Here is a 43,584-nt window from a genome sequence, read left to right as displayed (position 1 = left end):
AGCTGCCATTCGGCGAACAGATCCGCCGACGACGGCCGCGACCATGCGATCGAGCGGCGGGCCCGCCAGGGCCCGCCGCCCGAGGCCGCCGCATCAGACCGTCGCGGGACCTGGGACAATCGTCGGGTGATCGAGCGGTACACACTTCCGGAGATGGGGCGCGTCTGGAGCGACGCGCACAAGTACGAGCTGTGGTGCAAGGTGGAGGTCCTCGTCGTCGAGGCCCACGCCGCGGCCGGCACGATCCCGCCGGAGGTGGTGGAGCCGGTGCGCAAGGCGCCGCCGCCGACGCCGGAGGCCGTGCACGAGATCGAGGCGGTCACGCAGCACGACGTGATCGCGTTCCTGTCGGCGTGGGCGGACAACACCGAGCCGCGCGAGGCCGCGCGGTACGTGCACTTCGGCATGACGTCGTCCGACCTGCTGGACACGGCGCTCGCGCTGCAGCTCGTCGAGGCGACCGACATCCTGCTGGCGAAGGCGGACGCGCTGGTCGCGACGCTGCGGGACCACGCGCTCGCCCACAAGGGCACGCTGCGGGTGGGGCGGACGCACGGGATCCACGGGGAGCCGGACGTCTGGGGCCACCGGGTCGCGGACTTCGCGTTCGCGATGGCGCGGTCCCGGGACCGGCTGCGCCGGGCGCGGGAGTCGGTGGGCGTGATGGCGATCTCCGGGGCGGTCGGGACGTACTCGAACATCGACCCCGCGATCGAGGCGCACGTGGCGCGGGAGCTCGGGCTGCGGAGCGCGGACGTGTCGACGCAGGTCGTCATGCGGGACGGCATCAGCGAGTGGGTGTCGGCGCTCGCGATCATGGCGACGGTGTGCGAGGCGATCGCGCTGGAGGTGCGGCACGGGCAGCGCACCGAGGTGCGGGAGCTGTGGGAGCCGTTCGGCAAGGGCCAGAAGGGCTCGTCGGCGATGCCGCACAAGAAGAACCCGATCATCTCGGAGCGGCTCGCGGGGATGGCGCGGATCGTGCGGGCGCAGATCGTGCCCGTGCTGGAGGGCATCCCGCTGTGGCACGAGCGGGACATCTCGCACTCGTCGACCGAGCGGATCGCGCTGCCGGACGCGTCCATCGCGCTGGACTACATGCTGAACCTGACGAACCGTCTCATGTCGGGCCTGGTGGTGGACGAGGCGCGGATGACCGAGAACCTCGAGTCGACCGGCGGGCTGATCTACACGTCGACGGTCCTGCTGGAGCTGGTCGAGGCCGGGATGTCGCGCGACGACGAGGCGTACCCGCTGGTGCAGAAGGCCGCCATGGAGACCTGGGAGACCGGGACGCCGTTCCGCGAGACGCTGCGCCGGCACGCGGCGGAGGCCGGGCTCTCCCTCGACGAGGGACGGCTGGACGAGGTGTGCCGTCCCGAACGGTTCGTCGAGCGGCTCGGGCCCGTGTTCGACCGTCTCGCCGAGCTCACCTGACCGAACCGACGGCCTGACCGAACCGACGGAGGCGCCGTGCCGGGCACGCTGACCGAACTCAACGTCTACCCCGTCAAGAGCGGCGGCGGCACCGCGCTGCGCACCGCCGAGCTGCTGCCGACGGGCCTGCGGCACGACCGCGAGTTCATGCTCGTCGGCCCGGAGGGCCGGTCGCTCACGCAGCGGGACACGGCGGCGATGGCGCTGATGCGGCCGTCGTACGACGGCGAGGTCCTCACGGTGACGGCGCCGGGCGCGGCGCCGCTCGTCCACAAGGCGCTGACGGGGGACGGGGACGACGGCGAGCCGCGCGACGTCCTCGTGCACCGGAAGGAGTGCCGGGGGATCGACCAGGGCGACGAGGCCGCCGCGTGGTTCGCCGACCTGCTCGGGCGCGAATGCCGGCTCGTCCGGTTCACGGGCCGGCGGGAGACGAAGCGCGGCGGCGGGATCCTGCAGTTCGCGGACGGGTACCCGCTGCTGCTGATCTCCGCGGAGTCGCTGGACGACCTGAACGGGCGGCTGGCCGAGCCGCTGCCGATGAACCGGTTCCGGCCGAGCATCGTGGTCGAGGGGCTCGGGGCGTTCGCCGAGGACGGCGCGCGGCTGCTGCGGATCGGGGGAACGCTGATCGAGGCGATCAAGCCGTGCACCCGCTGTGTGATCACCACGACCGACCAGGAGACGGGCGAGCGGGGCCGTGAGCCGCTGCGGACGCTCGCGACCTACCGGACCGGGGACGGCGGGCTGCTGTTCGGCCAGAACTGCGTTCCGCGCACCGTGGGCACGCTGGCGGTCGGCGACCCCGTGGAGATCGTCGAGAGCCGCTGAGCGCGGGTCAGCCGATCACTTCGCCCGTCTCGTTGCCGTACTGGTCCTTCATCACGGTCGGGACGATCTCGACCGTGACGCCCGGGAGGGACGGCACGGGCCTGCGGGCCGCCGTGGGCTGCAGGGTGGCGAGGAGGTCGTCCAGGGCGCCGGACGGGACGTGCACGAGCAGGCGGCCCTCGCCGGGTTCCTCGATCGCGAACGCGTCGGCGGGCGCGAACGTCAGGAACGTGTCGGGGGTCTGCAGGATCAGCTCGCGGCCGAACGGGAGGCGCCCGCGCAGCGCGTCGGCGATCGCGGGGGCCTGCAGGGCGCCGAGCTTGATCGTGGTGCCGTCCGGGGTCCGGTCCCAGTGGGCGGTCGAGACGAGCTGCATGCCGCTGCTGGAGCCGTCCCGTTCGACGCCCGCGCGGACGGCGCGCCGGATCTCGGGGTCGGTGAGCAGGGAGCGGCGGTCGAGGTCGGTGACGAACAGCGGCAGGTGCGGGGCGAGGACGTCCATGAAGGCGTCGGAGTTCCACTGCCGGACGGCCTCGTACTCCTCGGTCGCGAGGCCGACGACCTGCAGGAACTGCAGCGACCCGTGCGGCGTGCCGATCTCGCCCAGTTCGGGGTCGAGGACGAACGCGATCGCGCGGATGTCGGAGTCCTCCCGGTCCGTGGCGATGGGGCCGTTCACGTTCATGTGGTGGCCCGGCTCGAACCAGTTGCCGGAATTGAAGACGTACCGGCCGAGATTTTGCAGCATGTTCGCCGCCCAGACCGGCGGTTTCTCCTCGGAGGGGTGCCGGACGAGCCGGAACGTGAACTCGAACCCCCAGCCGGACTCGTCGGGGTTCGAGGACGTCTTCTCGTACAGCTCGCTCATGCCGTACGACACGAAATGCCAGTGCGGGACGGGTTCGGCGCGCGGGTAGGCGCTGATGCCGTCGAGGGGGTCGGGGCCGCCGAGCGCCCACTTGTGGACGGTCCCCCAGTGCAGAGGTTCGACGTCTCCGTGGACTTCGCGTAGCGCGGCGTCGATCGCATCCCATCCTGGCGATTCGTCCATATTGATCACCATAGCGGCGGTTGCACCGCCGAGTTGGGCGAGCGAACTTTTTCCGTCCGATGGGCATCTCAACGAGCGAACCGCTCCGTGGACGTCGCTCCGGGCGCCGCACCCTCGGCACGGTGGTTTACTGGGGACGCGTCGCGGCAGACGCAAGGGGGACGCCGTTCGGCGCGCACGGCCCAGGCGGTCCCACACGATCCGGCAGGTTTTCCCGCATCCAAAGGAGTATCGCGGCATGAGCATGGGCCACGAGGTTCGTTACCGTGTGCGCGGCGGCCGGCAGCTGCACGGCACCGTTTTCATCCAGGGCGCGAAGAACGCCGTCCTGCCGATGATCGGCGCCTCGCTCATGGCCGCCAAGGGGCGGACCGTGCTGCGCAACGTGCCGATCATCGAGGACGTCCGCCGCGCCGTCGAGCTGGCCCGCGCGGTCGGCGCGCGCGCCGAGCTGCACGAGACCGAGCGCACCCTCGTCATCGACGCCTCGTCGCTCAGCAGCCCCGTGCTGCCCGCCGACATCGCGTCCCGGTTCCGGGGCTCGTTCCTGTTCGTGCCCGCCCTGCTGCACCGGCTCGGCGAGGCGGTCATCGAGGGCGTGGGCGGCTGCAACCTCGGGTCCCGCAACCTCGACTTCCACTACAACGGCTTCAAGCGGATGGGCGCGACCGTCACCGAGAACGTCGGCGACGACGGCGACGGCGTCATCCACATCAAGGCCGGCGACCTGCGCGGCGGCACGCTGTACTGCGACACCCCGTCGCACACCGGCACCGAGAACCTGATCATGGCGGCGGCGCTCGCGCAGGGCACCACGCTGATCAAGAACGCGGCGCTGGAGCCCGAGGTCCTGGACAACATCGCGATCCTGCAGGCGATGGGCGCCAAGATCAGCGGCGGCGGCACCGGGTTCATCACCGTCGAGGGCGTCGACGAGCTGACCGCCGTCGAGCACACCGTGATGCCCGACCGCATCGACGCCGGCGTCTTCGTGATGGCCGCGGCGATCACCGGCGGCGACCTGAACCTCGTCGGCGCCACGCTGGAGCACCTCGGCGTCGCCGCCGACAAGCTGGAGCAGATGGGCGTCGAGTTCCACCAGCAGGGCGCGGTGCTGCAGGTCCGGCGGGAGCGCACGCTGCGGCCGATCAACGTCATCACCGACGAGTACCCGGGCTTCGCGACCGACCTCCAGTCGCCGATCATGGCGCTGTCGTGCCTCGCGGACGGCCCGTCCTACATCTACGAGCGCATCTTCGACGGCCGCTTCAAGCTCGCCGACGAGCTGCAGAAGATGGGCGCCGACATCGACGTCGACGGCAACCGCGCGAAGGTCAACGGGCCGCGCGGGCTGCGCGGCGCCGAGGTCGAGGCGCACGACCTGCGCTGCGGCAGCGCGCTCGTCCTGGCGGGCCTCGCCGCCGAGGGCGAGACGACGATCACGTCGGCCTACTACCTCGACCGGGGCCACGCGCACACCGCCGAGCGGCTGTCGCAGCTCGGCGCCGACATCGTCCGCGAAGTCTCCTGACCGTCCCGGCCGGCCCGCCCGGCCGGCCGCCCGACTCCGGGACCGCTCAGCGGAACACCCCCGTGGTCACCGCCCCTACGACCGGCGGTGAGCGCGGGGGTGCTCTGCGTTGCGGACCGGACGGACGTGCGATGCGTGCGGCCGCACGCGGATTCGGCACCCGGCCGGGCGCCCGCGTTCCGTACCTCCGCACGGAACACGGCGCCCCGCACGGGACTTCTCGACGCGACTGGGCGGTTTGGTGCCGCCATTCGGGTTCATCCTGACCAACTTCGGCGTGCGCTCTGACGTGAGTTGTCACGCACAGCACCGAAAGCGATCAGCGCTCGGTCACCGGATGATCACGCGGCGTTTCGCGCGGCCGCGAGTTTCGGCCGTCCGACACGCCTCCTCGCTGGGGAAATAGGCGCTGGAACGGTCCGGATGGGACGGACCGTAACGCGGCAAAAAATCACCGGCGGTGAGCGCCGCGCGCGCCGAACCGGATCCGTCGTCTTTCCGGGCGGTGCGGCGTCGGGACGTCCGCATTTCGGCCCATGCGTAAACCGATCGCCGGGCGGAGGGGTCTCCTCAGTGGGCGACCGCGTCACAGCGGGTGACCCGTGGTGTTTTCGGGTCTTGTGTTTGAACTTCGGACACCCGAAGATGCAGGATCATGACTGGCCGAATGGTGACAAATTACTGACTAGGGGGTCGCGTAGGTTACTTTTTCGCCGCACTCTTGATTCGATTTCGCGTCTGGACGTCACACGGCGTCGTCCCGACCCGATACCCACGAGGGCAACGAGGGAGCGAAACGCACGGGAGTCTGCGGTGCCGAGTCTGAAGCAGGGCAAGAGGACATGAGTCGACCGTTGGGCGGAACGTGCGAGAACGCATGGCCGGGGCGGGCCCCCCGCCGAGAGGATGGACCGGAAGCGAGCGAACATCGATGACGGCCGCACGAACGGGGTCGGTCACGCCCGATCTCACGATCGGCGTCGTGGGCCCCCATGACCTGGTCGAACGGGTCATGCTGATGGGCCACGGCCCCACGCCGGTACCGAGCCGGCTGGTGGCCGCCGCATACCGAGACGAACAGGAGGCGGCCGACAAGGTCGTTCGGCTGGGGGCGGGGGTGGACGTGTGCCTGTTCGCCAGTCCCGTCCCGTACGACTTCGCCCGCAAGGCCGGCGTGCTGACGATGCCCGCGACGTACGTCCCGCTGAACGGCGCCGCCCTGCAGGGCGCGCTGCTGCGGGCGTCCCTCGACGAGCGCTTCGACCCGGCGCGGGTCAGCATCGACGTGCTGGGCCGCGCGGAGGTCGAGGAGGCCTACGCGGAGATCAGCCTCGGCACCGAGCAGGGTGCACCTGCGCGAGGAGTCGGCCGGCCCGGGGACGCTCGCGGCGTTCCACGAGCGGCTGTGGCGGCGCGGCGCGACGACCGTGGCGATGACGTGCGTGCACGCGACGGCCGAGCGGATGGAGATGGCGGGCGTCCCGACGATCCGGGTGCGCCCGACGGGCGCGGCGATCCGCAGCTCCCTGCAGACGGCGGCGCTGCTCGGCGCGCACCACCGGCTGGAGGAGTCGCAGCTCGTCGTCGTCCTGGTGGACGTCCCGACGCTGCGCGAGACGCCCCGCCGCGTCACGCCCCGCTACTGGCGGGACGAGCTGAAGCTGGCGCTGCACCGCGTCCTGCTGCAGGAGGCGCACCGCATGAACGCGTCGGTGTGGCCCCTGGACGACCACAGCTACCTCGTCATCGCGACGCGCGGCTCGGTGACCTCCACGACGGAGGGGTTCCGCACGCCGCCGTTCGTGGAGCGCGTCCGGGAGGAGCTCGGCCTCGCGATCGAGGTCGGCATCGGGATGGGCCGCACCGCGCACGAGGCGGAGAACCACGCCCGCGCGGCGCTGGCGCGCTCGCAGAGCTCGCAGCGGTCGCAGGGCTTCGCGCTGGACCGGGACGGCCGCGCGCTCGTCCCCGCGCCGCGCACGCCGCCGCGGTCGCAGCCGCAGGCGAAGCCGAAGGGCCTGGAGATCCTGGCCCGGCTCGCCGACAAGCTCGGCGACCAGGACCAGCCGCTGATCGTCGACGCGGAGAACGCGGGCCGCATGCTCGGCGTCACCCCGCGCACCGCGCGGCGGCTGCTGCGCACCCTCGTCGAGGAGGGGCTGGCGTGGCCGCTGCCGCCCAACCGCACGCCGCAACCCGGCCGCCCCCGGCAGCTGTACCGGCTGATCGTCGAGAAGCTGGGCCCGTCGAAGGCGTCCTGATCGCGGGCGTCCCGGTCGCGGGCGTTTCGAGCACGGCCGTCCGCGATCGCACGGCCCCGGACGCGCGAACGCGCGCACGTCCGGGGCCTGCGGCCGTCCAGGGGCCCGTCCGCGGCCCGTCCGCCGCGCGGGGACGTCAGGTGCGGTGCGGGTACTCGCGGGCGACGGCGAGGAAGGCGTCGTTCTCCTCGGGCGAGCCGATCGACACGCGCGCGCCCTCCCCGTCGAACGGGCGGACGCTGACGCCCTGGGCGTCGCAGGCCGCGGAGAACTCCATCGTCCGGTCGCCGAGCCGCAGCCACACGAAGTTGGCCTCGGTCGGCGGGACGGTCCAGCCGTCGGCGACGAGCGCGCCGCGGACCCGGTCGCGCTCCTTCACCGTCGCCTCGACGCGCTCCAGCAGCTCGCCGGTCGCGTTCAGCGAGGCGATCCCGGCGGCCTGCGCGACGGAGTTGACGCTGAACGGCAGGAACGTCTTGCGGATCGCGGCGGCGACCTCGGGGTGCGCGACGAGGTAGCCGATGCGCAGCCCCGCGAGCCCGTACGCCTTCGAGAACGTCCGCAGGACCGCCAGGTTCGGCCGGTCGCCGTACATCGTGAGCCCGTCGGGGACCTCGTCGTCGCGGATGTACTCGCGGTACGCCTCGTCGAGGACGACCAGGCAGTCGGCGGGCACCCGGTCGAGGAACGCCTCCAGCTCGGCGCGCCGGACGACGGTGCCGGTCGGGTTGTTCGGGTTGCACACGAAGACCAGCCGGGTGCGGTCGGTGATCGCGTCGGCCATCGCCGCGAGGTCGTGCGTCTCGTCTTTCAGCGGCACCTGGACGGACGTGGCGCCCGACAGGGCGACGAGCAGCGGGTACGCCTCGAACGACCGCCACGCGTAGACGATCTCGGCGCCGGGCTCGGCGACGGCCTCGAGCAGCATCTGCGAGACGCCGACGGAGCCGCAGCCCACGGCGACGTGGTCGGCGGGGACGCCGCAGAACGCGGCGATCGCCTCGGTGAGGGCGGTCGCGTTGTTGTCGGGGTACCGGTTGACGTTCCGCGCCGCGTCCGCGATCGCGTCCAGGACGGACGGGAGCGGCCCCTCCGGGGACTCGTTCGACGACAGCTTGAACGAGCGCCCGTCGGGTGACGTGACGACCTTGCCCGGCTTGTAAGCCGTGAACCGGTCGAGAACGGAGCGGAAGCGAGGAGTGGTTGCTTCGGACACCGTTGTCCTCCAGGGTGCGCAGGGGTGATGCGCTCCAGCTTATTCAGCCGCGGGGGCGCAGCATCGGCGGGCGGAGCTGCTCGGCGTCGCCGCGCCGGTAGAGGCGGGCGGGGCGGCCGCCGTCGCGGGTGGTGGTCCGGTCGGTGGGGATGAGGAACCGGTCGGCGCCGGTGACCTTCCGGTGGAAGTTGCGGGGGTCGAGGGCGGTGCCCCAGACGATCTCGTAGACGCGCCGCAGCTCGGCGACGGTGAACTCGGGCGGGCAGAACGCCGCGGCGAGCGAGGTGTACTCGAGCTTGGCCCGCGCCCGTTCCATGCCGTCGCACAGGATGCGGCGGTGGTCGAACGCCGCCCGGTCGTGGTGCACGAGGTCGTCCACGGCCGTCCACAGGACCTGGGCGCGGCTGGAGGCGGGCAGGTCGGGGGCGAGGCCGAGGTAGGCGACGCTGACGACGCGCTGGCGCGGGTCGCGGTCGGGGTACCCGTAGGTGGCGAGCTGCTCCAGGTGGATGCGGACGTCGGCGAGCCCGGCGCGCTCGGCCATCAGCCGGGCCGCGGCGACGGGCAGGTCCTCGTCGAGCTGGATGAATCCGCCGGGCAGCGACCAGGCGCCGTCGTAGGGCGCCCGGTCGCGCCGCCACATCAGCGCGCAGAGCCGCTGCGCCCGCACGGTGAGCACGACGAGGTCGACGGAGACGGCGAGCCGCGGGACGGACATGCCACCGAACTTATCGGCCCCGGCGCACTCCGAGGGACGTCCCGCCCGATCTCCCCGGCGCGCCGCCCGCACGGCCCCGGACGTCCGCTCCCGGACGTCCGGGGCCGCGGGATGCCGTCCCGGGAGCCGGACGTCCGGCCGTCAGCGCGCGGGACGGACGGCGTAGCCGCCGAGCGACGGTTCGAGGGCGTCGAACGCGATGCGGGCGTCGCGGTCGACGGCCGCCGCGACCGCGTCGTCGCCGTCCCCGTCGAGGGTGCGGCGCAGGATCTCCTCGAACAGCAGCCGGTGGACGGCGCCGAGCTGGGCGGCGGCGACGCGCGGGGCGATGTCGTCGGGTCCGGCGCCGGTCTCGGCGGCGAGGCGGTCGCCGAGGGCCTTCTCCCGCTCGTCGTGGAACTCGCGCAGGCGGGCGACGAGCGCCGGGCTGCCGGTGATCATCCGGGCGAACGCGGGGCCGGAGAAGCCGATGACCGGGTTCCGCTCGGCGACCCCGGCCAGGAAGGCGCGGCGCAGCGCGGCCAGCGCGGACTCGCCGGGCTCCCGGTCCCGGACGATCTCCGCGAGCATCTGGACGAACACGTCCCGCATGTCGAGGGCGAGGTCCTCCTTGCGCGGGAAGTAGTTCGTGACGGTCATCTTGGCGACCTGCGCGGCGGCCGCCACCTCCGCGATCGTCACGTTGTCGAAGCCGCGCTCCAGGAACAGCCTGGTCGCCTGGTTCGAGATGTTCTCCCTGGTCTGCCGCTTCTTGAGCTCTCGCAAGCCCATCGTCTGCTCGCTCATGCGCCCACCATACATGGAGTCGACCAAAATTTGTGCTTGACTTCTTTTTAGGTCTGTTCTAACTTTAGGTCGGAAGGTACGGCGACGGAGAGGGGTGGCCCGGCATGACGGACGCGGTGAGGGACTACCTGAACGGCATCGGCCGCACTCCGCTGCTCACGGGCGAGCAGGAGCGGCGGCTCGGGGAGCGGATGGCGGCCGGACGGCTGGCCCGGCGCCGCCTGGAGGACGAGGGCGCCCGCCCGGACGGCGCCGAGCGGCGGGCGCTCGAAGCGGCCGTCGCCGATGGCGAGCGCGCCCGCGACCACATGGTGCGGGCCAACGTGCGGCTGGTCGTGTCGATCGCGAAGCGGTACGCGGCCGGCGGCGCGCTGCCGCTCCCCGACCTGATCCAGGAGGGCAACATCGGGATGATGCGGGCGGTCGACAAGTTCGACCACACGCGCGGCCTGAAGTTCTCCACCTACGCGACCTGGTGGATCAAGCAGGCGATCGGCCGCGCGCTCGCCGACCAGGGCCGGACCGTCCGGCTCCCGGTGCACGTCGTCGAGCTGCTGAACCGGGTCGTGCGCACCCGGCGCGCCCTGCTGGCCGACCTCGGCCGGGAGCCGACGGCCGGGGAGATCGGCGCCGCGCTCGACGTGCCCGCGGAGAAGGTCGAGCGGGTCCTGCGGGACGCCCGGGAGCCGGTGTCGCTGCACGCGCCGGCCGACGCGGACGGCGACGGCGAACTCGGCGACCTCGTCCCCGACGACGCGCCGGACCCGTCCGACACGGTGGCGTCGTCCCTGCTGCGCGGCTACCTGGACTCGGTGCTGACGACGCTGCCCGAGCGGGAGGCGGCCGTGCTGACGCTCCGGTTCGGGCTGGACGGCGACGGGCCGCGCACGCTCGACGAGATCGGCCGGGACTACGGGGTGACGCGCGAGCGCATCCGCCAGCTCGAGAAGAAGGGAATGACGAGCCTGCGCCGCCACGCCCGGGCCCGCGAGCTGGCGGAGCTGCTCGCCTGAGCGCGGATCAGCGCGTCCCGGGCGGCACCGGCCCCGCCGCGAGATCGTTTCCGGCCCGGCGGCCCCGGCGGCGCCCCCGTGCCCGCCGGGGCCGGCGGCGTCACCGGGCCATCGCGGCGGCGCGGAGGCGGCCGTCGCCGCCGTCGAAGTAGACGACGCCGTCCGCGACGGCCGCCGTCGCGGAGGAGTCGGCCGCCAGCCGCACGCTTCCCCGGGACTCGCCCGTGCGGGCGTCGAGCAGGTGCAGCTCGCCTTCGCTGTTGTCCGCGTAGACCGTGCCGTCCTCGAGGACGGGCGGCGCGGTCAGGGCGCCGGTGTCGTACCGCCAGAGTTCCTTGCCGGTCCGGGTGTCGACGGCGAGCACCTCGCCGCCGCTGTTGTGGCCGTTGCCGCCGAGGTAGAGGACTCCGCCGGACACGACCGGGGTCTCCACGTCCTCGAAGTCCTCGATCCCGGTGTCGTACCGCCACAGGAGGCGTCCGCCGAGATCCCGCGCGGACAGCGCGCCGCCGTACTCCGCGACCAGGTAGATCACCCCGTTCGCGATCGTCAGCGACGCCGCCCGCTGCTCGATGTCGCCCTCCAGCCGCACCTTCCGCAGTTCCTTGCCCGTGCGGCCGTCCAGGGCGTGGAGGTGGCGCGCCCGGCCGTCGGCGGTGATGGCGCTGTAGTAGACGGTCCCGCCGGCGGCGTCCAGGCCGCCGATCAGTTTCGCCGAGCGGGTCCACTTCCGCTTCCCGGTGTCCGCGTCGACCGCGTGGACCAGGGTCCCGGCGTCGCCGGAGCCGAACGTCAGCCCGGTGAAGTACACGGTGCCGTCGTCCTCGACGGGGGTGCCGGACACCGTCTGGCCGGGCGCGTACTCCCACAGCCGCCTTCCGGAGGCGAGGTCCAGCGCGTACAGGCGGCTGGTCTCGGCGTCGAAGCCGGACGAGTCGATGGTGTCGAAGTAGACGCGTCCGCCGACGACCGTGAGGGACGTCGGGTTGCCCGTCGTGCGGTCGTACTTCCACAGCGCCTCACCGGTCACGGCGTCCACGGCGTGCACGGCACCGCCGGCGCCGAAGACGAGCTTCCCGTCCACGACGACGGGCCGCCCGGCCGGCGCCGCACCGTGGGACCACAGCTGCTTCAGCACCGGCGGATCGGGCTTCGCGGACGGCTCGGCCGGTGCGGCACCGGACCCGCCACCGGAGACGAGCACCGCGGCGGCGACGATCGCGAGGACGGCGACGGCGACGGCGCCGACCGGCACCGCGCTCCGGAACCGTCCGGGCCGCCGCCGCCCACCGGCACCGGACGGCTCGGGCTCCGGCCCGTCCGGAGGCGGGGGCGCCACCGCCACGGTCGGGGCGGCGGGATCGGCGGGCGCGTCCACGGTCGCCGTGTACTCGCGGGTCAGCTCGGCCGTCACCGGTTCGGGCAGCCACCCGTCCTCCGCGAGGGACGCGCCGGACGGCCCGTCCGCGGCCAGCTCGGCGACCAGCTCGGGCACCGTCGGGCGGGCGCCGGGGTCCTTCGCCAGGCAGCGCGCCACGACGTGCGCCAGGTCGGACGGCAGCGCCGCCAGGTCCGGCGGCTCGTGCACCACCCGGTAGTTCAGCGCGTGCGCCGACCCGCCCCCGAACGGGCCGTCCCCGGTCGCGGCGTGCGCCAGGACGGCGCCGAGCGCGAACACGTCGCTCGCGGGGCCCACGTCGCCGCCCCGCAGCTGCTCGGGCGACATGAACCCGGGCGTCCCGAGCGCCGCGCCCGTCAGCGTCAGGCGGGTGCCCTCGGCGGCGAGCGAGATCCCGAAGTCGATGAGGCGCGGGCCGTCCGCCGCCAGCAGCACGTTCGACGGCTTCAGGTCCCGGTGCACCACCCCGGCCCCGTGGACGGCGTCGAGGGCCTCGGCGAGCGCGGCGCCGAGCGCCCGCACCGACCGCTCCGGCCACGGGCCGTGCGCCGCCACCGCCTCCCGCAGCGACATCCCCGGCACGTACTCGGTCGCGAGCCACGGCGGGTCGCCCGCCGGGTCGGCGTCCACGACCGCCGCCGTGAACAGCCCCGTCACCCGGCCCGCCGCCTCCACCTCGCGGACGAACCGGTCGCGGAACCCCGGATCCTCCGCGAGCTCGTCCCGGACGACCTTCACCGCGACCGCGCGCCCGCCGGGCGACACGCCCAGGTAGACGCGTCCCATGCCGCCCTGGCCGAGCCGCCCGACGATCCGGTACCGCCCGACATGTCCGGGATCGCCCGCCTCCAGCGGCGCGTACACGCTCAACCCGTCCTCCTCACGCCCGGCCGCTGGCCGAGACCGCGCGCAGCGCGCCGTCGTCGTCCACGAAGTACACCGTGCCGCCGACGACGTCCGTGCTCTCGCCCAGGGCGTCGTCCCAGAGGCGCTCGCCGCTGCTCGCGTCCAGCGCGTACACGGTCTCTCTCTCGCCCCCGTCGGGGCTGTCGCGGTACAGGACCTGGCCGTCCCCGCCGGTCAGCAGCACGATCCCCTCGCCGAGGCCGGGCTCGTGCGTCCACAGCGGCCGTCCGGTGTCGACGTCGAGCGCGACCACGTAACCGTCGTTCTCGTAGTAGACGGCCTCGTCCGACACGATCGGGAGACCGGCGCCGCCCGCGATGAGCGGGTTCCATTCCGCCACGTCGAACCGGTGCCGCCAGTCCTCGCGGCCGGTGTCGGCGTCGACCGCGTACATGGTGCCGTCGTCGGTGCCGAAGTAGACCGTCCCGTGCTCGAAGACGGGCGCCGTCGCGACCCCGTTCCCGGCGTCGAACCGCCACCGGCCCTTCCCGTTCTCCGCGTCCACCGCGTGCACCGCGTTCACGCCGTCCGAGAGGTAGAGGACACCGGCGGCGAGGGTCAGGTTCTCCCATTTCGCGCCCTCGGTCGACTCCGACCAGATCACGTCGCCGGTGCGGGGGTCGCGTGCGATGAGCCGGCTCATGAACGTCTCGTACGTCGTCCCGCCGGCGGTCATGTGCTCGCCGTTGATGCCGTGGTCCTCGTACTTCCAGAGTTCCTCGCCGGTCCGGGCGTCCAGCGCGTACTTGTACCTGCCGTCGGCGTAGTAGGCCACCTCGTCGGTGCCGTCCAGGAGGCTCGTGTACTCCCCCGGGTACCGCTTCCGCCAGCGTTCGCGGCCGCTGCCGGCGTCCAGCACGGACAGGTCGCCGGCTTCGCTGGAGAGATAGACGGTGCGGTCCGTGTAGCCCGCGGGCCGGAGGCCCCCGTCCAGGGGGAACGTCCACAGCTCCTTCCACTCCGGCGGCCCGGCGGCATCGTCCCGCCCGTCGCCGGACGAGCGGACGGCGAGCAGCGCACCGGTCGCGGCGACGAGCGCGAGCACCGCGGCGACCGCGGCGCCCACCAGCAACCGGCCGCGTGGCAGCCCCCGGGGCCGCCCGCCCGGACGGACGGTGTCGACGGCGGTCGGCTCCGGCTCGGCGGGCGCGAGGATCGGGGCGGTCTCCGCGCGTCCGATGTCCGCCGCGACCGCCTCGGGCAGCGGGCCGTCACCGCCGCCCAGCTCCGCGACCAGCTCCGGCACCTTCGGACGCGCGCCGGGCTCCTTCGCGAGGCACCGGCCCACGACGTCCGCGAGCCCGGACGGCAGCGCCGCCAGGTCCGGGGGCTCGTGCACCACCCGGTAGTGCAGCGCGTGCGCCGGTCCGCTCCCGAACGGCCCGTTCCCGGTCGCCGCGTGCGCGAGGACGGCGCCGAGCGCGAACACGTCGCTCGCGGGGCCCACGTCGCCGCCCCGCAGCTGCTCGGGCGACATGAACCCGGGCGTCCCGAGCACCGTCCCGGTCTCGGTGAGCTGGGTGTTCTCGGCCGCCAGCGAGATCCCGAAGTCGATGAGGCGCGGGCCGTCCGCCGCCAGCAGCACGTTCGACGGCTTCAGGTCGCGATGCACCACCCCGGCCGCGTGCACGCTCTCCAGCCCCTCCGCCAGCGCCGCGCCCAGCGCCCGCACCGACCGCTCCGGCCACGGGCCGTGCGCCGCCACCGCCGCGTCCAGCGACGGCCCCGCCACGTACCGCGTCGCGAGCCACGGCGGGTCGCCGTCCGGGTCGGCGTCGACGACCTCGGCGGTGTAGAGGCCCGCGACCCGCCGCGCCGCCTGCACCTCGCGGACGAACCGGCGCCGGAACCCCGCGTCCTCCGCGAGCACGTCCCGCACGACCTTCACCGCGACCGCCCGCCCGCCCGGCGACAGCCCCAGGTACACCCGTCCCATCCCGCCCTGGCCGAGCCGCCCGACGATCCGGTACCGCCCGACCCGTCCCGGATCGTCCGCCTTCACCGGTGCGACCGCCACCCGGCGCCTCCAGCCGTACTGAGAACAATCGTGTTCCTTTGACCCCATCTTGTCACGCTCCGCCCGCCCGGAGCAGCCCCGCGCGTTCCTGGGTGCGCCCCACCCAGGAGAACCGCGCCCTGCCCCCTCCCCGAGCGCCGCAGCAGACTCGAAACCGACCCCGAAACCCGTCCAAGGAGCCAGCAATGCCGCGCACCGCAGCCGTCACCCTCGGCCTGCTCGCCCTCCTCGCCGCGTCCGCCTGCAAGCAGTCCCGCCCCGGCGGCCCGCAGCCCGCCGCCCCGGCCCCGCACCCCCACGTGGGCATGTGGGTCACCGCCGACGGCCGCATCCGCCAGGAGCTCCTCCCCAACGGTCGCTACGAGGAGGCCCGGGACGGCCGCGAGCGCGCCTACACCGGCCGCTACACGGTCACCGGCGACCACATCGACTACTTCGACGACCTGGGCTTCACCGCCACCGGCGACGTCCGCGACGGCGTCCTCTACCACGAACACCTCGTCCTCTACCGCGAGAAGTGACCCGCTCCGACCCCGCCGACCGGCGTCTCACGTCAGGGCGTCGATGAGGGCGCGGCCGTCCACGCCGTCCAGGAAAGCGGTGATTCGCCGCGCCGGATCGGGAAGGTACGGGCGGTGCTCGGCGATCGCGAACACGTACGTCCAGGCCGCCAGCCGCCCGGCATCCAGCTCCGGGCAGTCGGCGAGTTCGGTGAGCCGGTCCCGGATCGACGCCGGGCCGTCCTGGACCGCGGCCCACAGGGCGGCCTCGGCGTTCAGGTCCCCCACGGCACCGAGCGGATCGATCGCGAACCATCGGCCGTCCGGCCCCTCCAGGATGTTCTTCGCCTGCAGGTCGGCGTGCAGCAGGTGCCGCCGTGCGGTGGTGCCGAGCAACGCGTCCAGGACGGCCGCGGCGTCGGCGACACGGGCCAGCTCGGCGGCGTTCCCGGACCCGGCGAACCGGTCCCGCGCCCAGCCGAGCCGCATCTCGGCGACCTCCGCGAGGTCCCGCAGGCCGGTGGCGGCGGGCACGGTGCTCAACCGGCCGAGCAGTTCCCCGAACCGGGCGGAGTCGGACGGGCCTCCCCGCGCCCACGCCGTCGTCCCCGGCCGGACCCGCTCCATCAGGAACACGCCGGTGTCCGGCTCCCGCCGCAGCACCCCGGGCGCGGCCCCGGTGCCCGCCCAGCCGTCCAGGATCCGCATCTCCCGCCGTCCCGCGTCGGCGTCCACCGGGATCTTGAGGACGGCCTCGCCCCGGTCGGCGGTCGTGCACAGCAGGCAGCAGGACATCGCCCCGCCTTCGGCGATCGCCCGCGGGGTCAGCCCCCAGCGCGCCGCATGGTCGGCGATCCGGCCCGGCAGCGCGGCGAGCCACGCCCGCCCCTCCTCCGGCCCCCGCAGGAAGACGATCGCGTCGACCAGCGTCGCGGGGATCTCCGGCACGGGCGCCCCGGTCACGCCGCGCGCCCCCGTCGGCACACCTCGCGCACCCGCGCAGCCAATGCCTCGGCGTCCGACTCGTCGTTGTAGACGTGCGTGGAGATCCGCAGCAGGCACTCCCCCCGCGGGCCGGGGCCCGTCCAGACCCGCAGGCCCGACTCCAGCAGCGCGGCCTTGAGCGGCTCCAGCCGCAGCCCCGGAAGGACGAACGCCCGCAGCCGGGGCGGCAGGAACCGCGGCGCCCCGGTGGGCACCGCGCCGAGGTCGGTGAGCAGCCCCGCCGCGTGGTCGGCGAGGGCCGCGCAACGGTCCAGTTCGCCGGACTCCCGCCAGGCGCGCCACTGCCCCACCGCCGAGCGGACGCCCAGGCGCGGCACCGGGTCGAACGTGCCCGGCCAAGAGAACCGCTCGACCAGGTCCGGCGAATCCCAGGTGAGGGACACCTCCGCGGGGCGGAGCCGGTCCCTGATCCGCTCGCCTCCCCACAGAAACCCGACCGGCCGCAGAGTGGGGAACCACTTGTGCACCGTGCCGAACATCGCCTCGACGCCGTCGATCGGCTCGACCGGCACGTGCCCCGGCCCGTGCGCGGCGTCCACGATCAGCCGGCCGCCGCGCCGCCGCGCCCACGCGCCCACCTCCGCCACCGGCAGGGCCAGGGCGGCCGACGACGACACCGAGCTCACCTGCACGAACGCCACGTCCCCGGGGACGGCGGCGTCCAGCCGGGCGAGGAGTTCGCCCGCGTCGCGCAGCGGCAGCGGTACCGGGACCCGGACGAACGTGGCGCCCGCCCGCGCGCACCGGCGCTCCCACGCGCGGCAGATCGACGAGTACTCGGTGTCGAGGACCGCCACGGTGGCGCCCGCCGGGAGGTCGACCGTCTCGATGACGGCGGCGGCGCCGGACGTCGCGTTGGCGCACAGCGTCATGGACGCCGGTGACAGCCCCAGCGTCCGCGCCAGCAGGTCCGACTGCTCGCGCAACCGGGACGTGAGCTCGGCCCCGAGCCGCACGTTCGGATCGGCCTCGATCTCGCGGCGCAGCTCCGCGGCCCCGTCCAGGGTCCGGCGGGTCGGCAGCCCGTAGGAGGCGTGGTTCAGCATGACGAGCGCGGGATCCAGCGGGAACTCACCGGCGACGTCAGTTCGCACCGGGCCCCCCGTCACGGGGTCGCGGGATCCTCGCCCGCAGCGCCGCGATGTCGGCGATGTCGAACCGGAAGATCGCGTCGGCGGCCGCGGCCTCGTCGGGGTGCGCGGCGAGCAGCGACACGGACGTCTCGACCGGATGCCAGCCGGTGCCGCGCCCGGCCAGCCCGCCGATCCGCTCCTTCAGCAGGGTGCGGCGGTCCCCGTCGGTGGTCTCCCGGTCCGCCGCCCGCAGCAGTTCCTCCGTCAGGGCGTCGGCGGCGCCGCGCCCGTACAGGACCTCCAGCTCGTGCACCTGGCACGCCAGCGTCGTCGTCGCCCGGTCCAGCCAGTGCCCCGGGCCGATCTCGAAGTAGCGGGCGAAGGCGGCGGCCGCCCCGGCGAAGTCGCGCTGCAGGGCCAGCACGCGGCTCGAGTCGCGCAGGTGGAACGGGCTGTCGCTGGCCACGCCCGACGCCTGGGACATGCGGGTCAGCCGCCGCAGCAGGTCCGCCGCGCGGTCGAGTTCCAGGCAGGCGATCGTCTTCTTGCTCAGCCAGTGGACGGCCTCGTACTCGGCGTACGGATGCCGTTTCCGCCGCGCGACCTCGATGGCGCGGTTCAGCCACATCTCGGCCGACTCGGCGTCGTACCCGGCGAGGTACGCCAGGCCCCGGTGCCCGAGCGCGCGGGCCTGCAGTTCCGGGTCGGACGTCATGTCGTAGACGAGCGAGCAGAGGCGGACGCACTCGTCCGTGTCCTGGGCGGGGCCGCAGAGAGCCAGTTCCGCCTCCAGCATCCGCACCTGGGCGAGGACGTCCGCCGGTCCCGCATCGGCGCACCCGGCCTCCAGTTCCGCGAGCAGGTCGCGGCAGCGGCTCCAGTCGTTCGTCATGCGCAGGCTGCGCGCCCACAGCAGGCCGACGGCGAAGCGGGAATCGGCGGTGACCGCCGGGACCTCCGCCGGTTCCGCGTGCTCCGCCACCGCGCGCATGGCCTCTGCGCAGGCGGCGGCCGCGCCCCGGTGGTCGCCCTCCACGGACATGCACTCGGCGAGGAGCCGGAACGCCGCCCGCCGCGACGCCGGGACGGCCCCCTCGGCGGCGACCTGGGCGAGCTCGCGGGCCTTCGACACCGCGCCGAGCTGGAACTGGCGCCGCGCCGCCTCCAGTGCCAGCTCGCGGGCCCGGTCGGCGCGCCCGGCGCCGACCGCGACGGCGACCGCCCGCACCCACAGTTCGTCGTCCCACTCGCCCTCCCGGTCGAGGGCCTCCAGCAGCCTCGCGTGCATGCGCTGCCAGCGCGGGGCGTTGGCGGCGCCGCGCTCGCGCAGCACCTCGGCGAGCAGCGGGTGATGGACGGCGTAACGGTCGCGGGCGCCGCGCGGGTCGTCCGGCCGCACCAGCCCGAACTCGTTCAGCAGGACGTCGAGCCGCTCGTACACGTCGTCGACGTCCATCCGGACCAGCGCCGCGAGGTAGTCGACCTCGAACGAGTACCCGATCAGCGCGGCCGCCTCCAGGAGCCGCTGGTCGGCGGCCGACAGGTAGGACAGGCGCTCCTCCAGGATCGCCTTGATCTGCCTCGGCATGCTCTCCGGCCGCCGCTCCCGGCGCGCGCCGTCGCCGACCCGGAGCAGCGACTCGGCGAACAGCGGGTTCCCGTCGCTCTCCCGCAGGATCCGCTCCAGGGTCCCGGGCGGCAGGACCGATCCCCCGGCCGCGACGCGGACGAGTTCCTCGGTGTGGTCCCGCGACAGGCGTTCGAGGTCGATCTCGAAGCAGTTCTCGCTGTACCGGCGCAGCCGGTAGACCGCCCGGCGCAGCGGGTGCCCGTCGGCGTTCTCCTGGGTCTGCAGGTCGTCGGGCCGGTAGGCGAGCACGAGCAGCAGGGGGCCGCGCACCTGGAGCGCCAGCCGCATGACGAGGTCGATGGTGGCGGTGTCCGCCCAGTGCAGGTCGTCCAGGACGAGCAGGACGGGCCCGCCCTCGACCAGCCCGTTCACGACCTCGGCGAGCTGGTCGAGGCGGCTGTCCATGGCGTCCGCGCCGCCCGCGCCGCCCGCGTCGTCGCCGGACTCCAGCAGCGTCCGTCCGGTCAGGATGCCGGCGGCCAGCAGCTTTCCGACGACCGGCACCGACTCGATCCAGTCGGGGGCGTGCAGCCGGAAGGACTCCGCGACCCGGGCCAGCGTCGCGCGGGAGCCGGTGCGCTCGGCCCGCTGCGTGAGGGTCCGCAGGCAGTCGCGGACGGCCTGGTAGGCGTCGGAGCCCAGCGAGTTCATCATCGCCTGGCCGTAACCGGCGAGCAGCCCCGCCTCGGCGTGCCGTTCGGTCATCAAGTCCACGAAGTGGTGCAGAAGCCGCGACTTGCCGACGCCCGCCTCACCGCGCAGCAGGAGAACCTCGGGCGTCCCGTCGTGCACGGTCCGGTCGAGCGCCTCGGTCAGCCGGGCCGTCTCCCACTGCCGGTCCACCAGCGTCGCGGTCACCGACCCTCCCCGTGGGGTCGACGCATCGCAGCCCTCCGAACGGTCGCACGGTGTTGATCAACGGTAGCTTCGCCGATCCGCCATGGCCGGTCAACGGCGTTCCGCCGGGGGGAGGGGTTTGCGGAGGAGGTAGTCGGTGCCGAACTCGGTGTCGGTGTCGTGGACGTCGCGGTAGCCGAGGCGCAGGTAGAAGGTGTGGGCGGTGACGGTGGCGCCGGTCTCCATGTGGGCGTGGCCCTCGCGGGCGGCGAGCGTCTCGACGTGGCGCAGGAGCCGGCGGCCGATGCCCCGGCCCGCCGCGCCCGGATCGACGAACAGGGAGTAGACCCGGTTGCCGTCGCGGGAGACGGTGCCGACGACGCGGCCGTCGTCGGCGACGTAGATGCGGCGGGACGCCGACAGTTCGACGAACCGTTCGGCCGTGAAGCGCGCGCACATCCGGTCGATGACGTCGGGCGGGTAGTCGCGGCCGTTCACCGCGTGCAGGCACCGCCGGACGATCCCGGCGACGTGCCGGGCGTCGCCGGGGCGGAACGGCCGGATGCCGGCGGTCGCGACGCGCACGTCCAGAGGATGCCCGGACGCCCGTCCCCCTACCCGGACGGGACGCGGCGGATCACGACGCGGGGTCGGTGCGCAGGAGGCGGAGGAACGCCTTGATCCCGGCGATGACCTCCTGGTCGTCGGTGAGCCGGGAGATCGCGTCCTCGAACCGGCGGCCGAGGGCCTCGACCCTGCGGTTCAGCTCGTCGGCGCTGCGGGACGCGGTCGTGCCGACGGCCTCCAGACGGTGGTTCAGCGTGTGGTCGGCCTGGTGGAGCTGCTCGACGGCGAGGCGCGCCGCTTCGGCCCGTCCCTCCAGGAACGCGACGCGCTCGATGAGGGCGAGGACGTCGTCGCGGGGGTGGTGCGTCTCCCGGAGCATCGTGCCGAGCCGTTTGCGGAGGTGGACGAACCATGCCTGCGCCGGCCGGAAGAGCGTGCTCAGCAGGAAGAGGCCGGAGATGTAGTACCCGAACGTCTCGCCCCAGAAGTAGGTCATCACGGCGACGGCGGCCGCGGTGACGACGTGCGCGCCGATCGCGGCCGCGCGGACCCGGCGGGCGATCCGGCGGGCCTCGGCCTCGTTCCCGGCGGACACGTCGATGCCCCGGTCGCGGCTGATGCGGGTCTCCCGCACCACCCGGCGGGCCTGGAAGTACACGTTCCACGGGACGGTGAGCAGGACGACGAACCACACGAAGCCGAGGACTCCGACCCCGAACATGAGCAGGGCCTCGGCCGTGACGTCCGCGAAGGCCAGCAGGACCGCCCCGGCGGTGGCGGCGACGGCGGCGAGGCCGAGGGCGAGCGCGTTGTGCGACATGGGCCGGGCTCCTGTCGAAGGGAACGGTGCGTCCCATCGTCGGGTCCGGGCCGGGCCGGGGCATGAGTCCGGCTACTCAGACGGCGATGGGTACGCCCGCTCGCTCCGCCGGGACGCGCGTCAGCGGCGGTGCTCGACGAGGGCGGGGCCGGAGAGCGGGGAGACCAGGCCGACGGACCAGACCGTGCGGGTGCCCGGCACGCGCGCCATGTCGTACACCCAGGCCCCGACCCCGGGACGTCCGGGACCGCTCTCGGTCGTCCACTCGCCGCGGCTGTAGTGCAGGTAGTTCGCGGGCGTGTTGTTCGTGCTCACCCCGACCAGCGCGCCGCCCGCGCCGTCGTCGGCGAGGACGTTGAAGTTGACGACGCCCGGTTCCACCGGGACGGGGATCGACCGCCAGGTGCTCCCGTTCCAGTGCAGCAGTTCGGGGGCGGGCTCGAACACGGCGGGCGCGCGGTACGCCCACACGCTCCTGGACGACACGGGGACGATCTCGAGCACGTACGTGTCGTCGCTGCTCGGGTGCCGGACGGTGTTCCAGCGGACGCCGTCCCAGTGCAGCATCACCTGGGTGGGGCCCTCGCCCGGCGGTTCGCAGATGCAGGAGATCCACACGTCTCCGGGCGACCGGACCGCGACGGTCAGCGCCGTGGTCATCTTCACCGGGAGGTCTTGGCGGACCCACCGGTCGCCCTCGAAGCGCAGGGCGACGGACTCGCCGGCCGCCTCGTCGTACCCGATCGACCAGGCGGGCCCGCCGGGCGCCGCCGAGAGGATCTCCAGCCGCGGGGAGGGCGAGGGCAGCGGGATGGTGCGGCTGATCCCGTCCGGGTAGCCGACCTCGCGCCAGGCGGTGCCGTCCCAGCGGAGCGCGACGGGGCGGGAGCCGGTCTCCTCGGTCCAGTTCGTGCCGATCGCCCAGGCGGCGCGCGGCCCGGCGGCGGCGATGTCGGCGAGCGAGGTCGAGCCGGGGATCGGCAGGTCCTGTCGGCGCCACTCCCGGCCGTCCCAGGCGAGCATGAACTGCGAGCCCGAACCGGTGGCGTTCTCGACCCCGGTGATCCAGGCGGCGCGCGGTCCCGCCGCCGCGACCTCGAGGGGCACGGCGAGCCCTTGGAGCGCCGGGGTGGGCGAGGTCGTCCACTCCGGGGCGGCGGCGGCCCGGGCGGGGGTGATCAGCAGGCCGGAGAAGGCGGCGATCCAGGCGGTGACGTGGAGAACTCGGCGGTGTCCTGCCATGCGGGGCTCCCGGGGGCTCGATGATCTCACCGGCATATACTGGCAAGGTTCCGCGCCTTGTGGAGCGTTCCGGCCGCTTCCGGTCCCGATGCGACCGGCGCAGAGGCCGTCCCGGCCGCCCGCGCGAAAACAGACAAGCGAGGACTTTCCCGGCGGCGCGGGCCTGATTGCGGGGAAAGCGGGACCGGTCCCGGCGCGGACCGGCTTGGATGACCCGATGACCCCCTCGCAGAGCGTCACCGCGCCGCGCCCGTTCGTCCTCGTTCCGCTCGCCGCGGCCGCGATCCTCGGGCTCGCGGCGTGTTCGTCCGGCGAGCCGGACTCCGAGCGCGCCGCCGGGCCGACGTCCGCCGCGCCCACGACCACCGCCCCCGCCACCCCCGCGGCCTCGCCGTCCCCGTCGATGCCCGTCCCGGCGGACGGCGAGGATCGCCGGGCGTGCGCGGACGACGGCTCCTGCGAGATCAAGGTGACCGGCCCCGTCACGATCCCGATGCCGGACCGGCTCGGGCTCGGCCCGATCGAGGTCACCGAGATCGGCGCCCGCGACGTCGCGTTCGTCGCGCCGCTGACCGGGTCGCGGTTCGCCAGCAGCGGCGACGGCGGCGGATGCTCCGCGACCTTCACCGGGCCGGGCGCGGGCACCTCCGCCCGCATGGACGTGACCTGTCCTCCCGGCGGCGAGACGGTCGTCAACACGGTGACCATCGGCGTCGTCGGCATCGAGGACGGAGCCGCGGTCATCCGCATCCGCCCTGCGGCGTAACGCGGACGCCCTGCCGGGAGATCACTCAGTCCGGGCTCCGGTCTCCCGGCGGCCACCGGTCGTTCCCCTGGCGTCCGGTGGTGGTTCGCCCGTCCGGTGGACGGCGTTCCCGTCGGTGCCCGAGCCTGGCCGCGGCACGCGGCCCGCCGCCGCGCCTCCCCCCGGATGAAGGGCTCAGATGAGCGGAATCGTTCCCCTCGACAGGCGTGATTTCCTCCGCGCGGCCGGAGGCGCCGGCGTCGCCGTCGCCGCCTCGGGCGTCCTGGTCCCGCACGCCGGGGCCGCGTCCGCCGAGTTCGCCCACGGTGTCGCGTCCGGCGACCCGCTCCCGGACGGCGTGGTGCTGTGGACGCGCGTGACGCCGACCCCCGAGAGCGCCCCCGGGTCCGGCGCCGGGCCGGAGGTGACCGTGCGCTGGGAGATGAGCCCGGACGCCGCGTTCTCTACGATCGTCCGGGACGGGGAGGTCGTCACCGGGCCGGACGCGGACCACACGGTCAAGGTGGAGGCGACCGGCCTGGAGCCGGACACCTGGTACCACTACCGGTTCCGCCTCGGCCCCGTGACCTCCCCGGCCGGCCGCACCCGCACGGCGCCCGCCCCAGACGCGGAGGTGGACGGGCTGCGCCTCGGCCTCGCGTCCTGCTCGAACTACGCGGCGGGCCACTTCGCGGCGTACCGGCACGCCGCCGAGCGCGGCGACCTCGACCTGTTCGTGCACGTCGGGGACTACCTGTACGAGGGCGGCGACGCCGGGGTGCGGGCCCACCGGCCCGCGAAGGAGATCACGTCCCTGGCGGACTACCGGCAGCGGCACGCGCAGTACAAGACCGACCCGGACCTCCGGGCGCTGCACGCGGCGGTGCCGTGGGTCGCGACCTGGGACGACCACGAGGTCGTCAACGACTACTGGGAGGGCGGCTCCGGCGACCACGACCCGGCCGCCGAGGGCGACTGGGCGGCCCGCAAGGCCGCCGGGCACCGCGCGTACTTCGAGTGGATGCCGGTCCGGCGCGGCCCCGGCGGCGGGATCCGCCGCCGGTTCCAGTGGGGACGCCTGGCGGACCTGACGATGCTGGACCTGCGCGGCCACCGCTCCGAGCAGTCCTCGGAGGAGGACTTCGACGACCCGTCCCGCACCTTCACCGGACGCGCGCAGATGGAGTGGCTCAAGGACGGCCTCAGCGCCTCGACCGCGCAGTGGCACCTCATCGGCAACTCCGTGATGATCACCCCCGTCTCCCTGCAGGGGCTGGTGAAGGAGGTCGTCGACGCCCTCGGCGAGCTGATCGGCGGCGGCGACCTCCTCGCGCACGTCGGCCCCAACGCCGACGCGTGGGAGGGCTACCAGGCCGACCGGACCGACCTGCTCACCCACATCCGGGACGCCGGGATCACCGACACCGTCTTCCTCACCGGCGACGTGCACGTCTCGTGGGCGACCGAGGTGAGCGTCGACCGCACCGCCGCCCCGTGGCACCCGCCGGTCGCGACCGAGCTCGTCTGCTCGTCCGTCACCAGCTCGAACCTGGACGACCTGCTCGGCCTGCCGCCGCGCACGATCTCGCGGGGCGCCGAGGGCGTGCTGCACCTCAACAACCCGTACGCGAAGTTCTGCGAGCTCGACAGCCACGGGTTCGTCCTCATCGACGTGACCCCGCGGCGGATGCAGGCCGACTGGTACTTCGTCAGCGACCCCGAGGACCCGGACGCGACGCTGAAGCACGGCGCGTCCTTCGCGAGCCGCGCCGGAACCCAGCGCCTCCACCGCGCCTTCACCCCGGTCGGGTAGCCGGCGCCCGGAAAGCGACCGGACATCCGGCCGCCCGAAACCGGACGAACGAGGGGGCCGCCCGCGAGACACGGGCGGCCCCGCCGCCGTCCGGGGTCAGCCGGACACGCGCCCGTAGTCGCTCTTCTCGCCCTCCGGGTCGGTGAGCGTGATCGTCTGCCCGTCCGGGGACACCACCGCGGTGCCGGGGAACGCTCCCGCGCCGCAGTCGATCCGGAAGGCGTACGTCCGCTCCCCGCCCTTGGGCTCGACGGTCCCGTCGCAGCTCTCGCCGTCGCTGGAGAGGGTGACCGTCCCGTCGCCGCGGAACTCGAACGTCTCGTTGTTCGCACCCGTCTTGGGCCCGCGCCACGTCCCGGTGATCGACGCCTTGTCGTTCCCGGCCGCCGCCTCCTGGCCGCCCCCGCCCTGCCCGCTCCCGCCCTCGCCGCTCCCGGCGGACGTCGTCTGCTCGCTCCCGGCGGACGTCCCGGAGTCGTCCCCGCCCGAACAGCCGGTGATGCCCAGCACTGCGCATATCGAACCGGCAAGGAGCCATTTACGCACGGACGTCCTCCAGGGGGTGAAGTTCCGGCGAACACTCGCGGAACCGCGAAAGAGAAGGTGATCAAGGTAGCCATCGCCCCAAATCGCCTCAACCCGCCACCGCTTTCGGTGCAGGCCGAAACCGGCCAGGTCGCCGACCACGGGGAAACGCTCCGCGCGCTGCGGGCAAGAAGGTACGGCGGCGGAGGCATCGCCCGACCCCCGACGAGCGAACGATCACCCGCGCGCCACCCTCTGCGACCGACCCACGGGAGGCGGCGATGCCGATCCGGCACAGGGCGGCCGAACTCGCCCTCCACTGGCACGCCGGGCTGCTGGCCGGGCGGGCGCTGACGGCCGCCGTCTACGGCGAGCACCACCGCAGCCGCGCCCTGACCGCCCGCGCCGTCCACCGCGGCCCCGCCGCGGTCGAACGCCTCGTCACCGTCTGGTGCCGGACGATCCTGGACGAGCGCCCATCGGGCATCGGCGTCCGTCCGGACATCGAGCAGGTGCCGATCCCGGCGCGCTGGGCCGTCCGGGTGCTCGCCGCCGCGGCCGCCCGGGACCGGATCATGCTCCCCGCCCTCGTCGGCGCCGTCCCCGCCGACGAACTCGAACCGCACCTGGCGGCCCTGCTGCACCTGGCCGTCGCCGCGGTCGTCGAACGCGACGAGGAGACCTGGCCCTGACGCGTCCCGTCGCCTCGACCGGATTGCCCGTGCGGCCCCGACCGTGGAAGAGTCGATGGCGCTGATCAGCCCGCCCGACCGTCGGCGACGTCCTCGAACGGCTCCCCGCCTCACGAGCGATCGCCGTCCCGGAAGGCGTCGACGAGATCGTCTTCATGCGGGAAAGGCGGTGGCAGGCGTCCAAGGGCTTCACGGCCGGGCTGTTCGTCACCTGGCTGTTCGTCCTCCTCCCGCTGTCCGCGCTGCCCGTCCTCCATGGCCTCGGGACGCCCGCCGAGATCGGCGGCGCGGCGGCGATCAGCCTGCTCGGCGGCGGGCTGTTCACGCTGCTCGCCCTGGCGCTCCCCCGGGACCGGCTCACCATCGACCACGGCGGCCTCGCGTTCCGGTACGTCGAACAGCCGGACCGAGCCCCCTGGTCCACGGCTTCACTCCCGGTTCGTTGCCTGAAATGATCCGATTCGAGTTTCGTTCGGGCTCGACGACACCGAGGGGACGTCTCCGCATGGAGCCGCTGCGTCCAGGGGACCCGCGCACGGTGGGCCGGTACCGGCTGGAGCAGCGGCTGGGCGGCGGCGGCATGGGGCGGGTGTTCCTCGGCCGGTCCCGGGGCGGACGGGTGGTCGCCGTCAAGGTGGTGCGGCCGGAGTTCGCCGAGGACGACGGATTCCGGCGCCGGTTCACACGCGAGGTGGAGGCGGCCCGCCGAGTCGGCGGCTTCTACACCGCACAGGTGGTCGACGCCGACACCGAGGCCGATCCTCCCTGGCTGGTCACCGCGTACATTCCCGGCCCCTCACTCGAAGAAGCCGTCACCCGGGACGGCCCGTTGCCGCTTTCGAGGATCATTCCGCTGGGGACCGCCCTGGCCGAGGGGCTCTCCGCGATTCACGCGTGCGAGCTGGTGCACCGCGACCTGAAACCGTCCAACGTGATCCTCGCCGAGGACGGCCCGCGCGTCATCGACTTCGGCATCGCCCGCGCGCTGGACGCCGCGTCCGGGACCGCCTCCCGGATCCTGATCGGGACGCCGTCGTACATGTCCCCCGAACAGGCCGACGGCGGAACGGTCGGCCCGCCCGGCGACGTGTTCTCGTTCGGCGCGGTGCTGGCGTTCGCCGCGACCGGCCGCAGCCCGTTCGGGACCGGGACGGCCCAGGCCGTCCTGTACCGGGTCGTCCACGACGAACCGGATCTCGAGGGCGTGACCGAACCGCTCGCGGAACTGATCGCCGCGTGCCTCGCCAAGGACCCCGCCGACCGCCCCGCGGTCGGCGACGTCCTGGACCGGCTCTCGGCGCTCGACGAGACCGCGACCCGGCCGCTCCCGCCCGAACCCGAACCCGAACCGACCACAGCCGTCGAGAGCGGCGAATCAGCGGAACACGCCGGCCTCACGATCTGGAACCTCGGCGCGGAGAAACTCGACGTCGTCATCGACGGCACCTCGGTGCACAACGTCGACCACCGCGATCAAGCCACGATCCACCTCCCACCCGGCACCCACACCGTGCAGGTGCTGGCGGGCCGGCACCACGGCGTGCTCCGCCGCGTCGAGACGCGGCCCGGCGCCACGACACGCATGATCTTCGACGTCCCGCGCCGCCGCTCCGGCGCCGCCCCCGAGCAGGTCGACGAGCTGGTCTTCACCAAGTTCCGGCTCGGCGCGCTCGAAGAGATCGCGGTGCTCGCGGTGTTGATGCCGGTGACGTACGCGCTGATCGGCATACCGCTCCTGTTCCTGCACAGCAAGATCTTCGGCGGGGCGAACTGGACGGAACATCTGGGCTCCACGGCACTGGCCATGGTGGGCGTGGGCGTCGTCCTCTTCATCCGCTCCCGGACGTCCCGTTCCCCGCGGCTCACCCTGCACCCCGGCGGGCTCACCTTCGACCCCGGCCGCAGGGGTCGGCGGAAGGTGATCGACTGGGACGCCGTCCACCAGATCAGCGTGCTCTATTCCGGGAGGAACTCCGAACTCGTCGTCTGGTTCCGGGACGGGCATCGCCCCGCCATCGGCCGCAACGTCCAAGGCGGCACCTTCGTGTGCAAGGTCAGCGACCTGTTCGTCCGCAAAGGCGGCGGAACACTCGACACGGGCCTGAAATGGTTCGCCGGTGACGCCTACGTCGAGCAGTGGAGAGTCGGGGACGGGCGCGTCCCGTAGCGCCCGCCCACATGGACGACCGCGCCGACCACGGGCTTTCGTCGCCCGGCTTCAGAACGCGAGGGTCACCTCCGCCGTCGCCGCCGGGCTCGACACGACGGCGTCGAACGCGTCCGCGACGGGCATGGGCGTCTCCTCGCTCTGGCTGCGGACGGCGTCCGGGAACGGGCCGCCCGCGAACGGCCGCAGGTCCGTCAACGTGGGCACCCCGCCCAGGCCGGCCGCCACCAGCGCCCCCTCCACGCTGGCCGGACGCGGCGCGGGCATCGGCGTGTCGACCATCGTGAAGCCGGTCCCTTGCGAACCGTCGGGGTGCATCTCCGGGACGCTCCCCGCCGTGTGCGTCAGCGCCACCGCCCGGTAGTCGCCGCCCAGCGCGCGCGCCAGGTAGTGCCCCATCGGATACGCCCACATCTCGCCGCCGTAGAAGATCGGCACCTTCTGCACATGGTTGTTGTGCGCGACCACCACGAACCGGTCGTCCGGTGCGGCGCGCTCCATGTGCCAGTGCAGCGAGTCGGCCATGAAGCGGTCCCGGACGGACGTGTCCAGCGGCAGCCCGCCCCCGGAGAACACCTCGTGCATGGTCGCGAACATGTAGTCCGTGTGGCACGCCGCCTCGATCATGCGCACCGCCACGTCGTACCGCTCCCGCCCGGCCCGTTCGACGTGCCGCGGCTCCAGCGCCCGCGCCCGCAGCAGCAGCCGCGCCAGCACCGTGGTGAGCCGCTCCCGCACGTCCCGGTCGAGCCTCCCCCACGCGGGCGCCGCCTCCGCCATCGACGAGCCGCCGAACCGGCCGTCGATCGCGAGCGCCTCTTCCACGAGCGGCACGGCCTCGGGATCGACCTCCCGCAGGTACTCCGCGACCGGCTCCAGCGCGGGACGCACGGTGCCGCACGCCTGCGGAACGTCGATGCCCGCGAACCTCACCGGGTGCGCGCTCGTCCGATTGTGGGCCCGCAGCCAGCGCGCCATGTCGCCGTTCAGCCCGGCGAACGTCGTCCCCGGCATCCCGGACAGGTCGCCCTCCTCGCCCGCGCCGCCGATCCACCGGTCGAGCGCGAACCCCTCGGCGAAGCCGAACTCGAACGCCAGCACGGTGAACCCGCACCGCTCGGCGAGGAACCGGACGATCCGGCGCCGCGCCGCACCGAACTCGCGGACGAAGTGGCAGCCCTCGCCGACGGCGACGACCCGCGCGTCCCCGACGATCGCCCGCAGCGGCTCGAGGTCGTCCAGCGGCCCGTCCGGCTCGAGCGAGTCCAGGACGGCGGCGTGCTCACGAATGTCGAACATGGATGGGTGCTCCGTTCTCGGTACCTGAAGGGTCACGAACTCACCGAGGGAAGCGCGACCAGCCCGTCCACCGGCCGTCCCGACCGGTCACGGGTGCGCGCTCCCGAGAAGCACGTCAGAGAAACAGACTGCCCGTCCCCATGCCCGCACCGTACCAACACCCACCCCCGGCGCCGCTCTCGGAGCCGTCCCCGTGGTGCGGTCAGACCGCCAAGGCGCCGCCGACGAAGGTTCGTTCGGGGGCGGACGGGACGAGCTCGACCATGGTGCCCGGGCGGAGTTCGTCGCCGAGGACATCGACGATCGCGTCGGTCAGTGCGGCGCCGAGAGCCGCGGTGATGTCGGCGGCGTCGGGGCGGTCGAAGACGCCGGCGCGAACGCCCAGGATCACGGAGGCGTTCGCGTCCACGGCCTTGCCGCCCTGCGCGAAGCGCCCCGCGGGGACGCCGTCCAGCCGGACGCTCACGAGGTCGCGGGCCCAGTCGCCGTAGACGCCGACGATCGCGTCGGTGAGTGCGGCGACGAGCTCGCCCTCCTTCCCCACCAGCCGGTCCTCCGGAAGGTGCACGGTCATATGCGGCACGGCCGCCTCCATTACCTTTGACAACAAAGTCTTTAGAGTTAAAGGTAATTGAGGAAGGCATCGAAGGTCCACCGGCCCGGCCGCCCCGGCCGCGGACGTCAGTGGCCGTTGGGTTCGCTGCTCGGGCGTCCGGCCGGCTCCAGCGGCGGTAGCGAGTCGAGCCGCGCGTGGAGGTCCATGACCTGGCGGCTCGGTGTGCCGGGAGGGCGGCGCAGGTCGGCGCGAAGGGCGTTGAGGCGGTCGCGGCTGGTGGCTCGTAGGGCGCCGGGGGCGATGGCATCGAGCACCGACGCGGCGAGGGCGGCCGCGTCGTCGCCGCGTCCTTGGGCGGCCTCGGCGCGGGCCAGCACGATCGTGGCGGCCGCCCAGCCCGGACGTCCGTGCGGGATGTGCTGCAGCGATTCGTCGGCGTACCGGGCGGCTCGAACGGCGTCCCCGGCGAGCAGCGCGGCCTCGGCCAGGTGCATGTCGAGTTCGGCGCGGTCGAACCCGAACCGGCCGGGAACGTCGCCGTCGGGTGCGGCGTCCATGGCGTCCAACGCGCGCCCGGAGATGCGCGCGACCTCGACCCGGGAGCCGGAGCCGACTGCGGCGGTCGGGCGCAGCAGGCCCCAGGCGAGCATCTGCGCCTGCCACAGCGGCGATTCGGCCAGCGAGTACGCGTGCCGCGCCAGCTCGACCGCGGCGGGATGGCGATCCCCGTAGTAGGCGATCATGGCGCGGGCTCCGAACGCCCAGGACGCCAGGCGCCGGTCCGCGGTGTCGCCGCCGATCCGCGCGGCGGTCGCCAGATGGACGTCCGCGGCGGCCTCGTCCCCAAGGTGGAAGGCCAGGTTCCCGACGAGGGCCGACAGCCATCCGGCGATCCGGCGGAGCTCGCGCCGGTCGTCGTCGGCCTGCGGGTTCCGGAGCATGGCGTTGACGAGCGTCCGGCACCGGTGCACCTCGGCGGCGAGCACGCCGGGCTCGTACCGGGAGTACCGCAGGTCGTAGTGGGCGAGCGCCGCGGCCAGGTTGTCGCGGGTCTGCGGGCCTCCGGACGGACCTTCGACCTCCAGCGCCAGCTCGATGCTCTCGCGCAGGGCCGCGAGGTTCCCAGCCGCCATGAAGACTCCAATTCGTGGTCGCCGTCCCGGTCGCTTCTGCCAGGCACCGTACTGCGGACGTTGGTCGTCGGCAGGCGGGCGCGCCCAATCGGACAGTCCCAACTGGGCCGGTGTGGCGTCGTAGAGGCGGCAGAGTGCCATGCCGTACTCCGGGCTGGGCGGGAACGCACCGTGCTCCCAGCGGCACAGCATCGCCGGGTTCACCGGCGGAACGCCCAGCCCGTCCGCCCGGTACAGCTCGGCGATGCCGCGGATGGCGTCCGCTCGAGTCCAGCCGTACGCCCATCGCCACGCCTCAAGCGGCAGTACCTCGGGAAGCCGCGCCTGGATGTGCGCGGCGATCTTCTCCACCGGCCAGCGCCCGCGCTGCCCTCGGGCGCGTATGCCGCGCGCCTGCTCGGCGAGCTGCTTGCGGCGGGCTCTACTGATCGTGTGCGGCAACGCCAACCTCCGGCGAGCTCGGCCCCACCCCCACTCCCGAGCGTAACCAGCGGTAGCGCCCTGCTGCATCGGCCTGACCGGCAACGGCCGCGTCATTGCCGGAGCGCACGGTCGGCGGCAATACGGCGGTGGCAATGGGGTGCCCGCCTCGGCGGCATTGATGCTCTCGCGGGCCGGGGCGGAACGTGGAGGAACCACCGGATCGGGCCCGTCCGGCCCCTGTGAGAGGAGATGCCGATGGACGGCAGTTGCACCCGTCCGCCCGGCGAGACGACCGTGCCGGCGATGTTCCGGCCGCCCGCCGACGAGACGTGGAGCGTCGAGCACTTGTTCGCGGGAGCGTCGCGACACGTCGTTCAAACGCCGCTGGTCCGCAACACCTACAAGAAGAAGTCGGGGTCGTCCGACGGGGCCAAGACCTACGACACGACGTCCGTGTGATCCGCCGACCAGTCGAACCGAGAGGGGTTCGGCCCTGGGCCGGACCCCTCGGTGAACTGAGCACGAGAGGAGACGGTTGTGCTCACACTGCGAATCGACCCGGACGCCCCACCGACGTGGAAATGGGACGGAACCTCGTACGTGACCGGTGACGGCGGCCGCGTGACGCCCTACGCGCATCCGATGGTCGAGCACCTCGCCGCGACCGACGGCACCCGCACCGCGATCATCGTCCGCGAGCGCGTGCCCTGCCGGACGGCCGCGTCCCCGGCACCGGTAACGGTCATGCCGCACGTCCTCGATGACATCGCCGCCCGGGCCCGGCGGTGGCCGGTCGATCACGTGCTGATCGAGACCGCCCCTCGCCGTCCGGTGCGGGTCACCGTCGGCGCGGACCGGTCGACGCCACTGTTCCTCGCCCACCGGGACGGCATCCTGCACGGCTCGTGGGACATGGCCGACCTGGCGCCGTTCGCAACCGGGATCAACCCCAAGGAAGCGACCCGCCTGCTGATCTACCAGCCCCGCTACACCGCCGAAACCGCCTTCAGCGGAATCCGCCGGCTGACGGAGCGGGCCACGGCCACCTTCGGCGGCGACCTGGTCATCACCTACCCAGACCCCGTCGTGCATGCCGAACCGCGCGAACTCGTCGAGGGAGCCGACGTGCTGACCGCGTTCGTCGAGGGGATCGACGCGGCCTTGGACGCGCGCCCCCTGGAGCCGCTCGCAACCGTGTGCCACCTGACCGGCGGGCTGGACTCCGGCTCGATCGGCACATGCGCGGCCAAGCGCTGGCCCGGGCAGATCGATACCGCGACGTTGATCGTCATCGGACCTGGGCGCGAGCAGCAGATCAGGCGCCGGGCCGAGATGCGCGACCGGGTGCCCTTCGGGCCGCACGACCTCCGGGTCGACACCCGCGATCGGCTGATGTTCGGCCCGTCCTGCGCCCGCGTCCGCGGCGAGCTGGTCAGCCCCTGCGACGAGCCGCTGCACCAGCACTTCGTCGAGCTGAACGCCCTGATCGCCGCACTGGGGGCGCACACGGTGGTGACGGGCCTGGGCGGCGACGAGATGGTCGCGGTCGGGTCGGCCGAATCGGCGCAGGCCGCCGCCGACCGAACCGACGACCTCGCCCTGCCCTGGCTAGGCCCCCGTGCCCTGGCCGCGATCGAGTACTGCGACGACGCCATCGCTCCCCCGGCCATGGCCGGGGGCATCACCCTTCTGGCGGCGGAGACCGTCGCACCGCCACTTCTGCGCGCCGGGCTGTGGCCGGTGCACCCGTTCACGCACCCGGCGCTGATCGAACTGGGCGACCAACTCCCGTTCCACTGGCGCGAACTCAAACAGCTACAGCGCCGACACCTCGGCACGTTCGGGCTCAGCCACGACGCCTGCAACCCCGAACTGCGGGAGAGCTTCGCCGAACTGGTCGAGGAATCCCTCATCATCAACGGGCTGCCGCTGCTGCGGCACATCCTGAACGAGGGATCGCCGCTGATCGAAGCGGGGCTGCTGGACCCCGACGGTCTCAAGGCCGCCGTCGTCGCGCTGGAGACCGAGCCCTACCACGAAGAACCGCACTCGAAGCTGGTCGAGGTCATCACCCTCGACCAGGCCGTCAGGGCGTTCCTGCCCTGACTCCGAACCACGACGACAGGTCGAGCCGCTCGGCCCGCCTCGCCATCATGTACAACCGGGCGTGCGTCCGTTGCTCTTCACGCACCAGCGCGAACCCCTGTGTCCGGTTGTAGCGGGCCAGCCGCTCGACGTGGCAGTGGCGCCGAACCCACGGCACCTCCAGCCGCGCGGCCCGATCGACCGCCCACCACGCCATCACCGTGCCCGGCTTCCCTGCCCGCAGAGCCGGGTCGGTGATCGATCCCGACAGGTACAACGCGGCCTCGTCGCGCTCCTCGTCCGTCCATCCCCATGGCGGGCCCTGCTCCTGCACCAGCATCTGGCCGACGACACCATGCTCGTCGTCCTCCAGGACCCACACGTCCCCGAACGGGTTGTCGCACTGTGCGACCAACTCGTCCAGCGCGCCCCGCCAACTCGCCAGTCCCCGCCGCTCCAACCAGGCACAGCGGGCCTCCACCATCCTGGCGACCTCAGGACGGTCGGCGCTCACCGCAGGACGCATCTCCATCACCGGGCACATTGTGCGGCACCCGAACGCCCGCCATGCGGCCGACCGCCGGAGGATCTTCCTCCGCTTGACGGCCAGAGCAGCGGCGGCAGCGGAACGGTCGCGCGGGCGGGGTCACGGCGGGCTGGGCGGGGACCGTAAAGATGCGGTAATCGCCGGGCGCCATAGTGATCCCAACGAGGCCGGCCACGGCGAACGAGGGCCGGCGGAGCGGCAGAGCCGGGCCTGTTCGGCGGGCGGCGGATAGATCACCCAGGAGGAAGAACGATGGCGCGAGAGCTGGTCTACACGGGGTTCATGTCGCTCGACGGCGTGGTGGACTCGCCGGGCGGGCAGGTGGAGGGCCACCGCAGCGGCGGGTGGGTGATGCGGACCGAGTTCGTGCCGGAGGCGTACTCGCTCAAAGGCGAGGAACTGGCCGAGACGACGGCCCTGATGTTCGGGCGTCGCAGTTACGACGCCTTCGCGCCGGTCTGGTCCGCGTCCGAGGACCACGCGGCCTATCAGGACCTTCCCAAGTACGTCGTGTCCGGGACGCTCAAGGAGGACGACCTGATCGACGGCTGGGGTCCGATCACGGTCCTGCGCTCGGTCGAGGACGTCGCGGCGCTCAAGCGGGAGGAGGGCGGGGCGATCTTCATCCACGGCAGCGCGGAGCTGGCCCGCCGCCTGGCCGACGCGGACCTGATCGACCGCTACAACCTGCTCGTGTTCCCCGTGCTGCTGGGAGCCGGGAAGAGCATCTTCAGCCGCGAGGACCGGGACGAGCAGAACCTGAAGCTCCGGGATTCCGCCGCCTACTCCAACGGCGTCACGAAGCTCGTCTACGACGTGGTGCGCTGAAACTTGGAGAAACTTTCGCCGTGCATGTCGAGACGGGAGGGTGCCGCTCCGATCAGAGGGTGACAGGGCCCAGGAGGGCCCCTACCTGAGGAGCATGATCGTGCGGAAGATCGTCCACTTCGTTCACGTTTCGCTGGACGGCTACATCGAGGGGCCGAACGGTGAGTTCGACTGGCCCGTCATGGGGGCGGAGCTGTCGGCGCACTCGTTCGAGCTGGTGGAGCGGGCCGACACCTTCCTCTACGGTCGTCCGGTCTGGGAGATGATGTCCGGGTACTGGCCGAACGCCGAGGCGATGTCCGATGACCCGCATGACCTGAAGTTCGCGCCGGTCTGGCGGCGTACGCGCAAGGTGGTGTTCTCGCGGACGCTGCGCGATCCCGGGCACGGCGCGCGGGTCATCGACGGCGCGAACCTGGTCGAGCAGGTCACCGCGCTCAAGGCCGAGCCGGGCAAGGACCTGCTGCTGATGGGCGGCGCGTCGCTGGCCGCCGAACTCACGGCGCACGGACTGATCGACGAGTACCAGGTCGTGGTGCACCCGGTCGTCCTCGGCGGCGGCAAGGCGCTGTTCCCCGAATCCGGACGGCGGTTCGACCTGCGGCTGGTCGAGTCCCGGACCCTCGACGGCCGGGCCGTCCTGCTCCACCACCGCCCTGTCTCGCGCTGACCCGGGGCGGCTCAGCCGAGGCGGAAGGCGTGGAGGGTGGTGCCGTGGGCGGCGGCGAGGGTGGGGCCGTCGCTGTCGAACACCCATTGCTCGGTGGAGACGGGGGTGCTTACCGGGTGGTTCCAGACGAGTCGTCCTGTCCTGGCGTCCCAGCCGTAGAGGCCCGAGTTCGAGCCCGTCACGCCGGTGCAGATCAGCCCGCCGGCGGTGACCAGTGGGGCGGTGCCGGACACGGGGGTGTCGGCGGACCAGACTCGCCTGCCGGTTCGGGCGTCGAGGGCGACGAGGCGTGGGGCGTCCATGATGTACACGTATTTCCCGTTGGCCAGGAAGGGGCGTGTCTGGCCGCCGGGTGAGGACGGCGTGTAGGTCCACCGCGGCCGGCCAGTGGACGGGTCCAGGGCGTAGACGGTCGGGCCGTTCACGTAGACCAGTCCGTTGGCCGCCCTCACGTTGAGCAAGAGCGCGTCCTCGTCGTCGGAGTCCTGGGCGGCGTCGGGGAGGTCGGCGCTCCAGACCTTCCGGCCGGTGCCGGTCGACAGCGCGTCGAGAGTGGTGCGGGACGAACCGGCGAAGATCAGGTCGCCGTCGCGCGGCATCAGGAGCATCGTCTCGAGCGGACGGGACCAGCGGACGGCGCCCGTCGTGATGTCGAGCGCGAGGTGCCGGCTCTCGCCTCCCTCCTTGATCGTCCCGGCGAGGAGGGTGCGGCCCTGGATGCCGTAGCGCGTGACGGACGACGCCTGCGGCCACTCGCGGGTCCAGAGCGGGCGGCCGGTGGCGGGGTCCAGGCCGGTGATCGTTCGGTCACCGATGAGGGCGAGCAGGCCGTTGGCCGGGGCCATGAGCTCGGGGTACCGGTATTTCGCCGGTGGCTCGTAGGTCCACTTGACCGTCCGGGCGTCGTCCATGGCGACGACCGTGCCGCGGGAGCCGGGCAGCGTGTAGATGAGATCGGGCCCGGCGACCATCCGGCCGGTCTCGGACCAGGTCTGCCGTCCGGTGTCCAGCGAGTAGCCGCGGACGTCGTCCTCGAAGACCTTGCGGGCGACCGTGATGATCGATCGGGGGCGGACGACGAGGCCGACGTCGTCCTCGTCTTCGATCGTGGTCCGCCACAGCGGCGTCGGCGGGGCGAGCCGGTGCCGCTCCTCGGGCCGGGTCGCGGCCAGTGCCGCGGCGGTGCCGCCGCCGATGGCGGCGAGTCCGAAGGCGGCGGCCCCGCCGACCAGGAGGCGTCGCCGGGTGCGGGCCCTGGCGAGCGTTCGCAGGTCCAGGACGAGCGTGTCCTCCCGCTGCCGCAGCTCCTCGCCCATGTCGCCCGGGAGCCAGCCGGGCGCGACCGGCTCGGCGGCCGTCAGCGTCGGGAGCAGCTTCGCGGGCGGGCGCCGGTCGGGGTCCCGGCTGAGGCAGGCGGCCACCAGCCGGGCCAGGGACGCCGGGACGCCGCGCAGGTCGGGCTCTTCGTGCAGGGTCCGGTGGACGATCGCGGGGACCGCGCCCGTCCCGAACGGCGGGCGGCCGGTGGCGGCGAAGGCCAGCACGGCGCCGTAGGCGAACACGTCGGCGGCCGAGGTGAGGCGCCGTCCGTGGATCTGCTCGGGGGACATGTAGCCGGGCGAGCCGATGAACCGGCCGTCCGCGGTGAGCGTGGCGGTGTCGGCGGCCTTGCTGATGCCGAAGTCGATGACCTTGGGGCCGTCCTTGGCGAGCAGGATGTTGGCCGGTTTGAGGTCGCGGTGCAGCAGGCCCGCCTCGTGGATCGCGACCAGGGCCTCGCCGAGCCCGGCGCCGAGGGTGCGCAGCAGCGGCTCGGGCATGGGCCCGTACCGTTCGACCGCGTCCTTCAGGCTGAGGCCGTTGACGTACGCGATCGCCAGCCACGGGACGGTGCCGTCCGGTTCGGCTTCGACGACCGGACTCGTGAACGCGCCGCTGACCTTCTGGGCGGCCTCGACCTCGCCCTGGAACCTGGCGCGGAAGTCGGGGTCGCCAGCGAGTTCGGGCCGCACGACCTTGATCGCCACCGCCCGTCCGGCCGGGGACGCGCCCAGGTAGACCACCCCCATGCCGCCCTCGCCCAGGCGCCGCAGCAGGCGGTACCGCCCGATGCGTTCGGGGTCGCCGGGCTCCAGCGCCGTCATCGTCCCGCCTCGAAGCGGTAGAGCCGCTCGTGGTCGGTCGCGAAGACCGACGAACCGGACACCGCGACGTCCCAGCCGTGCTGCGGCTCGGCCGGCCCCCGGTGCGTCCACAGCGTCCGGCCGTCGGTCCCGGCGACGAGGACGCCCTGGGCCGGGCCTTCCCGTTCGTTGAAGGCGGCCGCGACGACGCCGCCGCTCGCCGCGACGCGGCCCCGCCCGTCGGCGAACGGCTCGGGGGCGGCCAGCGTCCAGCGGGCGGCGCCGGTCGCCTGGTCGTAGGCCCGGAGATCCTCGCTCTTGAAGATCACGTTGGCGCCCGCGGGGACGACGGTGTCGAACTGCTCGTCGGTGTCCACCGACCACACGGGCCGCCCGGTGGCGGTGTCGACCGCCTGGAGGGTGTCGCCGAAGTTGCCGAACACCCGCCCGCCGGCGACCGCGAGGTCCAGGCTCGCCCCGTCCCGGCCGCCGACGCTCCGGGGCCAGGTGCGGGACCAGCGTTCGCGGCCCGTGACGGGGTCGAGGGCGGCGAGGGCCCGGTCGGTACTGAGGTAGACGGCGGTCTGGTCGACGGTCCCGGAGAGCAGCCCCTCGTCGGAGAGATGCCACCGGATCTCGCCACTGGCCAGGTCCAGCCCCCAGGCGTCCGCCGGGGCGCGCACGAGGATCGTGTCGCCGACCACACCGGGGACGAACGAGGGGTGGACGCCGCGCGGCGTGGGAAGGTTCGTGGCCCTGCCGGTCCGGGCGTCGACCAGCGTGATCGTCTGGTCCTCGAAGTCGCCGACCACGCCGCCGAGGACGACGAGCCTCGATCCGCGGGCGAGGTTGCCCGAATACGCGGGGTTGGCCTTCTCGTACGTCCACAGTTGCCGCCCCGAGGCGGCGTCCACCCCGTACATCTCCCCTTCGCCGCCCCACAGCACGACACCGCCCGCCACCAGGATCACGGACGTCCCGCTGACGGGACGAGGCGGGACGAACGTCCACGCGGGCGGGGGCGCCGCGGCGAGGGCGGTCGCGCGGGGAGCGGGCTCGGCGGGCGTGCCGGGCTTGGAGTTCCCACGGGTCATCGCCCAGCCCGTCGTCCCCGCGCCGATCCCGGCCACGGCGACCGCGGCGGCCAGCCCCAGGAGGCGGCGCCGTCCGACCTTGCCCGCCTCCGTGTCATCGACCCGCAGCGGCGGCGGGGGCGGCGTGACCGGCTGCGACGCCACCCGGGTCGCCTCGGCCTCCCTGGCCGCCACCTCCCGGCGCAGCGCGGGCGAGGTCAACGCCGTGGGATCGGCGGGGGTCAGCTCCGCGAGCACGGCCTCCAGCCCGGGACGTCCGGTCGGCTCCTTGGCCAGGCAGGCGCCCAGCAGTCCGCGCAGTGACGCGGGCACGCCGTCAAGGGACGGCTCCTCGTACATGACCTCGTAGAGCACCGCGGCCGAGTCGCGCTCGCCGAACGGCTTGGCGCCCGTGGCCGCGTAGACCAGCACGCCCGCGAGCGAGAACACGTCCGCCGCGGGCCCCGCGTCCTTGCTTTCGGCGATCTGCTCGGGGGCCATGTAGGCCAGCGTGCCGATCACGGCCCCGGTGCGGGTGACCCGCGTGGCGTCGGTGGTCTTGGCGATCCCGAAGTCGATGATCTTGGGGCCGTCCTCGGCCAGCAGGATGTTGCCGGGCTTCAGATCGCGGTGCACCAGCCCGGCCCCGTGGATCGCCCGCAGCGCCTCCGCCAGTCCCGCGCCCAGCGCCCGGACCGCGGCCTCGGACAGCGGCCCGCCCCTCGCGACCGCCTCGCTCAGCGTGGGCGCGGGGACGTACCCGGCGGCGAACCACGGCTGCGGCGCATCGGCGTCGGCGTCCAGCACCGGAGCCGTGTAGATCCCGCTCACCTTCTTGGCGGCGGCGACCTCGCGGCGGAACCGCGCCCGGAAGGCCGCATCGTCGGCGAACTCCCGCCGGACGACCTTCAGCGCGGCCAACCGGGCACCCGGCGACCGGGCGAGATAGACGACCCCCATCCCGCCCGCCCCGAGCCGGGCGAGCACGCGGTACGGCCCGACCCACGCGGGGTCCCCCGGCTGCAACGACCGCACGCCCACCTCCGAAGCAAATGAACAGGTATATCTATTCAATCAAGCGGACGCCATACCCCGACGCGACCCGACTCCCCTGACGTGCCCGACCCGCCGCGTGCTGTGGCGGGCGGCCACGGTCTTGTCGACCGGTGTGGCGCGGAGGACGGGCGGGACGAACCGGGCGGCCAGGGTGCCGGGTGGCGGACGGGGCTCGGCGGGACGGGTGTTGGCGTGCGACGTTCGTCCTCCGAGGCCGCCTACTCGTCAGATCCGAGCGCGTTGGCCGACCGGCTACTGCGCGACCGGGTCACGATTCCCCGGAAGGGGCCGGTCATGGCCGCCGAAGACGTGCCGGTCCGACCAGTGTTGGTCGGCCGCTTCGGGGGCGGGCAATGCCGGACGAGCAGGACAGGGGGCCGCACGCGACGTGGGCGGACGGGTCCGGACGTGCGGGACGTCGGTGGTGTGGTGGGCGACCGGGCGGACTGCCCCGGGGATGGACGAACCTCCCCGATGGTCGCCGGGTGGCGTCCGGAGCTGGGCGAATACGCGGTCCGGGGAGGATGTGCCCGAACGCGCTGGACCCCGGCGACGACAGGTTCCCCGGCGTGCCGCACCGCGACGCGAGAGTCGCCGGGCGAGCCCGTCGGTCCGGGAACCTGCTCGTCGGCGGCGTCCCCGAGCGGGGGTTCGGGGACGATGGCCGGGTCCTCAGCGCGCCGGTGTCGCGAGGCCGAGGCGGCCCCGGAGGCGTCCGAAGAAGCCGCCGGACGGACGGGCGGCGGCGTGGCGGGTCGGCGGCCGCCGCCGGGGCACCGACCGGGCCCGAGGCTCCGGGCGGGGAGCCGGACGAGATCGGGGTGCCGGACGGGATCGGGGTGGCGGCGCCGGACGGGGCGGGGCCGGGCTCCGGTGCGCGGCGAGCGCCGCTCGGATCATGTCCGCGAGGACGAACGGGCTCGCCGCCTCCAGAAGGCGGTCACCGATCATGGCCCACCACGCCCCCGTGAACTCCCCGAACCAGCACGGGACACCGGGAAACCGGCGCGCCAGCTCCGCCTGGACGAGTTCGAGATCGCGGTCGAGCCACACCGGGAAGGCCCCGTCGGCTGTTGTGCTGTACATAGGTCGAACCTCCGATTGTCGATCAGGCCCCGGACGTCCTGGTGCTGGCGCCGTCGCCGCCGACGGCGTCCCGAACACGGCTTCGCGGGGCTCGCACTGACTCCCGCCGAACACCGCTCCCGCGCCCCGTCCGAAGACACGGGACGGACGGACGGTCGGAGCGGGCGGCGCAACGGACTCGGCGGACACTTCCCGGACGCGCCGGGCGGGGACGGCTGCGGCCGCCTCGCCGTCCCGGGCCGCGACACCGGGACGACCGGTCACGCCGATCAGACGATGCGAAGGGACGGCACGGGGTGCGCGGGGCCGCCCCTTCGCGGCGGCCTCACGGGTTCAGAACCGCGAAGACGACCTTGCCGGTGTTGCCGGACAGTGGCCGCACGCCCCAATACCGCGTGTACTGCTCGACGACGAACAGGCCGCGCCCGGACTCGCCGTCCAGGTCGGCCCGCTGCACGCGCGGCTCCTCCCAGTGGGAGTCCTGCACCTCCATCCAGAGCGAGCCGTCCTCGTTGTGCCCGATCCGGAACATGACGTCGTCCGGCCCGGTGGTGTGCCGGATCGCGTTCGTGACCAGCTCACTCGCGACCAGGCACGGGACGAAGTCGTCCACCCCGGACGGCGCGAGCGCGAGCCGTATGAACCCCCGAACCTCCGCGACTGACTTGAGGTGTCGTTTGACCACCATCTCCGCTTGCGTCGCCTCGATCATGACCAGGCTCCCATCACTGTGTGTGGCGTACAGCACACAGTGGGCCACATTCCGGCGTACAATTCAGTTGCCGCCAGCAAGTGGCAGATAGAGGAAGATCGGCGACCAGCTCGGAAGCTTCCAGCGAGAGGCAGAAGGCATGTCCCCTCGGCGCACTCGACGCTCCCAAGAGTCCCCCGCTCTCGTAGCCCTCGGCCGCCAAATGCGGCGCATGCGGGAGGGCAAAGGGGTCAAGCAGGAGACGATCGCTCACCTAACGCAGGTGAGCGGCCCACAGGTAAGCAAGATCGAGAACGGCAAGAAGCGGGCAACCCGATCGTTCGTGGAGATCGTTGATGATCATCTCGACGCGGGTGGTGCGCTCATCAACCTCTGGGAGGACCTGAACAAGGACGGACACCCGGTGCCGGTCTGGTTCGACTGGCCTCAGATCGAGGCCGATGCCACGATGATCATCACCTGGCAGCATGCAGTGGTCCCTGGCCTGGCACAGACGCCCGCATACGCGCTGGCGATCCTGCACAACAACAAAGAAGCCGCCGAAGCTCGCATCACCCGCCAGGCCATCCTCTCCCGGAAGCCCGAGGACACCGACGCGCCAGCGTGCCTGGTGATGCTGCTCGACGAGCAGGTACTCCGTCGGCCGGTCGGCACTGCCGAGACGATGAAGGAGCAGCTCGAGCACCTGATCGAGCTGAGCATGTTGCCCAACATCACCGTTCAAGTAGTGTTGGAAAGCGGCGAGCATGACGGAAACATGGGCGCGTTCGTTCTTGCGACGATGGAAGATCGAAGTGAGATCGCATACATCGAAACGGCTGTTCGTGCCCTCACAACAGACGACCCCGCAGACCTCGCCGTGCTTGCTCGGAGCCTGATGACCCTCCGATCACAGGCACTAACGGAGCAGATGTCGCGTGATCTGATTAGAAAGGTGGTCCAAGAAAGATGGACCTGAAAAACGCCGAATGGCGCAAGGCGACTCGGAGCGGATCCAACGGCGGTGACTGCGTTGAGTTGGCGAGTCTCTCCGGCACAGTGGCGGTCCGGGACAGCAAGGACCCGGACGGGCCGGTCCTCCTGCTCTCCCGCACCGCCCTCCGCGAGGCCGTCCGGGCGGCCTCGGACGAGCGCTGAACAGCGATACCTCCTCCCCAGCCGTCCTACCTGGGCGGCCGGGGATTGCTGGCATGGTGGATTGGGCTCCGTGG

Annotated in this window: 37 protein-coding genes and 1 pseudogene; 17 read left to right on the top strand and 21 right to left on the bottom strand. The window is 73.2% G+C overall.

Annotated features, from left to right (window positions below):
• Nucleotides 1-126 precede the first annotated feature (126 nt).
• Both purB and AB0L25_RS26900 read left to right on the top strand, forming a co-directional pair.
• On the top strand, nt 127-1,437 hold the full coding sequence (gene purB / locus AB0L25_RS26905; protein ID WP_500175471.1) for an adenylosuccinate lyase: 1,311 nt from the start codon (nt 127-129) through the stop codon (nt 1,435-1,437).
• Nucleotides 1,438-1,473: 36 nt separating this feature from the next.
• The gene (locus AB0L25_RS26900; RefSeq protein ID WP_500175470.1) at nt 1,474-2,268 is read left to right on the top strand and encodes an MOSC domain-containing protein; all 795 of its coding nucleotides are present in this window, start codon (nt 1,474-1,476) and stop codon (nt 2,266-2,268) included.
• Nucleotides 2,269-2,275: 7 nt separating this feature from the next.
• Here the strand turns inward: AB0L25_RS26900 and AB0L25_RS26895 are convergent, their stop codons facing one another.
• On the bottom strand, nt 2,276-3,319 hold the full coding sequence (locus AB0L25_RS26895; protein WP_500175469.1) for a suppressor of fused domain protein: 1,044 nt from the start codon (nt 3,317-3,319) through the stop codon (nt 2,276-2,278).
• Between the two features lie 244 nt (nt 3,320-3,563).
• Here AB0L25_RS26895 and murA point away from each other — a divergent pair, with 244 nt between their 5' ends.
• Nucleotides 3,564-4,850 carry a UDP-N-acetylglucosamine 1-carboxyvinyltransferase gene (murA, locus tag AB0L25_RS26890; RefSeq protein ID WP_500175474.1) on the top strand — a complete coding sequence of 429 codons (1,287 nt, stop codon included), beginning with the start codon at nt 3,564-3,566 and terminating at the stop codon, nt 4,848-4,850.
• Nucleotides 4,851-5,862: 1,012 nt separating this feature from the next.
• Nucleotides 5,863-7,111: pseudogene (locus tag AB0L25_RS26885) on the top strand (transcriptional regulator).
• A gap of 136 nt (nt 7,112-7,247) precedes the next feature.
• Here the strand turns inward: AB0L25_RS26885 and hisC are convergent.
• The 3 genes from hisC to AB0L25_RS26870 form a co-directional block, all read right to left on the bottom strand.
• The gene (hisC, locus tag AB0L25_RS26880; RefSeq protein ID WP_500175468.1) at nt 7,248-8,327 is read right to left on the bottom strand and encodes a histidinol-phosphate transaminase; all 1,080 of its coding nucleotides are present in this window, start codon (nt 8,325-8,327) and stop codon (nt 7,248-7,250) included.
• Between the two features lie 43 nt (nt 8,328-8,370).
• Nucleotides 8,371-9,045, bottom strand: a complete 675-nt coding sequence (locus tag AB0L25_RS26875) for an NUDIX hydrolase (protein ID WP_500175466.1) — start codon at nt 9,043-9,045, stop codon at nt 8,371-8,373.
• A gap of 141 nt (nt 9,046-9,186) precedes the next feature.
• On the bottom strand, nt 9,187-9,831 hold the full coding sequence (locus tag AB0L25_RS26870) for a TetR/AcrR family transcriptional regulator (RefSeq protein WP_500175465.1): 645 nt from the start codon (nt 9,829-9,831) through the stop codon (nt 9,187-9,189).
• 104 nt (nt 9,832-9,935) lie between these two features.
• Between AB0L25_RS26870 and AB0L25_RS26865 the strand changes: the two genes are divergently transcribed.
• Nucleotides 9,936-10,844, top strand: coding sequence for a sigma-70 family RNA polymerase sigma factor (locus AB0L25_RS26865; RefSeq protein WP_500175464.1), 909 nt, complete (start codon nt 9,936-9,938; stop codon nt 10,842-10,844).
• A 100-nt stretch (nt 10,845-10,944) separates the two neighbouring features.
• Here AB0L25_RS26865 and AB0L25_RS26860 read toward each other — a convergent pair whose 3' ends face one another.
• Complete coding sequence (locus AB0L25_RS26860; protein WP_500175473.1) at nt 10,945-13,107, bottom strand: outer membrane protein assembly factor BamB family protein; 2,163 nt, start codon at nt 13,105-13,107, stop codon at nt 10,945-10,947.
• Between the two features lie 16 nt (nt 13,108-13,123).
• Nucleotides 13,124-15,166 carry an outer membrane protein assembly factor BamB family protein gene (locus tag AB0L25_RS26855; protein ID WP_500175463.1) on the bottom strand — a complete coding sequence of 681 codons (2,043 nt, stop codon included), beginning with the start codon at nt 15,164-15,166 and terminating at the stop codon, nt 13,124-13,126.
• Between the two features lie 185 nt (nt 15,167-15,351).
• Here AB0L25_RS26855 and AB0L25_RS26850 point away from each other — a divergent pair, with 185 nt between their 5' ends.
• Complete coding sequence (locus AB0L25_RS26850; protein ID WP_500175461.1) at nt 15,352-15,687, top strand: Atu4866 domain-containing protein; 336 nt, start codon at nt 15,352-15,354, stop codon at nt 15,685-15,687.
• A gap of 27 nt (nt 15,688-15,714) precedes the next feature.
• Here the strand turns inward: AB0L25_RS26850 and AB0L25_RS26845 are convergent, their stop codons facing one another.
• The 6 genes from AB0L25_RS26845 to AB0L25_RS26820 form a co-directional block, all read right to left on the bottom strand.
• Nucleotides 15,715-16,629, bottom strand: coding sequence for an aminoglycoside phosphotransferase family protein (locus tag AB0L25_RS26845; protein ID WP_500175460.1), 915 nt, complete (start codon nt 16,627-16,629; stop codon nt 15,715-15,717).
• Nucleotides 16,626-17,765, bottom strand: a complete 1,140-nt coding sequence (locus tag AB0L25_RS26840) for an aminotransferase class V-fold PLP-dependent enzyme (protein WP_500175459.1) — start codon at nt 17,763-17,765, stop codon at nt 16,626-16,628. The genes AB0L25_RS26845 and AB0L25_RS26840 overlap by 4 nt, the downstream gene beginning before the upstream one ends.
• Nucleotides 17,755-20,232: an ATP-binding protein gene (locus AB0L25_RS26835; protein WP_500175458.1), complete on the bottom strand. Its 2,478-nt coding sequence runs from the start codon at nt 20,230-20,232 to the stop codon at nt 17,755-17,757. The genes AB0L25_RS26840 and AB0L25_RS26835 overlap by 11 nt, the downstream gene beginning before the upstream one ends.
• Before the next feature lie 90 nt (nt 20,233-20,322).
• Nucleotides 20,323-20,796, bottom strand: coding sequence for a GNAT family N-acetyltransferase (locus tag AB0L25_RS26830; RefSeq protein WP_500175457.1), 474 nt, complete (start codon nt 20,794-20,796; stop codon nt 20,323-20,325).
• A gap of 52 nt (nt 20,797-20,848) precedes the next feature.
• Nucleotides 20,849-21,598: a hypothetical protein gene (locus AB0L25_RS26825; RefSeq protein ID WP_500175456.1), complete on the bottom strand. Its 750-nt coding sequence runs from the start codon at nt 21,596-21,598 to the stop codon at nt 20,849-20,851.
• A gap of 120 nt (nt 21,599-21,718) precedes the next feature.
• On the bottom strand, nt 21,719-22,840 hold the full coding sequence (locus tag AB0L25_RS26820) for a hypothetical protein (protein WP_500175455.1): 1,122 nt from the start codon (nt 22,838-22,840) through the stop codon (nt 21,719-21,721).
• A gap of 217 nt (nt 22,841-23,057) precedes the next feature.
• On the opposite strand from AB0L25_RS26820, the gene AB0L25_RS26815 reads away from it, so the two are divergent.
• Complete coding sequence (locus AB0L25_RS26815) at nt 23,058-23,606, top strand: hypothetical protein (protein WP_500175454.1); 549 nt, start codon at nt 23,058-23,060, stop codon at nt 23,604-23,606.
• A gap of 178 nt (nt 23,607-23,784) precedes the next feature.
• Nucleotides 23,785-25,398, top strand: coding sequence for an alkaline phosphatase D family protein (locus AB0L25_RS26810; protein ID WP_500175453.1), 1,614 nt, complete (start codon nt 23,785-23,787; stop codon nt 25,396-25,398).
• Nucleotides 25,399-25,494: 96 nt separating this feature from the next.
• Here the strand turns inward: AB0L25_RS26810 and AB0L25_RS26805 are convergent, their stop codons facing one another.
• Complete coding sequence (locus AB0L25_RS26805) at nt 25,495-25,908, bottom strand: PA14 domain-containing protein (protein WP_500175452.1); 414 nt, start codon at nt 25,906-25,908, stop codon at nt 25,495-25,497.
• 296 nt (nt 25,909-26,204) lie between these two features.
• Here AB0L25_RS26805 and AB0L25_RS26800 point away from each other — a divergent pair, with 296 nt between their 5' ends.
• The 3 genes from AB0L25_RS26800 to AB0L25_RS26790 all read left to right on the top strand — a co-directional run bounded on the left by AB0L25_RS26800 (nt 26,205) and on the right by AB0L25_RS26790 (nt 28,782).
• Nucleotides 26,205-26,615, top strand: coding sequence for a hypothetical protein (locus AB0L25_RS26800; protein ID WP_500175451.1), 411 nt, complete (start codon nt 26,205-26,207; stop codon nt 26,613-26,615).
• Between the two features lie 155 nt (nt 26,616-26,770).
• Nucleotides 26,771-27,070 carry a hypothetical protein gene (locus AB0L25_RS26795; protein ID WP_500175450.1) on the top strand — a complete coding sequence of 100 codons (300 nt, stop codon included), beginning with the start codon at nt 26,771-26,773 and terminating at the stop codon, nt 27,068-27,070.
• Nucleotides 27,071-27,120: 50 nt separating this feature from the next.
• Entirely contained in the window at nt 27,121-28,782 is a 1,662-nt protein-coding gene (locus AB0L25_RS26790) for a serine/threonine-protein kinase (RefSeq protein WP_500175449.1), read from the top strand.
• A gap of 51 nt (nt 28,783-28,833) precedes the next feature.
• Here the strand turns inward: AB0L25_RS26790 and AB0L25_RS26785 are convergent, their stop codons facing one another.
• From AB0L25_RS26785 to AB0L25_RS26775, 3 genes are all read right to left on the bottom strand, one after another.
• Nucleotides 28,834-30,081: an erythromycin esterase family protein gene (locus tag AB0L25_RS26785; protein ID WP_500175448.1), complete on the bottom strand. Its 1,248-nt coding sequence runs from the start codon at nt 30,079-30,081 to the stop codon at nt 28,834-28,836.
• A gap of 202 nt (nt 30,082-30,283) precedes the next feature.
• Nucleotides 30,284-30,664 carry a tautomerase family protein gene (locus tag AB0L25_RS26780; RefSeq protein WP_500175447.1) on the bottom strand — a complete coding sequence of 127 codons (381 nt, stop codon included), beginning with the start codon at nt 30,662-30,664 and terminating at the stop codon, nt 30,284-30,286.
• A 98-nt stretch (nt 30,665-30,762) separates the two neighbouring features.
• Nucleotides 30,763-32,211 (bottom strand): NsdA family TPR-like regulatory protein, encoded by a 1,449-nt coding sequence (locus AB0L25_RS26775; RefSeq protein ID WP_500175446.1) that lies wholly within the window; start codon nt 32,209-32,211, stop codon nt 30,763-30,765.
• A 237-nt stretch (nt 32,212-32,448) separates the two neighbouring features.
• Here AB0L25_RS26775 and AB0L25_RS26770 point away from each other — a divergent pair, with 237 nt between their 5' ends.
• Together AB0L25_RS26770 and AB0L25_RS26765 are read left to right on the top strand one after the other, a co-directional pair.
• Entirely contained in the window at nt 32,449-32,652 is a 204-nt protein-coding gene (locus AB0L25_RS26770; RefSeq protein WP_500175445.1) for a hypothetical protein, read from the top strand.
• A gap of 78 nt (nt 32,653-32,730) precedes the next feature.
• Nucleotides 32,731-34,299 (top strand): asparagine synthetase B family protein, encoded by a 1,569-nt coding sequence (locus AB0L25_RS26765; RefSeq protein WP_500175444.1) that lies wholly within the window; start codon nt 32,731-32,733, stop codon nt 34,297-34,299.
• Here the strand turns inward: AB0L25_RS26765 and AB0L25_RS26760 are convergent.
• A complete protein-coding gene (locus AB0L25_RS26760) occupies nt 34,280-34,810 on the bottom strand; it encodes a GNAT family N-acetyltransferase (RefSeq protein WP_500175472.1) in 531 nt (176 codons plus the stop codon). The genes AB0L25_RS26765 and AB0L25_RS26760 overlap by 20 nt on opposite strands.
• A gap of 267 nt (nt 34,811-35,077) precedes the next feature.
• On the opposite strand from AB0L25_RS26760, the gene AB0L25_RS26755 reads away from it, so the two are divergent.
• Nucleotides 35,078-35,653: a dihydrofolate reductase family protein gene (locus AB0L25_RS26755; protein WP_500175443.1), complete on the top strand. Its 576-nt coding sequence runs from the start codon at nt 35,078-35,080 to the stop codon at nt 35,651-35,653.
• A gap of 100 nt (nt 35,654-35,753) precedes the next feature.
• Nucleotides 35,754-36,323: a dihydrofolate reductase family protein gene (locus tag AB0L25_RS26750; protein ID WP_500175442.1), complete on the top strand. Its 570-nt coding sequence runs from the start codon at nt 35,754-35,756 to the stop codon at nt 36,321-36,323.
• Nucleotides 36,324-36,334: 11 nt separating this feature from the next.
• On the opposite strand, the gene AB0L25_RS26745 is transcribed toward AB0L25_RS26750, so the two are convergent.
• The 4 genes from AB0L25_RS26745 to AB0L25_RS26730 form a co-directional block, all read right to left on the bottom strand.
• Nucleotides 36,335-38,467: a protein kinase domain-containing protein gene (locus AB0L25_RS26745; RefSeq protein WP_500175441.1), complete on the bottom strand. Its 2,133-nt coding sequence runs from the start codon at nt 38,465-38,467 to the stop codon at nt 36,335-36,337.
• Nucleotides 38,464-40,554 carry a protein kinase domain-containing protein gene (locus AB0L25_RS26740; protein WP_500175440.1) on the bottom strand — a complete coding sequence of 697 codons (2,091 nt, stop codon included), beginning with the start codon at nt 40,552-40,554 and terminating at the stop codon, nt 38,464-38,466. The genes AB0L25_RS26745 and AB0L25_RS26740 overlap by 4 nt, the downstream gene beginning before the upstream one ends.
• Before the next feature lie 693 nt (nt 40,555-41,247).
• Nucleotides 41,248-41,661: a hypothetical protein gene (locus AB0L25_RS26735; protein ID WP_500175439.1), complete on the bottom strand. Its 414-nt coding sequence runs from the start codon at nt 41,659-41,661 to the stop codon at nt 41,248-41,250.
• 325 nt (nt 41,662-41,986) lie between these two features.
• Nucleotides 41,987-42,373: an ATP-binding protein gene (locus tag AB0L25_RS26730; protein ID WP_500175438.1), complete on the bottom strand. Its 387-nt coding sequence runs from the start codon at nt 42,371-42,373 to the stop codon at nt 41,987-41,989.
• 139 nt (nt 42,374-42,512) lie between these two features.
• On the opposite strand from AB0L25_RS26730, the gene AB0L25_RS26725 reads away from it, so the two are divergent.
• Complete coding sequence (locus tag AB0L25_RS26725; RefSeq protein WP_500175437.1) at nt 42,513-43,331, top strand: helix-turn-helix domain-containing protein; 819 nt, start codon at nt 42,513-42,515, stop codon at nt 43,329-43,331.
• Nucleotides 43,322-43,510 carry a DUF397 domain-containing protein gene (locus tag AB0L25_RS26720; protein WP_500175436.1) on the top strand — a complete coding sequence of 63 codons (189 nt, stop codon included), beginning with the start codon at nt 43,322-43,324 and terminating at the stop codon, nt 43,508-43,510. Before AB0L25_RS26725 ends, AB0L25_RS26720 begins: the two co-directional genes overlap by 10 nt.
• Nucleotides 43,511-43,584 lie beyond the last annotated feature (74 nt).

It is taken from the genome of Spirillospora sp. NPDC052242, from assembly GCF_040679555.1.
In the GTDB taxonomy this organism is placed as follows: Bacteria; Actinomycetota; Actinomycetes; order Streptosporangiales; family Streptosporangiaceae; genus Spirillospora.
The sequence above is the reverse complement of the archived record's forward strand: the minus strand, read 5'-3'. Positions and strand labels throughout refer to the sequence as shown.

Coding starts and splice junctions, on each gene's coding strand:
- AB0L25_RS26730 (WP_500175438.1), bottom strand. CDS start 42,373: ATGATCGAGGCGACGCAAGCGGAGATGGTGGTCAAACGACACCTCAAG.
- AB0L25_RS26735 (WP_500175439.1), bottom strand. CDS start 41,661: ATGTACAGCACAACAGCCGACGGGGCCTTCCCGGTGTGGCTCGACCGC.
- AB0L25_RS26810 (WP_500175453.1), top strand. CDS start 23,785: ATGAGCGGAATCGTTCCCCTCGACAGGCGTGATTTCCTCCGCGCGGCC.
- AB0L25_RS26800 (WP_500175451.1), top strand. CDS start 26,205: ATGCCGATCCGGCACAGGGCGGCCGAACTCGCCCTCCACTGGCACGCC.
- AB0L25_RS26720 (WP_500175436.1), top strand. CDS start 43,322: ATGGACCTGAAAAACGCCGAATGGCGCAAGGCGACTCGGAGCGGATCC.
- AB0L25_RS26770 (WP_500175445.1), top strand. CDS start 32,449: ATGGACGGCAGTTGCACCCGTCCGCCCGGCGAGACGACCGTGCCGGCG.
- AB0L25_RS26725 (WP_500175437.1), top strand. CDS start 42,513: ATGTCCCCTCGGCGCACTCGACGCTCCCAAGAGTCCCCCGCTCTCGTA.
- AB0L25_RS26865 (WP_500175464.1), top strand. CDS start 9,936: ATGACGGACGCGGTGAGGGACTACCTGAACGGCATCGGCCGCACTCCG.
- AB0L25_RS26790 (WP_500175449.1), top strand. CDS start 27,121: ATGGAGCCGCTGCGTCCAGGGGACCCGCGCACGGTGGGCCGGTACCGG.
- AB0L25_RS26850 (WP_500175461.1), top strand. CDS start 15,352: ATGCCGCGCACCGCAGCCGTCACCCTCGGCCTGCTCGCCCTCCTCGCC.
- AB0L25_RS26870 (WP_500175465.1), bottom strand. CDS start 9,831: ATGAGCGAGCAGACGATGGGCTTGCGAGAGCTCAAGAAGCGGCAGACC.
- murA (WP_500175474.1), top strand. CDS start 3,564: ATGGGCCACGAGGTTCGTTACCGTGTGCGCGGCGGCCGGCAGCTGCAC.
- AB0L25_RS26825 (WP_500175456.1), bottom strand. CDS start 21,598: ATGTCGCACAACGCGCTCGCCCTCGGCCTCGCCGCCGTCGCCGCCACC.
- AB0L25_RS26755 (WP_500175443.1), top strand. CDS start 35,078: ATGGCGCGAGAGCTGGTCTACACGGGGTTCATGTCGCTCGACGGCGTG.
- AB0L25_RS26795 (WP_500175450.1), top strand. CDS start 26,771: ATGCGGGAAAGGCGGTGGCAGGCGTCCAAGGGCTTCACGGCCGGGCTG.
- AB0L25_RS26815 (WP_500175454.1), top strand. CDS start 23,058: ATGACCCCCTCGCAGAGCGTCACCGCGCCGCGCCCGTTCGTCCTCGTT.
- AB0L25_RS26895 (WP_500175469.1), bottom strand. CDS start 3,319: ATGGACGAATCGCCAGGATGGGATGCGATCGACGCCGCGCTACGCGAA.
- AB0L25_RS26760 (WP_500175472.1), bottom strand. CDS start 34,810: ATGGAGATGCGTCCTGCGGTGAGCGCCGACCGTCCTGAGGTCGCCAGG.
- AB0L25_RS26785 (WP_500175448.1), bottom strand. CDS start 30,081: ATGTTCGACATTCGTGAGCACGCCGCCGTCCTGGACTCGCTCGAGCCG.
- AB0L25_RS26745 (WP_500175441.1), bottom strand. CDS start 38,467: ATGACGGCGCTGGAGCCCGGCGACCCCGAACGCATCGGGCGGTACCGC.
- AB0L25_RS26875 (WP_500175466.1), bottom strand. CDS start 9,045: ATGTCCGTCCCGCGGCTCGCCGTCTCCGTCGACCTCGTCGTGCTCACC.
- AB0L25_RS26820 (WP_500175455.1), bottom strand. CDS start 22,840: ATGGCAGGACACCGCCGAGTTCTCCACGTCACCGCCTGGATCGCCGCC.